38 protein-coding genes (1 of these 38 running past the window's edge) are annotated in these 57,671 nt (G+C 67.9%); 8 read left to right on the forward strand and 30 right to left on the reverse strand.

Annotation, left to right across the window (positions count from 1 at the left end; all coding sequences use genetic code 11):
• Positions 1-182 precede the first annotated feature (182 nt).
• Positions 183-1,187: a DUF4434 domain-containing protein gene (locus AC5P9F_RS17220; protein WP_044569513.1), complete on the forward strand. Its 1,005-nt coding sequence runs from the start codon at positions 183-185 to the stop codon at positions 1,185-1,187.
• Here AC5P9F_RS17220 and AC5P9F_RS17225 read toward each other — a convergent pair.
• The 8 genes from AC5P9F_RS17225 to AC5P9F_RS17260 all read right to left on the reverse strand — a co-directional run bounded on the left by AC5P9F_RS17225 (position 1,181) and on the right by AC5P9F_RS17260 (position 14,836).
• Positions 1,181-4,000: an NfrA family protein gene (locus AC5P9F_RS17225; RefSeq protein ID WP_049461021.1), complete on the reverse strand. Its 2,820-nt coding sequence runs from the start codon at positions 3,998-4,000 to the stop codon at positions 1,181-1,183. The two genes, AC5P9F_RS17220 and AC5P9F_RS17225, sit on opposite strands and share 7 nt — an antisense overlap.
• A complete protein-coding gene (locus AC5P9F_RS17230; RefSeq protein WP_197614418.1) occupies positions 3,997-6,144 on the reverse strand; it encodes a glycosyl transferase family protein in 2,148 nt (715 codons plus the stop codon). Before AC5P9F_RS17230 ends, AC5P9F_RS17225 begins: the two co-directional genes overlap by 4 nt.
• Before the next feature lie 6 nt (positions 6,145-6,150).
• Complete coding sequence (locus AC5P9F_RS17235; protein WP_274850042.1) at positions 6,151-8,352, reverse strand: hypothetical protein; 2,202 nt, start codon at positions 8,350-8,352, stop codon at positions 6,151-6,153.
• Positions 8,349-9,533 carry a non-hydrolyzing UDP-N-acetylglucosamine 2-epimerase gene (gene wecB / locus AC5P9F_RS17240; protein ID WP_005408042.1) on the reverse strand — a complete coding sequence of 395 codons (1,185 nt, stop codon included), beginning with the start codon at positions 9,531-9,533 and terminating at the stop codon, positions 8,349-8,351. Before wecB ends, AC5P9F_RS17235 begins: the two co-directional genes overlap by 4 nt.
• A 267-nt stretch (positions 9,534-9,800) precedes the next feature.
• Entirely contained in the window at positions 9,801-10,835 is a 1,035-nt protein-coding gene (locus tag AC5P9F_RS17245) for a fimbrial protein (RefSeq protein WP_005408041.1), read from the reverse strand.
• Complete coding sequence (locus tag AC5P9F_RS17250; protein WP_005412212.1) at positions 10,826-13,390, reverse strand: fimbria/pilus outer membrane usher protein; 2,565 nt, start codon at positions 13,388-13,390, stop codon at positions 10,826-10,828. The genes AC5P9F_RS17245 and AC5P9F_RS17250 overlap by 10 nt, the downstream gene beginning before the upstream one ends.
• 92 nt (positions 13,391-13,482) lie before the next feature.
• A complete protein-coding gene (locus AC5P9F_RS17255) occupies positions 13,483-14,211 on the reverse strand; it encodes a fimbrial biogenesis chaperone (protein ID WP_005408039.1) in 729 nt (242 codons plus the stop codon).
• An 85-nt stretch (positions 14,212-14,296) separates the two neighbouring features.
• The gene (locus AC5P9F_RS17260; protein ID WP_005408038.1) at positions 14,297-14,836 is read right to left on the reverse strand and encodes a fimbrial protein; all 540 of its coding nucleotides are present in this window, start codon (positions 14,834-14,836) and stop codon (positions 14,297-14,299) included.
• Between the two features lie 459 nt (positions 14,837-15,295).
• Between AC5P9F_RS17260 and AC5P9F_RS17265 the strand changes: the two genes are divergently transcribed.
• Positions 15,296-15,661: a hypothetical protein gene (locus tag AC5P9F_RS17265; protein WP_005408037.1), complete on the forward strand. Its 366-nt coding sequence runs from the start codon at positions 15,296-15,298 to the stop codon at positions 15,659-15,661.
• Positions 15,662-15,671: 10 nt separating this feature from the next.
• Here the strand turns inward: AC5P9F_RS17265 and pncB are convergent, their stop codons facing one another.
• The 17 genes from pncB to purL all read right to left on the reverse strand — a co-directional run bounded on the left by pncB (position 15,672) and on the right by purL (position 43,373).
• Positions 15,672-16,850: a nicotinate phosphoribosyltransferase gene (pncB, locus tag AC5P9F_RS17270; RefSeq protein WP_005412211.1), complete on the reverse strand. Its 1,179-nt coding sequence runs from the start codon at positions 16,848-16,850 to the stop codon at positions 15,672-15,674.
• A 101-nt stretch (positions 16,851-16,951) separates the two neighbouring features.
• A complete protein-coding gene (locus AC5P9F_RS17275; protein ID WP_495232005.1) occupies positions 16,952-17,791 on the reverse strand; it encodes a glycosyltransferase family 2 protein in 840 nt (279 codons plus the stop codon).
• On the reverse strand, positions 17,788-18,639 hold the full coding sequence (locus AC5P9F_RS17280; RefSeq protein ID WP_005412209.1) for a glycosyltransferase family 2 protein: 852 nt from the start codon (positions 18,637-18,639) through the stop codon (positions 17,788-17,790). Before AC5P9F_RS17280 ends, AC5P9F_RS17275 begins: the two co-directional genes overlap by 4 nt.
• A gap of 344 nt (positions 18,640-18,983) precedes the next feature.
• On the reverse strand, positions 18,984-21,185 hold the full coding sequence (gene gspD, locus AC5P9F_RS17285; protein WP_099547445.1) for a type II secretion system secretin GspD: 2,202 nt from the start codon (positions 21,183-21,185) through the stop codon (positions 18,984-18,986).
• 9 nt (positions 21,186-21,194) lie between these two features.
• A complete protein-coding gene (locus AC5P9F_RS17290; protein WP_005408032.1) occupies positions 21,195-21,989 on the reverse strand; it encodes a type II secretion system protein, XpsN-like in 795 nt (264 codons plus the stop codon).
• A complete protein-coding gene (gene gspM / locus AC5P9F_RS17295; protein ID WP_005408031.1) occupies positions 21,979-22,692 on the reverse strand; it encodes a type II secretion system protein GspM in 714 nt (237 codons plus the stop codon). Before gspM ends, AC5P9F_RS17290 begins: the two co-directional genes overlap by 11 nt.
• Entirely contained in the window at positions 22,667-23,812 is a 1,146-nt protein-coding gene (locus tag AC5P9F_RS17300; protein WP_005412206.1) for a PilN domain-containing protein, read from the reverse strand. Before AC5P9F_RS17300 ends, gspM begins: the two co-directional genes overlap by 26 nt.
• Positions 23,809-24,672 carry a type II secretion system minor pseudopilin gene (locus AC5P9F_RS17305; RefSeq protein ID WP_005408029.1) on the reverse strand — a complete coding sequence of 288 codons (864 nt, stop codon included), beginning with the start codon at positions 24,670-24,672 and terminating at the stop codon, positions 23,809-23,811. Before AC5P9F_RS17305 ends, AC5P9F_RS17300 begins: the two co-directional genes overlap by 4 nt.
• Positions 24,669-25,301 carry a type II secretion system protein J gene (locus AC5P9F_RS17310; protein ID WP_005412204.1) on the reverse strand — a complete coding sequence of 211 codons (633 nt, stop codon included), beginning with the start codon at positions 25,299-25,301 and terminating at the stop codon, positions 24,669-24,671. The genes AC5P9F_RS17305 and AC5P9F_RS17310 overlap by 4 nt, the downstream gene beginning before the upstream one ends.
• Positions 25,298-25,723, reverse strand: coding sequence for a type II secretion system protein XpsI (xpsI, locus tag AC5P9F_RS17315; RefSeq protein WP_005412203.1), 426 nt, complete (start codon positions 25,721-25,723; stop codon positions 25,298-25,300). Before xpsI ends, AC5P9F_RS17310 begins: the two co-directional genes overlap by 4 nt.
• Positions 25,720-26,214: a type II secretion system protein XpsH gene (gene xpsH / locus AC5P9F_RS17320; protein ID WP_099498153.1), complete on the reverse strand. Its 495-nt coding sequence runs from the start codon at positions 26,212-26,214 to the stop codon at positions 25,720-25,722. The genes xpsI and xpsH overlap by 4 nt, the downstream gene beginning before the upstream one ends.
• A gap of 6 nt (positions 26,215-26,220) precedes the next feature.
• On the reverse strand, positions 26,221-26,664 hold the full coding sequence (gspG, locus tag AC5P9F_RS17325; protein WP_004142831.1) for a type II secretion system major pseudopilin GspG: 444 nt from the start codon (positions 26,662-26,664) through the stop codon (positions 26,221-26,223).
• A gap of 49 nt (positions 26,665-26,713) precedes the next feature.
• Entirely contained in the window at positions 26,714-27,934 is a 1,221-nt protein-coding gene (gene xpsF, locus AC5P9F_RS17330) for a type II secretion system protein XpsF (protein ID WP_005408025.1), read from the reverse strand.
• 24 nt (positions 27,935-27,958) lie between these two features.
• Positions 27,959-29,680: a type II secretion system ATPase GspE gene (gspE, locus tag AC5P9F_RS17335; RefSeq protein WP_005408024.1), complete on the reverse strand. Its 1,722-nt coding sequence runs from the start codon at positions 29,678-29,680 to the stop codon at positions 27,959-27,961.
• 137 nt (positions 29,681-29,817) lie between these two features.
• On the reverse strand, positions 29,818-31,710 hold the full coding sequence (locus AC5P9F_RS17340; RefSeq protein ID WP_012479111.1) for a S8 family serine peptidase: 1,893 nt from the start codon (positions 31,708-31,710) through the stop codon (positions 29,818-29,820).
• A gap of 157 nt (positions 31,711-31,867) precedes the next feature.
• A complete protein-coding gene (locus tag AC5P9F_RS17345; protein WP_495232006.1) occupies positions 31,868-39,049 on the reverse strand; it encodes an ESPR-type extended signal peptide-containing protein in 7,182 nt (2,393 codons plus the stop codon).
• Positions 39,050-39,488: 439 nt separating this feature from the next.
• Positions 39,489-43,373, reverse strand: coding sequence for a phosphoribosylformylglycinamidine synthase (purL, locus tag AC5P9F_RS17350; RefSeq protein ID WP_207785175.1), 3,885 nt, complete (start codon positions 43,371-43,373; stop codon positions 39,489-39,491).
• An 826-nt stretch (positions 43,374-44,199) separates the two neighbouring features.
• On the opposite strand from purL, the gene AC5P9F_RS17355 reads away from it, so the two are divergent.
• The gene (locus AC5P9F_RS17355; RefSeq protein WP_115875597.1) at positions 44,200-46,299 is read left to right on the forward strand and encodes a glycosyl hydrolase family 18 protein; all 2,100 of its coding nucleotides are present in this window, start codon (positions 44,200-44,202) and stop codon (positions 46,297-46,299) included.
• Between the two features lie 58 nt (positions 46,300-46,357).
• Here the strand turns inward: AC5P9F_RS17355 and AC5P9F_RS17360 are convergent, their stop codons facing one another.
• A complete protein-coding gene (locus AC5P9F_RS17360) occupies positions 46,358-47,140 on the reverse strand; it encodes a DsbC family protein (protein WP_005408019.1) in 783 nt (260 codons plus the stop codon).
• 100 nt (positions 47,141-47,240) lie between these two features.
• A complete protein-coding gene (gene xerD / locus AC5P9F_RS17365; protein WP_024958537.1) occupies positions 47,241-48,218 on the reverse strand; it encodes a site-specific tyrosine recombinase XerD in 978 nt (325 codons plus the stop codon).
• A 56-nt stretch (positions 48,219-48,274) separates the two neighbouring features.
• On the opposite strand from xerD, the gene AC5P9F_RS17370 reads away from it, so the two are divergent.
• On the forward strand, positions 48,275-48,766 hold the full coding sequence (locus AC5P9F_RS17370; protein ID WP_032966420.1) for an RDD family protein: 492 nt from the start codon (positions 48,275-48,277) through the stop codon (positions 48,764-48,766).
• Between the two features lie 92 nt (positions 48,767-48,858).
• Here the strand turns inward: AC5P9F_RS17370 and AC5P9F_RS17375 are convergent, their stop codons facing one another.
• The 3 genes from AC5P9F_RS17375 to lptF are packed head-to-tail and all read right to left on the reverse strand — an operon-like array spanning position 48,859 to position 51,971.
• Positions 48,859-49,731, reverse strand: a complete 873-nt coding sequence (locus AC5P9F_RS17375) for a hypothetical protein (RefSeq protein ID WP_060380336.1) — start codon at positions 49,729-49,731, stop codon at positions 48,859-48,861.
• Positions 49,732-49,785: 54 nt separating this feature from the next.
• Complete coding sequence (lptG, locus tag AC5P9F_RS17380; protein WP_005408015.1) at positions 49,786-50,892, reverse strand: LPS export ABC transporter permease LptG; 1,107 nt, start codon at positions 50,890-50,892, stop codon at positions 49,786-49,788.
• The gene (gene lptF / locus AC5P9F_RS17385; RefSeq protein ID WP_012479104.1) at positions 50,889-51,971 is read right to left on the reverse strand and encodes an LPS export ABC transporter permease LptF; all 1,083 of its coding nucleotides are present in this window, start codon (positions 51,969-51,971) and stop codon (positions 50,889-50,891) included. Before lptF ends, lptG begins: the two co-directional genes overlap by 4 nt.
• 104 nt (positions 51,972-52,075) lie before the next feature.
• Here lptF and AC5P9F_RS17390 point away from each other — a divergent pair, with 104 nt between their 5' ends.
• The 4 genes from AC5P9F_RS17390 to AC5P9F_RS17405 all read left to right on the forward strand — a co-directional run.
• Positions 52,076-53,554, forward strand: coding sequence for a leucyl aminopeptidase (locus tag AC5P9F_RS17390; RefSeq protein ID WP_274850039.1), 1,479 nt, complete (start codon positions 52,076-52,078; stop codon positions 53,552-53,554).
• A gap of 82 nt (positions 53,555-53,636) precedes the next feature.
• On the forward strand, positions 53,637-54,062 hold the full coding sequence (locus AC5P9F_RS17395) for a DNA polymerase III subunit chi (protein WP_005408012.1): 426 nt from the start codon (positions 53,637-53,639) through the stop codon (positions 54,060-54,062).
• A 72-nt stretch (positions 54,063-54,134) separates the two neighbouring features.
• Positions 54,135-56,963 carry a valine--tRNA ligase gene (locus AC5P9F_RS17400; RefSeq protein WP_099484614.1) on the forward strand — a complete coding sequence of 943 codons (2,829 nt, stop codon included), beginning with the start codon at positions 54,135-54,137 and terminating at the stop codon, positions 56,961-56,963.
• Positions 56,964-57,112: 149 nt separating this feature from the next.
• Positions 57,113-57,671 carry the 5' portion of an EamA family transporter gene (locus tag AC5P9F_RS17405; protein WP_099474660.1) on the forward strand. 263 nt of this gene lie beyond the right edge of the window, so only the first 559 of its 822 coding nucleotides appear in the window; it begins with the start codon at positions 57,113-57,115; its stop codon lies beyond the right edge, outside the window.

Below are 57,671 nucleotides of genomic sequence, written 5' to 3' on the forward strand. Positions count from 1 at the left end.
CCGGCCAGCGGCCGGCACTACCAGATGGTGATTCACCTGCCATCCGGGGCGCGATGCCGGCCAGCGGCCGGCACTACCGGGTGGTGATTCACCTGCCACCTTGGGCGCGATGCCGGCCAGCGGCCGGCACTACCAGGCGCGGGGTTCACCCGCCACGCACGGCGCTCTGGGATGATGCAGGCATGGTTCGGCCCGACCTTCCCGCGGATCCGTCTTCGCCGTTGCGCCGCCGGCTGCTGCGCGCGGCGGTGCTGGCGCCGTTGGCCAGCATGCTCGCCACCCTGCCCGGCTGCTCGCTGCCGGTGCAGGTGGATGGCACCTTCCTGCAGCCGTGGCGCAGCCACCTGCAGTGGGGCCTGGCCGACTGGCAGCGATCCTTGAAGCTTGCGCGTACGTTGGGCTGCCGTCAGCTGGTGCTGCAGTGGACTGGCATCGTCGGTGGCAGCGACGGCGACTGGTCGCTGCCCGACGGCAGCCTGCAGCAGCTGTTCACCGCGGCCAGCGAGAACGACATCCGCATCCGCGTCGGCCTGCCCTTCCAGCAACGCTGGTGGCAGGCGATCGGGGCCGACGATGCCACGCTGCAGGCGTTCCTGGCCGACAGCCTCGCGCATGCACGCAACTGGTTGGCACAGGCCCCCTGGGCGCAGCAGCCGGCCTTCGAGGGCTGGTACCTGCCCTACGAACTGGAGCAGTACCACTGGGCTGACCCGGCCCGCCAGCAGTGGCTGGCGCAATGGCTGCACCGGCTGGTGGAGGCCGCCAGCGCGCGCGGCGGCGACTGTGCGATTTCCTGCTACTTCAGCCGCCTGCAGACCGACGGCAACCTGGTCATGCTGTGGCAGGCGGTGCTGGCACAGGCCACGCTGCGGCCGATGGTGCAGGACGGCGTGGGCGTTGCCGGCGCTGGCAACGTGCAGCAGCTGCAACCGCTGCTCGATCATTTCCACGCACACGGCATCGGTTTCGATGCGATCGTTGAGTTGTTCCGCGAGCTGCCCGGCGGTCCCGCTGATGGCAGCGGGTTCAAGGGCGAAACCGCCGATGCCGCGCGCATCCAGCGGCAGCTGGCGTGGGCACGCGACAGCGGTGCGCAGCACGTGCTGGTCTATGCGCTGGAGCCGTGGCTGACCCAGGACACGCCGCAGGCCGCGGCGCTGCGACGACGTTGGGGCCTGCCTCAGTAGTAGAGGATGGCGGTGGCGAACAGGCCCTTGGCACGCTGCGTATCACCACCGCCGATCGCGAAGCGGTACTGCACGGTCAGGTCCAGGTAGGAACGCGGCGTGTTGTAGTGGTCCTCGCGGAACCAGTAGCGCACGCCCACGCCTGGCCCTGCGCCGAATGACCAGCTGCGCTGCGTATCGTTGAGCGCGAACGACTGCGCCGGGAACAGCGGGGAACGGATGTCGTGCACCCGCGAGCGCTGGTCCAGCCAGTCCGCCCCCACCACCACATACGGCGTGACCACCCAATGAGTCTGCCCGGCACCAAAGCGGAAGCTGCGCCCGGCGCGTAGTTCACCGGCAGCGAACCACTGTTTGCGATGCAGGCGGCCGTTGGCATCGCCGATTCGACGCACCGGCGTGCCATTGGCATCGAGTGCATCGAGGGTGAAGTGCGCGCTGTTGTCATCCCAGGTATAGCCGCCCTGCGCGTAGCCGCTGACCATCCACCACTGGTTGACGTCGGTGCGCAGATCGGTGCCGTGGTAATAGCCATAGGTCAGGTAGGACATCCAGCCACCGGAATCGCTGGCCAAGCGGTAGCGGGCCAGCGTGCTGGCTTCCAGTGGCGGGTTCCGGGCCAGCTGCAGGCGGCACTGCACGGCCGCCGATGCGGGGTAGACCTCGCCCTGGCGGGTTGCGCTGCCGAGGAACTGGCGGCGCTCGATGCCGGCGCTCAGGCCGGTCTGGCCGAAGGCGTAGCGCATGCCGAACGAAGCGATGGTGGACGGCCAGCCGGTGGTGGAACGCGAATGGCTGAGGCGTTCGGCGCGTGCACGCGCATCCGGCGTTGATTCGCCGGTGCACGGGTCCACCGCGCGGATCGATTCGTAAGTGCCACCCTCGTCGTACAGCGTGTTGAGCAGGCGTGCGTAGAGTTCCAGCGTGCCATGCTGGTCGTTGAAGGCCGGGGGCCGCCAGAACGCCTCCAGCGTGCTGAACACCGAATCGCCCGGCGTGCTGATCGCTGCACCGCCGACATTGGTCGCCGCCTGGCGCGCACCACGGAAACCCGCCGAGGCGATCACGCCCCACTCGCGCGAGTAATTGGCGATGGCATTGCGCACGTTGTAGCGTTGGCGCTCATCCAGTGGCAGCTCACCGGCATCGGCGCGATCAATGGCGCTACGCAGCAGCGTCACCGCCTGTGGATGGTCACCGTTGGCAGCGCTGGCGTAGGCCTGGTCGAGCACTACGCTTTTCGGTGCCCTGCCGGTGGCCTCGGCGGCCCGGAAGTCAGCCAGTGCGCGCGCCGGCTCATGGGCCTTCTGGTTGAGGTAGCCGCGCTGCATCAGCGCCCCCGCGTCATCAGGGCGCTGTGCCAGTGCCGCATCCAGGCGCTGCCGCGCTTCGTCCTGCTGGGCACGGTTGCCCGCCGCCAGCGTGGTGGTCAGCAGGCCTTGCAGGTTCGCGTCGTCCGGCGCGAGTTGCACGGCCTGCCGTGCCTCACCGATGGCATCGGCGTAATCCTGGCGCGCATAGGCAGCGTAGGCACGCTGTGCGGCACCACCATCGCCCTGCAGGTCGGCCGGCATCAGCTCGCAGACGCTGCCGCTGTCAACGGACTGGCAGTGCTGGACTGGTGCCAGGTACGCTTCGGCACCGATGCGGGGAAGCTCGCGACTGGAGCGGATCGCCCGGCTGCGTTGCTCGATGCCCTGCTGCAAAAGCTGCTGTGACCGTGCATCGCCTTCACCTGCCGGTACCGCCGCCTGCAACGGTGCCAGCAGTGCAGCTGCGCGCAACCGATCGCCTGCGGCCAGCGCCGCATCCACCGCCAGCAGGCGCACGTTGCGCTGCTGCATTGCTGACCCCGGCGCAGCGAGTGCGGTGTCGAAGTCCTCATTGGCGAGCACGGTATTGCCCTGGCGCTGGCGCAGGTAGCCGCGCATCACCCGTGCATTGAGATCCTGGCCGTCGGCCTGCAACGCCTGGTCGGCACTGCGCTCAGCGTCGGCCAGTTGATCGCCCTGCAGCTGCGCGGTGATCAGCAGCAACCGGTATGAAGCAACGTCGGGGGCCAGCTCCACGGCAGCGTGCGCCTGCTCAATGGCGGCGGCATTCTCACCTGCAGACAGCGATTGATAGGCCTGCTGGGCCAGCAGCAGCGCGCGTTGGCGGCCCAGTGCCACCCGCCGCGCGCGCAACTCCTCAACATTCGGTGCGCCCAGCTGCAGCGCGGTACCGATGGCGGCGTCGGCCTGTCCGGGCTGTTGCTGTGCCTCCAGCGCCGCCACCCACAGCAGCGCCCATGCGCCCTGTTGCGGCTGCTGCCGGAACGCCTGCTCGGCCTTGCTGGCGGCGACGCCCATCTGGCCGGCGTCGTAGGCCGCATAGGCTTCGGTTGCCAGCATATAGGCCTGCCGGCTATTGCGGTCGGTCACCGTTGCGGGTGCACGCGGTACCGCTCCGGTACGCGCCGCACCTGTGCTCGTCCTGGGCGCAGCGGCCAGCGCCGGCAAGGCCGGATCCTTCAACCCCGCATCCAGTGCACGACGTGCCTGCTGCTGCGCCTCGGCACCCCGCCCCAGTTTCTGCAGCGCATAGATCTGCAGCAGGCGCAGCCGCACCACGTCCGGGCGCAACCGGATCGCTTCGCTGGACTGCCGGTAGGCCGCGGGGTAATCGCCACGTTCATAGGCGGCAAACGCCTGCTCGGCGATGCGGTAGGCGGCACCGGACAATGGCAGTGGTGCATCGGTCTGTGCCAGCACCGGCGCGGCGGCCGTGGCCAATGCCACGGTGATGACAGTGGACAGCAGCGTGGTCTTCATGCCGGCAAGGCTCCGGGCGGCGGTGACTGCAGCGTGGCCGCACGCCGGCGCTGCTCCTGCATGGCCTGGGCCACGGCCTCTTCAGTGGTGATGCCCTGCTTGACCAGGTAGTCGCCGATGCGGCCGTCGCGCTGCGGCATGTAGTCGTCCAGTGCGATCTCGAAGCGTGCGTGATCGATCAGGCGCATTTCCACCAGCAGATCGCCCAGCAGGGGCACGTTGTCCAGCTGCCATTGCCGGTCGCCACCGATCAGCCGCAGGCCGGCGTTGATCTCGCTTTCGCGGGCGATACTCTGTTCAATGTGGTTGCTGCGCGTTTCCTGCTTCAGCAGGGCCAACGCGTCTTCGGGCAACGGGCTGGCTACGGCCAGCCGCAGGGTGCCTTCCTGGCGCGGCGGCAGCGGCAGCATGCGCCATTGCACGCAGGCATCGGCACTGATCGGGAACTGGCAGGCGCGCAGGTAGTCCACGTCGATAACCGCGCGTGGCAGGTCACCCTGGAAGGCGATGGCCTCGGCCAGCGTTTCATCATCCAACCAGCCCTGGGTGAGCAGGATGCGGCCCAGCGGTTGCTGGCGGCCTGCCTGCTGCTGCTCCAGCGCCTGCTGCAGGCGTTCGGGTTCCACCGCCTGCCAGGTGGTCAACAGCTCACCGAGCTGCTTGCGGGTCTGCACCAGCTGCGCCGCATCGGGGAAGTCGTGCATGGTCTTGTCCCAGACCATGCGCTTGCCGAACAGCAGGTAGGCCAGGAACACCTTCCAGGCACGGGCGGTGGCCATGAAATTGATCATGTTGCCGACCACCATGCGCGGGATGGACATCAGCGCGTGCTCCCAGCCGTACAACCGGTTGACGAAGTAGAAGCGCTGCACGACCCGGGTCGCCAGCGCTGCGGTGGTCAGCAGCGCGACATTCATCTGCCAGGTACCGGCCTGGAACACGCTGGGAAACTGCATCGTCCACAGCCCGGTCATCTTCAACAGCCAGAACAGCAGCAGTTGCAGGAAGATGATGTAGGCGACGATGCTGACGAACGAGGTGATGATGCCTTTTCGGTCACGCGCCAGCAGGTACTTGGTGGCCAGCGAGCCACGCCAGCCCAGCGACTCCCAGCTCTGCAGGCCGATGCCCAGCACCCAGCGCGCCTTCTGCCGGTACGACGCGCGGAAGTTGTCGGGGAAGTACTCGCGCACGCACAGCGCCATCTGCTGGGTGCGCTCGCGCACCGGCCCCCAGCCGAACCAGGATGGGCGGCGCACGCGGAACTGCACGGGGAAGCGGGCGAAGATCGACTGCATGCCCATGGCTGCCAGCCTCGCACCGACGTCGTAATCCTCGGTGAGGCTGTCGGTGTTGAAAGGCTGGTTGTCGGTCTGCGCGCTCAATGCCAGCAGCGCGCGCCGCGAGAAACAGGTACCAACACCGGCCGACGGCACCATGCCGGACACGCTCTCGCGCACCACCAGATCCTTGGCGTGCCATTCGGCGAATTCGTCCATGTAGACCCCGGCCACCAGTTCGTACCACTCGCGGTCCAGTGAGGTGACCGGCAGCTGGATCATGTCCTTGCGCGGCAGCAGGTAGTTGTAGAAACGCAGTTCCATCGGGTGCAGCACGTCCTCGCTGTCGTGCAGGATCACGCCGGCGAATTCGATGTCGTGGCGCTTTTCGTAATCGAAGATCGCCAGGATCAGCCAGTTCAGGCAGTCGGCCTTGCTGGTCGGCCCGTCGTGCGGCACTTCAACGCGGCGCAGGCGCTTGTAGCGGCGGCGCATGCGCTCGACTTCATCGATGGTCTGCTGGTCGTTGGGATAGGTGCCGACGAACACGACGTACTCGCGGTAGTCGAGCACGTTGATCATGTTTTCCACCATCTGCGCGATGACGTCGTACTCCATCCACGCCGGCACCATGATTGCCAGCGGCTGTTGCGGCCGCTGCATCAGGTCTTCCTGAGTCAGCGGCCGGTACGCTTCGCGGCGCTTGATGGTAAGCGCGCGCCAACTCTCGCGCACCCAGTACCAGACGTCGATGAACAGATCATCGAGGCTGGAGATCAGGATCAGCACGGCCACCGCCGCCGCCGTGGTTTCCAGGACGGCGTAGTAGTTGGCCAGCTGGATGTTCCAGAACAGACCGTCCACGGTGGATCAGTGCCCTGTGTTGGCGGACTTGCGGCGGCGCACCTGGGTGACGCGGGCGGCCAGCAGCGCGAACACGATCACGCCGACCAGCAGCAGCAACCAGACCATGTGCCGTTCCCACTTTGATTGTGGATTGCCATCCTGGGCAACGTGGCTCCCGTAAGGATCCTGGCGATCAAACTCACGCACGGCATCATTGCCGTCGAGCACCGCCAGATCACCGCGCAGCAGCCGGAACGGTGCGCCGAACGACGGTGCCTGTGCACCCAGATCGCTGTACAGCACGCCAAGCTGGCCGCCGGAGGTGCCGACCTGCACCACCGCGGCGCGATCCAGGCCGCTGACATCCAGCAGCGGCTGAGGCTTCCCGCCGATCAGCAGGTGGCCGTCCTTCAGGCCGGCCACATCGACACCCGACGGCGCCACACCGAAAGCCAGCCACGGCGCACCCGGGCTGATCGCCGCACCGGCATCGACCACCTTCAGCTCCGACGCCTCTGGCGAGGCCCCCACTGCACTGGCCACCGCGATCACCTTGCGCAGCGATGCCGGCGCGTCCTGCAGCCACGTAGCGGGCACGAACATCTGGTTGCCGCGTGACAGCTGGCTGCTGGCACCGACGAAGTCACTGCCCAGCGAACGCTTGGCCAGGGTCAGGTGGCTGCTGGGCAGGATCGAGACCGGATACGCGGTGGCCGGATCGTGGCAATAGGGGCGTGCCGGCTGGCGCAGGAAGCTGACGCGGATCTCGTTGCGTGCCGACAGCGCGTAGGCCGGCACCTTGGCCACCAGCCGTTGCGGCTGGCCGTTGGCCGACAGCACCTTGCCGCCCAGCAGGTAATCGTTGAAATGGATCGTGGCCACCGCGCCCTGCCCGGCCGCATTGGGGGCCGCCGAGACGTCGATCACCACCTCCTCGGGCAGGCGCCCATCGGCCGACAACGCGCCGAGGTCGAAGCTGGCGCTGCGGTCCGCGCGGGTCACGACATCCATCGTGCCGGCGATGTTGCCGAGTCGGCTCAGCAGCACCTGGTCACCGTCCAGCTTCGGCGTGCCCGCTGCGCTGACCTGCAGGCTTAGGCCCAGTGCATAGCTGCGCCACTGCTCGGCGAACAGCCCGGCGACCTTGCCCGCCGCCGCCGGGTCGACTACCAGCGTCGGACGGCCGGCAACGGCCACCACGCGGACCGAGGCGGTGGCCGTGGGCTTTTCCAGGCCACCCATGTCGGTACCGCGCCACGCGGCGAACGCCGTGCCCGCGTCGGCGCCAGCGGTGGCAACCTGTGCGGCCAGCGCATCCAGTGCCGTGCGCACGCCAGCGCGCAGCGCATCGCTGCCGATCATCACCTCTGCGGCCAATGGCCCACTGTCACGCAGCGACAGCAGTGCCCCCACTTCGGCCAGATCCTTGATCGCATGCACGCGCTCGCCATTGGCCAGCGCGGCATAGGCCGGCACGACCTGCAGGCTGGCCGGGATGCTGATGCCGGTCAGGTCGACGCTGTCACCGACCTTGGGCAGTGCCACCACCTGCACCTGCTTGCCACCGGCCTGCAGGGCCGCGCCAATGCGCCAGGCCGCGTCATAGATGGGGGCCTGCAGCGCCTTGCCGTCCACCAGCAGGCGCACCTGCGGGGGCAGCGCGCCCCAGGCCTTGGCCACGGTGTCCACGGCGCGGCCGTCGAAGCGGTAGCTGAAGCGCGAGTCCGGCGACAGCCGCAGCACGTTGGCCGGCGCGCTCTGGTCGGCACATTGGTAGTCGGACACGATCGACCACCAGCCGACGCCGACCCGCACGAAGCCGTTCTGGCGGGGTTCGCCATCGATGGCCAGCAGCTGGCTGGCGTCACCCTGTGCGTCGGTGATCGAGCGTGCGGCGATCGGATCGCCATCGACCGACCACAGGCCGGACGTGCGCCCGGCGTGGCCGCGCACGTAGCGCCCATCCAGCTGCAGCTGCGCATCGTGAGTGGCGACACCGGCCGGCACCGGCAGGTAGATCTCGCGCTGGCTCTCCTGCCCGCTGAGCACCAGCGGTTGGCGGAAACCGAGTTCACGCAGGGTCATCTGCCGGCTGACCGTGCTGTCGCCGCTCCACTCGGCGAACTGGCCGGCGACGCTGTCGGCGGCATGGGCACTGCCAACCACGCCCGACAGGACGAACGCGGCGGCGGATGCAAACAGGGGAGAGCGGCCGGTCTGGGTCATGGCGTCACTTCGCGTGGGTGGGGGTGGACGGCGCCGCTGCTGCGGAGGCCGGGCGAGAATTCGGGAAGCGGCGTGCCACGCAGGGCGGCGACGATGCGCGCGCTGGCACGGCCATCGCCGTAGGGGCTGGCGTGGGGATCGAAGCGGGTCGGGTGCGGTGGTTGTGCCAGTGCCGCATTGACAGCTTCGACAATGCGCGAGGGCGCGGTGCCGACCAGCGTCACCACACCGGCCTCGACCGCCTCCGGGCGTTCGGTGACGTCGCGCATGACCAGTACCGGTTTGGCCAGCGCCGGTGCCTCTTCCTGCACGCCACCGGAGTCGGTGAGGATGACGTCGGCGCGCTGCATCAGCCGCACGAAGCGCAGGTAGTCCTGCGGCGGCACCAGGTGCACGTTGTCGAGATGGCCGAGGTGGGCGTTCACCGGGCCCTGCACGTTCGGGTTCAGATGCACCGGGTACAGCACCTGCAGGTCCGGCCGCCGTGCCAGTTCAGCCAGCGCACGGCAGATGTCCTCGAAGCCCTGCCCGAAGCTCTCGCGGCGGTGGCCGGTGACCAGCAGCAGGCGACGATCGGGGTCAAGCATGTGGAAGGGTTCGTCAGCCCGCGCACGCAGCGCCGGGTCGGCATCCAGGCGCTCTACGGTCTGCTGCAGGGCATCGATGACGGTGTTGCCGGTGACCAGGATCTGCCCGCCCAGGTGTTCACCGGCCAGGTTGGCGCGCGAGCTGGGCGTGGGCGCGTACAACTGGTCGCCGACCACATCGATCACCCGCCGGTTCATTTCCTCCGGCCACGGCCGGTTGATGTCACCGGTGCGCAGTCCGGCCTCGACATGACCGATCGGAATGCGGTGGTGGAACGCGGCCAGCGCGGCGGTCATCGCCGTGGTGGTATCACCGTGCACCAGCACCCGGTCGGGACGGACCTGCGTGTAGAGCGCGTCAAGCCGTTCGAACAGCCTGGAACACAGGCCATTGAGGGTCTGGTTGGGCACCATGACATCCAGGTCATGGTCGGCGGTGATCTCGAACAGCGACATCACCTGGTCCAGCATCGCCCGGTGCTGGCCGGTGATGCAGACCACCGATTCGATGTCCGCAGCCTCGGCCAGGGCCCGCACCAGCGGCCCCATCTTGATCGCTTCCGGTCGCGTGCCAAACACCGACAGGACCTTCACCGCAGCGCTCCGGACAGCCGGTGCGGGGAAATGCCAGGAGCTGTAGCCACGTCTGGATCCTTTCGGCGTTCCCGTCCAATACCCGCAGGCAGGAGACGGTCACCTCATGAGGAAACTCCAAAATCGCGACGTACATCACATTCGAATGATGGTACGCGCGTCGTGGCATTGATCTTCATCGTTGGAAGATCAAGACGCAGTCAACGCCGCCCGTGTCACGGGCGACGTTGCGGTGGAACGCAGCAGTGGCTGCGGCCTGGGGCCGCCTTACTCGTACTGGATGGTGAAGGTGGCCTGGCCGTTCGCGACACCGGCACCGACCGTGCCGGCCTGGGTCTGCACATAGCGGGCGCGCAGCGGCAAGGTCATCGTGCTGGTGCCGGGGGTGGTGGTACCGACATTGACGGTCTGGCCGAAGCGCACTTCGCGCTCGGTGGTGCCATCGCGCTGGACCATCTGGATGCCGATGCGGGTGGCGCTGTTGGTGGCCGCACTGAGCTTCAGCACGCCCGGCATGTTCGAGCTGTCCTGATCGGCATCGAGGCGGATGCCGATCTTGCTCTGGTACTGCGCGACATTGCTGCCCTGGCAGTTCAGGCGGATCTCGAAATCGCGGTCAACGGCCTTGGAACCGACACCGGTGAAGGTAGTGTTGGGCACGCTGCCGAAATCGACGGCGATATTGCGGCTGCCGGCCTGCACTTCACAGGTCGGGCTGACCACGGTGGTGCCCGAGCCCTTGAAGGTCGAGGTCAGTTCCGGACGGCCAGGGCCGTCGCCGTCGAGATAATAGGTGGTGAAGCGGCCGTTAGGCGCGATGATGCCCGAGCCCGTCTGCGCGGCGGTCTTGATCAGCTCCACCCGGAAGCGGCCACCGTTGAGGGTCAACGTCCGGCTGCCCCCCAATTGCAGGGTATGCGGGTAGTAAGTCTGGATGGTGCCCGAATCACGATAGACACGAATGCCCACCCCGGCTACATCGGTGGCATAGACGTTGCTGAAACCCGGGACCGCGTTCTGCTGCGCGGCGTTGACGAAACGGCCATTGGCACTACCGCCCCAGCGATCGCAGTAACCGATGCTGTCGCGCTGGTTGATAGGCACGATCAGCTCCTTGATCACACCACCGACGGGCAGACTGGGCAGGATTACGATCTGCCCCATGTCCATCTGCACGTCCTGCGCGACAAAGCCCTGTTGGGTGATGTAGCAGGTCGCCAACGCCGGGCTGGCCACGGCAATACCAGCCAATATGGCCACCGCACTCAGCGCCTTGCGGCCACGGGAAGAGATCATCGGCATGCTGCCTCCAGCGGGATGAAGCCGGTCTTGGACGCATCGGCGCCCGCCGGAACCTGGTAATCGACGGTGCAGCGCTGGTCGGCGCCGGCGCCCCACTCCACCAGCAGGCGGCCCTGGTTCTTTTCACTGCGCACGTACAGGCGGCCACCCTGGCTGACCATGCCCACCGGCTGGCCCTGCTCATCCTTGACCTGCGCACCGAACGGCATGGTGCGGCCATCCGGGTTGCGCACCTGGATCAGCAGCGCGTTGCCCTTGCGGGTATCGAAGCGCAGGTAGCTGATGGCACCGGCGAACGGCGCGATCGACTGGCTGGTGCTTTCCAGCTCGACGTCGTGGGCCATGCCCTGCGGGTCGAGGGTGACGGTATTGAGGCGGTACGGCGACACGTACGGGACCACCGCGTAGCCGCGGCCATCGACGCGCAGGCCCGGGGCGTTGCTGACGATCGCATCGCGTGCGCCCGGCGCTTCCACCAGCACCATGGTGTCGCCACGCTGCGGGGTGAAGGTGAAGCCGCCCGGATGCACGACCACGCTGCCGTTGGCACCGACCGAAGCCTGGCGGAAATCGCGCGAGTGGCTGTAGGTCGCGTTCAACGCGGAGTAGCGGCTGCGGTACTCGGCGTTGCCGACCGCGGTGGTGCCACCTTCGCGGGAATCGGACAGCGCCACGCCGTAGCTGAAGTTGTTGTCGACACCGGCCGAACCGGTGATGCCGACGCGGCTGTTGTCGTAGCCACCGCGGTCGCGCACGCCGAGATCGGCGCTGAACGACACCGGGTGGGAACCACGACCCAGCGGCACGCTCATCGACAACAGGTACTGGGTGTCGGAACGGCCCAGCACGCCCTCTTCGGTGCGCAGCGCCGAGAAGCCGTAGTTCACCGAACGCCAGGCGTTGTTGTAGCCCACCTGGTACTGCTTGGAGGTGCCGGAACGGTCGTAGAAGTCACGCACCGAACCGGTCACGTACAGCGCGCCGCCGCGACGGCCCAGCGGCTGGTTCAGCGTTACCTGGAACTGGCTGCGCTGGCGGCCACGGGTGGTCGGATCGATGCCGCGCTTGTCCGAATCACGGCCGTACAGCGCGTCCTGCAGGCTGTAGAAGCCTTCGGTCGAATAGCGGTAGGCGGCCAGGGTCAGGTTGGTCCCGGTCTCGCCGATCATGTTGCTGTAGCTCAAGCGCACGCTGGCACCGGTGTGGTTGCCGTAGTGATCGAACGAGGTACGCGCATGGGTGACGTCGGCAGCGAATGCGCCGACCGGCGTGGACAGACCGACGCCGTACAGCAGCGACAGGTAGCCATCGCTCAGTGCACTGCCACCGTACAGGGTCAGCTGGTTGCCGATACCGCGCTGGTAGGTGCCCTGCACCAGCCACGGCTCATCGGCCAGCAGCTTGTTGCGCACCTGGCCAGCCGTCAGCGAGTAACGCGACACGCCTTCGCGCAGCATCTGCGGCACCGAACCGAACGGCACCTTGAATTCGCGGCGGCGGCCATCGGCCTCGATCACGCTCACTTCCAGATCACCGCCGTAACCGGTCGGGTACAGGTCGTCGATGACGAAGCTGCCCGGCGACACGGTGGAGGAGTAGATCAGCTGCTCGTTCTGGCGCACTTCGATGCGCGCGTTGGTCTCGGCGATGCCGCGCACGACCGGCGCGTAACCGCGCAGCGAATCGGGCAGCATGCGGTCGTCGCTGGCCAGGCTGGCACCGCGGTAACCGATCGAATCGAACAGTTCACCGGTGGTGTAGGCCTCACCGATGGTGAGCATGCCGCGCACCTGCGGAATGCCGCGCTGCGCATAGGTGGCGATGCTCTGCCAATGGCGGCCGTCGCCCTCGGACCAGGTCAGGTTCGAATCGTGGCGGAACTGCCAGCCACCCAGGTTCATGCCGGCGTTGAGGCCGAGGTAGGCACTGCGGTTGCGCTGGCCACCTTCGACGCGGCTGTCGCTGTCGATGGCATTGAAGCTGTAACCGACGAAACCGGCATTGATGCCACGGTCCCACAGCGCCGGGTTGACGTAGCCACGCGCCTCGCGGCGCAGGAACACCTGCGGGATGCTCAGGTCGTAGCGCAGGTTGCCGCTGTCATAGACACCATAGGCATTGGCCATGCGCTGCTGGACCGGCACGCAGCTGGTCTTGTCGGTGGGCACGGACGGATCCTGCTGCAGCAGCACGGCCTCGCTGTCCACGCCCATTTCTTCCAGCATCGGCAGCGGCAGGCAGGCGTCGACACGGCCCTGCGCATCGGCCTTGAACTGCAGATCGCGACGGCCCTGCCAGGCACCGTTGACGTACACGTCGACACGATAGTTGCCGGCCACCATCGGGTTGCCGTTGCTGAAGGCCGCCAGGTCGACCTGCTTGGCCTGGCCAGACAGGAAGCTGGAGTTGAACTGGGCCGATTCCGGTGCTCGCGCATTGGCCGCACCACTCTGCGCCATCAGCGCCTGTTCGCCGAGATTGGCCGGAGCAGCCAGCGCCCATCCTGGGCAGGCCACGCCAGCAACCAACAGGCAAAGCGCCTGATGGATCGACAATGTCAATCTGTTTCCGATCACACTGACATTCCTTCAATTCGCCGCACAGCGGCGGTGGCGGGATGCGCAGGCCAGGGGCCGGCGCGGCGCGTTCAGCCCCCGGTGCTGCCGAGGCGGATGGTGTGTTCCACCCGGCCGCCGTAGTCGTTGATGGTGATGAAGCGGACCTGGTCGGTGCCCGCCGGTGCGGCGAACTCCAGGCTCTGCTTCGGCGCGACCATCGCGCCCTTGTCCTCGACGGCCTTTTCACTGCTGCCGGTCACGGCATGTACTTCGGCCAGAGTGACGTGGAAGGGGCTCGGGTTTTCCACCCGCAGGCGGTCGCCATTGCGGGTCCAGCGCAGCGCTGCCGGTGCATCGTTGGCGACGCCCTTCAGGCCCTGCGGCCGGTAGAAAAGCTTCAGGCGCGAACGAAACGCGACCTGCAGGTAATTCTGTTCGCCGCTGTCAGCGTTGTCCGGGGACGGCGGCACATCCAGCACGTTGAGCCAGAACACCGACTCGCGGTCGGTCGGCAACTGCGCGCCGGAGAAGATCAGTCGCAGCGCCTGGCTGCGGCCCGGCTCGACGCGCGCGATCGGCGGCGTCAGTACGAACGGGGCATCGCTGGTATCGGCGGTCTGGTTGGCGTCGCCGCTGTCGATCCAGGCCTGCACCAGCGCCGGCGAATCGCCCACGTTGTCGACCTGCACGGTGACTTCGCGCGCCTGCGCCGGATAGATCACTCGCGTGCCATTGACCACCACGCCGGCCAGAGCGTTCTGGCAGAAGGGCAGCGTGAACGCTGCCAGCAGCAGCGCCCGGGGAAAGAATGCTTTCATCGGAAGTACTACGCTCGAGGTATGTGGCCAGGGGCCGCGATGCACTGGCCGGCGCGTACGCCGGCCAGTGCGGGTACGGCTACGATCAGTTGTAGATGATCGTGTACTTGACGCTGCTGGTGACGTCGCCCGGGGTGGCGGCGGCAGTGGCGTAGTACTCAGCGTAGTAGTTCAGGTCGGCCGAGCCGTCGGTGCCGACGGTGACCCACTGCGAGTTGGTCTGGGCCAGGCCAGCGCCGGCAGCCTTGATCGGCAGGACCTGGTTGTTCGAGCCCAGCAGCTGCAGCTGCACGTTGGTGGCAGCGTTGGCCGAGGCCTGGTTCAGCAGGCGGCCGGTGTTGAAGTCAACGGTCGAACCCGGCTCGAAGTAGGTCGCGACGTTGCCGGCGCTGCACTTGGTCAGGTTGATGGCGAACGGGGTACGACCGGCAACGGCACCGGCGGTGGCCAGGGTGTTCTTGGACACGGTCGGCAGGTTGACGGCGAAGTCCTTGCCGCCCGGGGTCGAGATGGTGCAGGTCTTGTCGGTCACCTTGCCGTTGAAGGTGATGGTGCCGTCGGCGGCGTTGGCGGCCAGCGGAGCGGCGGCCAGCATCAGAGCGGCAATGAGGTTGATCTTGTGCATTCGCTTTTACCTAACCCTACTGAAGAGATGAGAAGTAGAGGAGGAAGCAAGGAGCACTGCCGGGCTATCAAGACCCATCCTTGCGTCTCACCTGTGGCCGGACTCGGACATACCTTCCCCTGAATCCGTGACGCAAGTATAGGCACAACTGTGATGAAAGTCTCATTATTTTTCTGAACGCCAATTCATTGACGCCTCAAATGTGACGTGTTAGGCGAAATCATTATTGGGGGAGCGCAAGGAATTTGACGGTGGCCGGATCAGGCCACAGACGACCCTGCATGACGCACCTGGTGGCGCATTCGGCATGCGCGTAAACAGGCCTTTTTAAGGCGGAAATCACCTTATTTGATGCGCATCACTCTTTGTTGGTGATGGCCCTAGCAGATTCGGAATCGTCCTATTAAAGACGGATCGAACCTGTCGCTAACTAGGACACACCGAACCAGAGAACGTGTCATGAGAACCTCCCTTCTGCTGTGCGTGGCCCTGATGTCCGTCAGTGCGCTGGCCCAAGCCAGCAGCGGCAGCATTCGTTTCAGCGGCCGTATCGCCGAGCCGGGCTGCATGACCAACCTGTCCCAGGGCGAGCTGAGCCTGGCGGCCTGCCCGCCGTCGGCCAAGGGCTCGACGGTGGCTGTGACGGCGCTGGCCGATGGCCAAGCCGCGACGCTGCGCGACGGCAAGCGCCAGGGGCAGAAGCTGTCGGTGTCGGCCAGCGCGATGCGCGCCGGCGATATCGCCTTCTCCGAGCGCTACAGCGTGCAGGCTTCGAAGCAGCAGCCGCTGCAGGGCGCCTACCTGGTGGTGGTCGACTACCTGTAAGCCGACGTGTTTATGCCGGCGGCAGCTCGAAGACCTGGCGCAGGTAGGCCAGGTAGCCGGGGTCGTCGCACATGCTCTTGCCCGGCGAATCGCTGAGCTTGGCCACCGGCTGGCCGTTGCAGCGGACCATCTTGATCACGATGTTCAGCGGCGTCGGACCCAGATCATTGGTCAGGTGGGTGCCGACGCCGAACGCGACCTGGCAGCGACCACGGAAGTAGTCGTACAGGCGCATGACCTTGGCGATGTCGAGCCCATCGCTGAACACCAGCACCTTGCTGCGCGGATCGACGCGGCGCTGCTGGAAGTGCGCCAGCATGCGGTCGCCCCAGTCGAACGGATCGCCCGAATCGTGGCGGACACCGTCGAACAGCTTGCAGAAGTACATATCGAAGTCGCGCAGGAACGCATCCAGGCCGACCACGTCGGACAGCGCGATGCCGAGGTCGCCGCGATACTCGCGTGCCCACGATTCCAGCGCCGCCACCTGCGAGTCACGCAGGCGTGGGCCCAGCGCCTGGAAGGCCTGCAGATACTCATGGGCCATGGTGCCGTGCGGGGTCATGCCATACAGGCGGGCGAAGTGCACGTTGCTGGTGCCGACCAGCTGCGGGCCCAGTGCATCGCGCAGCAGCGGCAGCAGGCGCGCGTGCCAGTCGCGCGAGTAGCGGCGGCGGCTGCCGTAGTCGGCGATGCGGCACTGTTCGAAACCGGGGGTATCGCGCAACAGCGCGGCCTTGGCCTGCAGGCGGCGCTCGCCTTCGGCGAAGTCAGGCGTGGTGGTGTTGCGGAACCAGACTTCGTTGATGATCGCCAGCAGCGGCACTTCGAACAGGATGGTGTGCAGCCACGGGCCGGTGATGTCCAGTTCGATCTCGCCGGGCACGGTCTTCGACGCGCGCAGCTGGATGTACTTGCGGTCGAGGTGGAACAGGCCGAGGAAATCGGCGAAGTCGGGCTTCACGAAGCGCAGGCCACGCATGTAATCCAGCTCCGCGTCGCTGAAACGCAGGCTGCACAGGTGGTCGATCTCTTCGTCGATCTGGTCGATGTAATGGGCCAGGTCGATGCCGGGCGTGCGGCACTTGAACCGGTACTGCACCTGGGCACCGGGGTGCTGGTGGAGCACCGCCTGCATCATGGTGAACTTGTACAGGTCGGTGTCGAGCAGGGACTGGATGATAGGCATGGGGCGGATTATGCGCCCAGCAGGGTGAACCGGGGGCGCGGCCAGTGGATCCACACCACGCGTGGATGACCCTATCCATGCAGCCGAGCGTGGGCTCGGCTCTACAACGACTTGCGCACCAGGCGCGGCACCAGCATCAGGGCGTGGGCCCAGATCGCGCCCCATACCGCAACACGCACCGGCAGCGAACGCTGCTTCGCTTCGAACTTCTGGAAATAGCGCCACAGGCCCCGGTGCTTGTGCCATTCCACGAAGAACGGCCGCGAACGGCTGGAGACGCCACGAACGTGGACGACCTGCAGGTCATTGGCGATGGCCACCACCGCCCCCGCTTCGCGCGCGCGCCGGCACAAGTCCAGGTCTTCGGCGTGCAGGCGATAGCCGGCGTCCCAGCCACCGATGCGGTCGAACAGCGCACGCGGCATCAGCAGCAGCGCGCCAGACAACGCCGGCACCCGCTGCAGCGCCTGCTGCGGATCGCGCGGGACCGACAGCTTCGAGCCTTTGCCGGGCGAACGCAGCATCAACAGGAAATCCGGATCACGACGGCGCACGGCCTCGTCGGCATGGCCATGCTCGTCCAGCTGTTCGACACCCAGCAGGCAATCCCCCAACCGTTCGGCACGGCTGCGCAGCTCGGCCAGAGTATCGGGCTCGACCATCAGGTCCGGGTTGATGAAGGCCAGCCACGGGCTGTGCGAATCGGCCACCCCCTGATTGTTTGCGGCGGCAAAGCCGGGATTGTCCGGATTGCCGACAAAACGCACGCGCGGGTCGTGGCTGGCATGGCGCTGCACGATATCCAGCGTGCCATCCATCGAGCCGTTGTCGATCACCCGGATCTCGGCCACGCCCCGCGCCTGGCGCAGACGGGAGAGACAGGCATCGATGGTGCTGCCGCTCTGGTAGGTGACGACGATGGCGGCGATGGCAACATTCAAACGGGTGGCTCCGGCGCGGAAGGAACGAACAGGTCGCCCTGTTCCTTCGGCATTATCGCCTGCCGCATGCGCTGCTGCAGGTCGGCACGCAGCCCGTGCAGCGGGTCGTGCATCAGGAAGTCCGCCAACCGAGGCACCCAGCCCGGCCAGCGCGCGGCCAGCGCTTCAAGATCGCCGTCACGGCTGACCGCCTCCCCCGCCCGGCTGACGAAGGCGGTCTCGCACAGCACGTTGCGCCATCCCAGGCCGGCCATGCGCAGGCTCAGGTCCACCAGCGCCGCGTTCCAGCCGGCGTAGCTGTCCACGTCCAGGCCCCCGGCACGTCGACGCGCGTTGCCCCGCACCAGCACCGCATGGGTGACTGCGGACGGCAGCTCGGGGTGCAGGGTTGGCAATGTGGCACAGGTATGCGCCAGCAGGGCCGGATCATGGGGTTCGGGATTGATTTCGCCCAGCCGTGGCCACGCAGCGGTTTCGCCGGCATTGCACCACGGGGTTGCGGTGGCGATGGCGGCATCGCGGGCGAAGGTGTCCTGCAGCTGCTGCAGCCAGCCCGGCGCGGGCACGCTGTCCGGTGCCAGCACCGCCACGTCCATGCCATCGCAGGCGCGCAACATCTCGTCCAGGTGGGCCACCTCGCCCAGCGGCCGCGCGCGGCGGGTGTACTCGGCCTGCAGTGGCGTATGCGCCAACCAGTGTTCCACCACCGCCTGCGCGCGCGGCCCGGTCTGCGCATCGTCGGCCAACCAGACCGCCGTGCCCGGCGCGGTGCCGGCATCCAGTGCGGCCAGGCAGCGGTCGAGCGCGGCATCGTCCACGCACAGCGGCAACAACACGATCGCCCCCATCCCGCCTCCGTGGTTGTCGTTAGCCACAGCCTAGCACCGGGAGGGTATCGGCCGGGTTGCACCCGGCACCCGCTTCAGGCCATGGCAACAGCAACAGCCGAAGCAAGAGCTGGGTTCCTGGGGTTGGCGGGGTGGGTCCGGTTGCGGGGGACGCTGCAAGTCCCCCTTTCGGGGCCCGGCCCAGCCGCTGGCGGCTGGGCCGGCCTGTGGGTTTACGGCGTGTCCTGCCAACCCACACCGCCCCGCCACCCCTCAGTAAACCCGCTGTTGCCGTTGCTCCGGCTCTGGCTCTGGCTCTGGCTCCGGCCTCTGCGGGTGCCGGGCGCAGCCCGACCGCAACCCCCTTAATTCTTTGCGCGCGGCTGGTTCAGCGGCTCCATCGCGCGGAAGCGCTGGCTGTACTCGTCGGTCAGATTCCGCGCTTCCTGCCCGTTACGCACGATGCTCGGGGTCAGCAGCACGATCACTTCCGAACGACGGCTGGTGCGGCTCTTCTGCCCGAACAGCGCGCCGACCACCGGAATCCGGCTCAGGCCGGGAATGCCGCTGCTGCCATCGGTGGCCGAATCGGTGATCAGGCCGGCCAGCATGATGGTGTCGCCGCTCTGCACCGCCGCTTCGGTCGACAGCTTCTTGGTGGAAATCCGCGGGTTGCAGTTGCGCTCGGTCGGATTGCAGTTGTCGGGCACGTTCGAGGCGCTGCTCACTTCCTGCACGATATCGAGGAACACCGTGCCATCGCGGGTTACGCGCGGGCGCACCTTCAGGATCACGCCGGTGTCGATGTACTGCACCGAACTGTAGGTGCCGGTGCCGATACCGGTGTTGACCGTGGTGGTGTTGATCGGCACCTTGTCGCCCACGTTGAGCGTGGCCTCGGCGTTGTTGCGCACGAACACCGAGGGGGTCTGCAGCAGGCGTACATCGGTGACCTTGTCCAGCGCGCTCACCACCGCCGCACCATTGTGGCCGGTGAATGCCCAGCCCAGGCCTTCGCCACCGGTCGCGGCACCGGCGAAGCTGCTCCAGGAGCCACCCGCTGCTGCCGGCAGGGTCACGCCGCCCAATGCTCCCGTCAGTGCACGCCCGGCCACGGCATTGTCGAAGAACCAGTTCACGCCGTACTTCAGGTCACCATCCAGCGACACCTCGGCCACCTGGGCTTCGATGTGCACCTGCAGCGGCATCACGTCCAGCTTCTCGATCACCTCGCGGATCGAGCGCCAGGCCTGCGGGGTCGAACGCACCAGCAGGGTATTGGTCTCCTCCACCGCCGACACGCCCACGCGATCGCCTTCCACTTCCAGGCTGACGCTGACGTTGCCGGACTGGCGCTGCGGCAGGTTCATGCTGCCGTTGCCGGCACCGCTGGAACCACTGCCCGGGGTCGAACCGAAACTGCTGCTGTTGTTGCTGTCCATGCCGCGCTCGCCATCGCTGCCCAGCTGCGATGGAATCGCGCCGGGTGCCAGCGATGCCGGGCTGGAGCCGCCACGATTGCCGCTGCTGGCGAAGGCTTCACTGAGGCGCTCGGCCAGGTCGCGCGCCTTGATGTAGCGCAGCTCGTAGGAGAACAGGCGGGCGCTGCCACCGGCGGTATCGATACGGTCCAGCCACTGCTGGATCTGGTCCAGGTAACGCACCTGCGGGGTGATCACCAGCACGGCGTTGGCGTTTTCCAGCGGCAGGAAACGGAACATGCCGGCGCTAGGGGTCTTGCTCTCCTCGCCGAACACCTTCTCCAGATCGGCAGCGACCTGCTCGGCCTTGCCCGACTGGATCGGGAACACGCCCACCGACATGCCCGACAGCCAGTCGACGTCGAAGATCTCGACGGTGCGCATGTAGTTTTCCAGCTCGGCGCGGGTACCGCCCAGGGTGATCACGTTGCGGCCGCTGTCGACGTTGACGATGGCATTGGGCCGCGCATAGGGCTCCAGCACCTTCTTCATCTCGGTGGCGGAGATGAACTGCAACGGGATCACCCGTACCTCGAAGCCACGCGCACTGGCTGCAGGCGCCGTGCTCGGCGCAACCGTACCGGCCAGCGCCTGGTCGGCAGCGACGATGTTGTAGCGGCCACCGCTGTAGACCATGCGGGCGTTGTTCCAGCCCAGCACCATCTCCAGCAGGTTCAACGCCTGCGCCGGCGACACCGGCTTGGGCGTGGCCAGGGTCACCGTGCCCTGCACGCCCGGTGCGATCACGTAGTTCTGGCCCAGCATGTCACCGAGGATGGCCTTGACCACCGCGTGCACCGACTCGCCTTCGAAATTGAAGGTTGCTTCACCGGTGCTGGCGCCATGCAGCGCCGGTGCCGGTGCACGTGCTGCTTCGCGGTTGATCATGGTGCCGGTGCCACGGCGGATCACCGCCTGCGGAGCGCCCTGGGCGTCACGGGCAGCATCTGCTGCGACATCAGCTGCCTGGCCGGCCTCGGCAGTCGGCGACAGATTGCCCTTGCGCTGCACATGCGGCGCGGACACGGTGCTGCAGCCGACCAGCAGCGCGAGGGCAAAGGACCAGGGAAGAAAACGCAGGCTCATGCATTCACTCTATCGGTTGGTGCCATCGCCCGGGGGCGGCGACGGTTGTTGCTGCTGTTGTTGCTGCAGCTGGCGGCGACGGGCCTGGATGCGTTCGCGGATGGCCTGCATCTGCGCTTCGCTGGGGCCATTGGTGTTGGCAGGAGGTGCCGCGGCGGCGGCTGATGGCACGCTGCTGGCGGGCTGCGGCTGCGCGGTTGCGGTTGCAGCAGCCGGAGGTGGGGATGGCATCGGCGGTGCGCCCGCCGGCGGTGGCACAACGACCGCACCCGCCGGCGGCGCGCCATTGGCACCCCGCAGTACGGTGGGCGGCTCGCCGCCCTGGCCATTGAACACGGCCAGTTCCAGCACCTGGCTGCCGCTTGGGCCGATCACCGTGGCCTGGCGCGGCGCAAGCCCCACAAGTTGCCAGCCGTCCACCGCTTCGCCGTTGAGGCGCAGCCGCAGCGAACGGTTCTGTTCGGTGGTGAAGGTGGCCATGCCGAAGTCGCCGGTCAGCAGCACGCCGGTCAGGCGCAGCGCGGCGCTGGCGGCCGGCTCGCTGCCACCGAGCAGGTAGGGCTTCGGCCTGCGGTCCTCGGCGAACAGCGGTCGCTCACCGATCGCGCTGTAGCTGTCGGCGCTGGGCATGCGTTCTGCGGCCAACGGCGGCAGCACCGGCAGCGAAGGCACCGCATCGGCATCGCCATCCGCACCTGGCAGCTGGCTGCCCAGACCGAAGCCAGTGGCCAGCCAGACCGCCGCAGCCCAACCGGCCAGGGCCAGCAGGAAGCCGGTGCGCAGGCTGATCTGCTCAAGTTTCATCAGCGACCTCCTGTCCCTCGACCGGCGCCGCCGGTGCGGGGGCGGGTGGCGCTGAAGGCGGCTGCGGCGCGGACACCGGTTCGGCGGCAGGCGTCGGCGCACTGCCATCGGCAGCAGCCCCCGGCAGCAGGTAACCGGCCAGTTCGAATGACACATCCAGACCAAGCCCGGATTCATTCGGCGACTGCTGGAAGCGCTGCGCGATCAGGTTGAGGTTGTCGACGAACAGGCGCGGGCTGCCGGTCTCCAGGCTGTGCAGCACCGTGGCCAGTTCGGCCACGCCACAGCGCAGGCGCACCTGCATGGCGACGCGCACGAACTCGGCGTCGCGGCGGTTGTCGGTGAGCGGCGTGCGGTTGCTGATGGTGCAGCTGCGGTTGCCCGGGCTGGCCATCGCCACCGCATCCTGCAGCTTCGCGCCGAGCGCAGCGGCTGCAGCCTCGGCGGTGGCCTCGCGCAGGAAGCCCGGCCGCTGCTGCAGTGCCTCGCGGGTGGCACGCAGGCGCTGTTCGATCTGCGGCTGCTGCTGCAGCTGCGCCTGCACGCGCTGCTCGCGCTCGCGCAGGGCGGCGACATCAGCATCGATTTCGCGCAACGGCTGGGTGAACCAGGGGTGCACCAGCAGCAGGTAGGCCAGGCCCAGCACTGCCAGCAACAGTGCCAGTGCCAGCCAGCGGTCACGGCGTGCGCTTGGCATCGGCATCGGCCGCCTCCCGGTTCGGGGCTGCCGCCGGCAACGGCTGCAGTTCAGCGGTCATGGTGAAGCGGTCGCGGCCACTGGCGGCGCCATCGGCCTGCAGTACGCCGGTCAAGTTGACCTTGCGCCACTGCGGCGCATCCTGCAGCAGCTGCACCAGCTGCGAGGCCTCGCGGCTCAGGCCGATCAGCTGCAGGTTGTTGTTCTCGATGGCCAGTTTTTCCAGGTACGTTCCCTCCGGCAGGCGCCGGGTCAGTTCGTTCCAGATCTCCACCGTACCCGCGCGCTGGCCGCGCTGCTTTTCAAGGAACGCGGCACCGTCGATCAGCGCCTGCAGCTGGGCACGTTCGCTGGCTACGCCACGCGCACTGCGCGCGCTGCGCTCCACCTGGGCACGCAGTTCGTCGGCCGCCGCGCGGCGATTGTCCAGCACCTGCAGGCCAGACAGCACCAGCATCACCACCGCGGCCACGGCCAGCAGAAGGTTCCAGCGCCGCATCGGGTCGGCCTGCAGCTGACGCTGCGCGGGCGGCAGCAGGTTCACCTGCAGGATGTTGCCCTGCGCATCAATGGCATCGACACCGGACAGTGCATCGGCCCATTGGCCCACGTTGCTGCGCCAGGCCTCGAGCTGCCGCAACGGCCAGGCCACCAGTTCGACCTGCAGCTGGCCCTCGCCCGCCGCGCCACGTTCACGCACGTCATAGCTGACCTGGCTGGATTCGAAAGGCGTCTGCCGGTCGATCTCGAAACCGACCACCGCACGCAGACGGTCAGCCGCCGCCGCCGGCAGGCGCAGCTGCCGGCGCAGCACATCGCCTGCCGGCAGCAGCCACACCCGCGGCAAGCTGCGCAGGCGGGCTTCCAGCACGCGATCCAGTTCGGCCGGGGACAGCGGCCACGGCAGCCGTACGACCGGTTCGCGGCGCTCCCCCGCCTCACGCCAGACCTGAAGGTGGTCGCCTTCGCGCTGCAGCAGCAGGCGCGCCTGTGCCCAGCCCAGTGCCCACTGCCAACGTGCCGGCACCCAGGCCAGCAGCGATTGCCGCCACCAGCGCAGGAAACGACCGGCGCCAGGGCCGATCCGGCCCTGTACCTGCCGCACACTGTCCTGCCATGCCGTCATCTTGCTGTCATTCCCTGCTCCCAGCGAAGCACTGTGTAGGACCGCCCGGGAACCCCGCCCGAGCCATTGCGTACCACTGCCTGCAACACCGACCGGCGTCCACTGCCGTCGGTTGCACGAGACTCGATACTATAGGTGCCGCTGCTGCTGGCAAGCGTTGTCGCACCGCCAGCGGTATCTGCGTCACGCTCCTGCTGTGCGCGCTGCGCCAGCACGGTATCCGCATCCAGGCCCAGTGCGGTCAGCACCGGCGCGCTGGCAAACTGGGGATCCGGGCGCGCCTGGCGGCTGTACAGGGTCAGGTGCGGCAGCATGGCCTGGTACAGCGGGCCGCGCATGCCGAGTACCCGCTGCAGCTCGCCCAGCGTCTCGAAACGCTTGTTGCGGGGGCCATAGGGCAGGCCTGCGGCGGCATAGTCGGGCGCTTCGGCACCGCCGCCGGGCTGCAGCAGGCTGTCTTCGTCGCGCCAGTCGACGATCGCGCCGGCCAGCTGGCGGGCCTGCGCTTCGTCTTCACCCAGCGCTTTGAGGAAGGCGCTCAGCAGGGCCACGTCTGCCAGGTTCAGGTTGATCTTGCCGTTCTCGTCCAGCACCTTGATCTCGATGCTGGCGTCATCGAACTGCCAACGATAGACACGGCCATCGGCGCGCCAGGGCGCCCGCTGCGGATCGGCGGACAGGCGCGTCAGCGCGTACTCAAGTCCCGCCCGTGCACGCTCCTGGCCACGCGCATCATCATCCAGCACCCGCTGCTGCAGGTGCTCGACCCGCGCGCTCAACGCGAACGCGCCCACCAGCGCCGTCATCAGGGCGATCAGCCACAGGACCAGTACCAGCGCCGCGCCGTGCGCCCGGCTCATCGCGCTCCTCCACTGCCGCCCGCGCGCGGAGCGACCACCAGTGCAGGCCAGGGAGCGCCCTTGGCGGGCACGATCTGGATCTCCACCAGCATCGGCAGGCGCCGGGTGTCATCCCAGCGCGGCGTCCAATCAGTCACCTGCCCGGTGCTGGCATCGATGCCGCGATAGCGTAGTTGCACCGACTTGAGGTTCTCCACCAGCACCTCCGGTGGGCGCGGCGGAGTTTCGGCGATGCGCTCGCCCTCCTGCAGCAGCACCAGGTCGAGCAGGAGGCGTTGCTGGCCGCTGCGGCCATCCACCTGCAGTGCATGCAGGTAGGCACCACCACGGCCCAGATAGCCCGGTAGATCGGCCGCGAACAGCATGCGTTGCTCTTCGCCCTGGAAGAAGATCGGTTCGCGGGTGGGATCGGGCACTTCCAGCGGCGTGCGCAGCGCACCGGCCAGCTGCCGCCGCAGCAGAGCCTCGACCGCACGCATGCGTTCGCTCTCGGCGGCAATCTGCTCGCCACGCTGGCTCACCGCCATCGCCGAGCGCACGCTGGCAAAGGCCAACGCCAGGCCACCGGCCAACAGCACCGTGGCCAACATCACTTCCACCAAGGTAAAGCCTGCGGCGCGTCGCTTCATCGCGCGCTCTCCAGGTCCGGCGGCAGCAGGCGCAGGCTGCGCCAGCGCAGTTGTTCGCGTTCGCCTTCGCCCCAGCGCACCTGAAGCTGCAGCTCGGCCAGCCAGGGAGCCCCCGGCGATTGCGCCTGTGCCTGTACCGCGCTGGCGGCACGCGGCTCGACCCATGGCTGTACCTGCAGCTCCCAATGGTATCGGCCCTGTTCCCAGTCGCCCTGCTGGCTGCCCACCTGCAATGGCGCGGCGACACCGGCTTCGGCCAGCAGCGATTGCGCATGCAGCACCGCACGCGTGCGCAGCTCGGCCTCTCGGACCTGTTTCGCGCCACCTGACAGGCTGCCCAGAAGCAGCGTCAGCGCCAGGCCCAGCAAGGCGAAGGCGATGATCACTTCCAGCAACGTAAAACCACGCGCCTGCCGCTTCATGGCGCCTGCCACGGGCCGGAGCGGACCTCGCCGGTCAGCCAGCCGACATCGATGCGCCATTCGGCGCCCTCACGTTGCAGGCGGATGCGGCCACCACTGGAGCCACCATCGGGATGGAACTCGATCACGCCCTGCCCCGGCGCGGTGGCCAGCTGCGCGGCACCTTCGAACTGCACCTGCAGCTGCGTCGGCACATCGCCCTGCCGCTGGTTGGCCCCCTGCCAACGGTGACGCGCCGGCTCGATCACGAAGCGCTGCGGCTCACCGCGCGCGATGGCCTGGGCGCGCACCATGCGCAGCTGGTTGGCGATGTCCTTGCCGGCGCTGCGCAGCTGCATGCCGGCAAAGCCGCGCGACAGACCCGCGGCGGTGATCAGGCCGATCGCGGCGATCAGCGCGATCACCAGCAGCATTTCCAGGAGCGACAGGCCCGCTGCGCGCCTGCCGTGCAGGCGCGGGCGAGGCAGCCGGCGCGGCAGGAAATGCGTCATGCCCGGTTACGGCTGGTAGCGGATGTCAGCGTCGACGCTGCTGCCGCCGGCCTTGCCGTCCTTGCCCAGGCTGATCAGTTCATACGGCTGGCCTTCGCCCGGCGCGCGGTACTCCAACGCGTGGCCCCACGGGTCATTCAGGTCGGCCGGCTTGGCGTACGGGCCCAGCCAGCCGCCGACACCTGCCGGTGCGGTCACCAGATCGTTGAGCGAGCCAGGCAGCTTGCCGGTATCGATCTGGTAGTTGTCGACCTTGGAGGCAACGGTCTGCACCTGGGCCTTGGCGATGTTCGCCTTGCCACGATCGGCACCGCCCAGCACGCGGCTGGCGACCAGGGTCAGCACCGCGCCGATCAGCACGATGACGATGATGATTTCCAGCAGGCTCATGCCCGACTGGTTGCGCGCGGCAGTGAAGGAAAGGCGGATCGGTCGACGGGAAGCAATCATGGTCGGTCCTTTCAGTTGCGGAGTGTCGGGGTTGCGTAGGGAGCCATCGTCAGCCGATGGCATTGGTCAGGTCGTACAACGGCACCAGCACGGCCACGATCACCGCACCGACCACCGAGGCCAGCACCAGGGTGATCGCCGGCACCATCGCGGCCAACAGGCGGTCGATGCGACGGGCGCTGTCCTGTTCAAACGTGTCGGCAGCTTTCAGCAGCATGGTATCGAGGGCACCGGATTCCTCGCCGACCTGGATCATCTGCAGGGCCAGGCGTGGGAAACGCTTGCCGCGTGACAGTGCCAGCGACAGGCCGGCACCGTTCTTCACTTCGTCGGCGGCCGCTTCCACATCAGCGGCCAGCGCGCGGTTGCCCAGCACGTTGCGTGCGATGCCCAGCGCCCCGAGCAGCGGCACGCCATTGCGCAGCAGGGTGCCCAGCGTGCGCGCCAGCCGCGCGGTTTCCAGTTCGCCCAGCAGGCGGCCGATGCCGCGACGCTGCAGCAGCCATCCATCCAGCGCCAGCCGGAACGCCGGTTGCCGTACCTTGCGTTCGAAGAACAATGCCAGCAGTGCGGGCACCACCAGCAGCAGCACCCACCAGTCGCGCACGAACAGGCCCAGCTGCAGTACCGCATTGGTGAACCACGGCAGCGCCACGTCCAGGCTTTCGTACATCTGCGCGAACTGTGGCACCACGTAACCGAGCAGGAACAGCAGCGCACCGCCCACCACCACCAGCAGGATGGCCGGATAGACCAGTGCGTTGATCACCTTGCCCTGCAGCGCGCGGCTGCGTTCGAGGTAGTCGGCCAGCCGCTGCAGGGTCTCGTGCAGGCTGCCACCCGCCTCGCCGGCACGCACCATGTTCACGTACAGGCGCGAGAACAGGCCGTGCTGGCGCTCCAGCGCGGTCGACAGCGGCGCACCGCCGCGCACCACGTCGCGGATGTCGGTGATCGCACGCCGCGAGCGTTCGTCTTCCGGAAGCCCGAGCAGGATCGACAGTGCACGGTCCAGCGGCTGGCCGGCACCAAGCAGGGTCGCCAGCTGCTGGGTGAACTGCAGCAGCGCCGCGCCCTGCAACGGGCGCTGGCGCAGCAGCGTGCGCCAGCTGCTGCCGCCGACCACGCCGCCATCGGCCAGCTGGGTCTCCATCGGCAGATGGCCCTGATCCTGCAGGCGCGCGACCAGTTCGGCCTCGCTGGCGGCTTCCATCTGCCCGTCGAAGATCTCGCCGTGCGAATTGAGCGCTTTGTAGCGGTAGTTCGGCATGTCAGCCCCGGCGTCCTGCGCGCATCAGCTTTCCTCGGTCACGCGCAGCACTTCCTCGATGGTGGTCTGGCCGCTGAGTGCTTTGGCCAGGCCATCCTCGTACATGGTGCGCATGCCGGCTTCACGGGCGATGCGTTCGATCTCGCCCATGCCATCGCGGCGCATCACCGCACGCCGCAGCGCGTCGTTCATCACCAGGAATTCCATGATGGTGGTGCGGCCCAGGTAACCAGTCGGCGCCAGTGCCGAAGGCTTCGGGCGGTATAGATGGATCGGCCCTTCCGGCTGCAGGCGGCGCAGCTCGAAACGCTCGATCTCCTCCGGCGAGGCTTCATAGCGCTCGGCGTGGGTCGGCTCCAGCCGACGCACCAGGCGCTGGGCCAGGATGCCGTTGATGGTGGACGTGAGGAGATAGTCCTCCACGCCCATGTCGAGCAGGCGGGTGATGCCGCCGGCCGCATTGTTGGTGTGCAGGGTGGACAGCACCAGGTGGCCGGTCAGCGCCGACTGGATCGCGATGCGCGCGGTTTCCAGGTCGCGCATTTCGCCGATCATGATGATGTCCGGGTCCTGGCGCACGATGCTGCGCAGTGCGTTGGCGAAGTCCAGGCCGATCTGCGGCTTGGCCTGGATCTGGTTGATGCCCTCGATCTGGTACTCGACCGGATCTTCCACCGTGATGATCTTGACGTCGGCGGTGTTGAGCTGGCTCAGCGCGGTGTACAGCGTGGTGGTCTTGCCCGAACCGGTCGGGCCTGTGACCAGCAGGATGCCGTGCGGTTGTTCCAGCACTTTGCGGAACTGCGGCAGGAACGCATCGGTGAAGCCGAGACGATGGAAATCGAACACCACCGTTTCGCGGTCGAGCAGGCGCATCACCACGCTTTCGCCGTGCGCGGTCGGCACCGTGCTCACGCGCAGGTCCAGCTCCTTGCCCTGCACGCGCAGCATGATGCGGCCGTCCTGCGGCAGGCGGCGCTCGGCGATGTTGAGGCGGGCCATGATCTTGATGCGGCTGATCACCGCTGCGGTGAGGTTGGCCGGCGGGCTTTCGCCTTCCACCAGCACGCCGTCGACGCGGTAACGCACCTTCAGCCGGCTTTCGAACGGCTCGACGTGGATGTCCGAAGCGCGCAGTTCCACCGCACGCTGGATCACCAGGTTGACCAGGCGGATCACCGGCGCTTCCGAGGCCAGGTCGCGCAGGTGCTCGATATCGTCGACCGCGCCGCCCTCGCCGTCTGCGGTTTCAACAATCGCGCCCATCGCGCTGCGGCCCTGGCCGAACCAGCGCTCGACCAGATCATCGATCTCCGCACGCATGCCCAGCACCGGGGTCACCGGTACGCCAAGTGCCAGCTGCACAGCCTGCTGCGGATAGGGATCGTGGGCATCGGCCAGCCACAGCCGTACACCCTGTTCATCCAGCGCCAGCGGGCATACATGGAACTGTTTGAGGAAACGCAGGGACAGCGGCAGGCCCTCGGCCAGACCCTGGGGCGGTGAATCCGGCAGCTGCTTGCCATCCAGCAGCGGCAGGCCCAGCACCTCGGCGCTGGCCTGCGCCTGGTCACGTTCGGACACCAGCCCCAGCCGCACCAGCAGGCCAAGCAGGCTGCCGCCGGCCTCCGCGTGCAGCGGCCGTGCCCGTGCAAGATCGCTCTCCTTGAGGCGGCCACGCGCCAACAACGCATCCAGGATGCGGCCTTCGGCGTCGTCGGCAGCGGTTGCAGCAAGGGCGTTCACGTGACTCTCCTGTCAATCGGCTCGACTTTAGCAGTTACGTCGTGATTTCCGTCGCCCCGCCGCCCGCTTTCGTAAAAAGACGAAGCCCGTCACATGCGGGTGACGGGCTTCGGCCATTCAACTACCGCACTGCGCGCTTACTGCGTGGCGAGAATGCTCACACCGCTGTAAGCCGCCTCGCCCACCACCTTGATGTAGTAGGTGCCGGCAGTCGGTGCCGTCACCCGCACCGTTTCCGAGGTGCCCGGGCGGGTCGAGCGCGCATCGTTGTCGGTGGCACTCGGCTCGCGGCCCTTGGCCAGGTAGACCGACACGTTGCCGGTGCCACCATAGGTGATGACGCTGAGCTGCTTGCCTGCCGCGGCTTCGAAGCTGTAAAGCACGCTGCTGCCGGCGGCACCACTCAACCCGCCGATGGCCACCTTGTTGGTCAGCGGCTTCGCCACCGGCCCGCAGTTCTCGGTGCACGGCTCTTCCAGGGCCTTGTCCAGCGCGGCCTTGGCATCGACGATGCCGGTACCGATCGGGGTGGCGGACGGAATGCTGACCGGGAACGGACGTGCCGTTTCCTTCAGCAGGGTACGCATGCCCGCCGGCGCGAGCGGGTCGCGGTTGGCGGCGATCAGCGCGCTCTGCACCAGCGCGGCGACGGCAGCCACATGTGGCGCCGCCATCGACGTGCCGGCCTTGCCGCCAAGGGTGTAACCCTCGGTGGAACCGGCTGCCGGCGGCGACGTCTTGCTGCTGGACACCGCCTGCCAGACATAGCCGTTCGGATTGCCGTCGGTGACGCCACCGCCCGGGCCGGACAGATCGATGCGGGTACCGAAGTTGGAGTAGTAGGCCATGGCGCCTGTGATGCCGGTAGCGCCGACCGAGACCACGCCATCGCAGTTGGCCGGGCGGGCGTTGGCGACATTCATCGAGTCGTTGCCGGCTGCCACCACCACCAGGGTACCGCGGTTGGTGGCACCGGTGATGGCCGCCTGGTAGGCCGGATCGCAGCTGCCGGAGCCGCCCAGGCTCATGTTGATGATCTCGGCCGGATTCTGGTTGGCAGGGATGCCGGCCACGGTACCGCCCGAGGCCCAGGTGATGGCGTCGGTGATGTCCGACAGGGTGCCACCGCAGTAGCCGAGCACGCGCACCGGCAACACCTTGGCCTTGTAGGCCAGGCCGGCGGTATGCAGGCCGTTGTTGGTGGCCTCGGCGATGGTGCCGGTCACATGGGTACCGTGCCAGCTGCTGTCGCGTACCGGCGAACCGTCGTAGCAGGCATTGGCGGTGGGCATCCAGTCACCGTAGTCGAGTGCACCCGGCACGCGGCCATCGGCGGCACGACGCGAGCGGCTGGCCTGGCTGATGAAGTCGTAGCCCTCCAGCAGGGTGCCGGCGGCGAAATCCGGGTGCTCGGGCAGGATGCCGGTATCGAGCACGGCCACCACGACGCCCTCGCCCTGCGAGACGTCCCATGCGGCCGGTGCGTTCACGCCACCGACCGGGTTGTGGAAGTGCCAGTTGTGGCTCTGGTAGTACGGATCGTTGGGCACGAAGCTGGGCGACGCATCGGACTTCGCGACGGCGTCCGCACGCGGCGACGACGCAGCATCGATCGGATACATGATGGCGTCGGCCACCGCATATTCGACGGTCGGGTCAGCCTTCAGTTCGCCCAGCACCTTGTCCAGTTCGGCGCGCGCGATCCCTCCCTGCAGGCGGATCAGATCGGCACCGATGCCCAGCTTGCGGGCCACCTGCGGGCGCAGCGCGGCACTGCGCGCAGCCGCGTTGGTACCTGCCGGCACGGCGCGGGCGATGGCCGAGTTGACCACGGCCAGCTTGGCGTTCGCATCGGCAGCTGCGGCGCTGCCAGCGCGGTACTTCACGATGATGCCATCCACCTGCTGCGTCTTCGGGCCGGACAACGGCGCATTTGCTTTCAGGTCGGCGGCCTGTGCCAGGCCAACACCGGTCAGCGACAGCACGGCGGCTGCCAATACATTGATGCGAAGGTTCTGCTTCTTGATCACGTCGAATTCCTCTTCTGGGTCATGGATCGAACCAACACTGCGGCCATCATTCCTTGACGACTCCCGGCCGGCCCAGCCGGGATTGCCGTGACCTCCCCCCAGGCCCTCGTTGCAGGTGCTGCGCCGGCGTGGGTGGCCGCCGGCGCGATGGAGTGGCTTACCAGCCGAAGCCGGCACCGACGCCGACCGAGCTGTCGTCGCTGCTGAAGGCGCCGCCGAACGTCACCGTGGCGCGATCGCTGATCGCACGCTGGTAACCCAGCGACAGTGCCGATTCACCGCCCTGGAAGCCGATGCCGACGCCGACCCGGTTCTGGGTACGGATGCCGGCAGCACTGGTGGCCATGTTGAGCATCGCCGCGCTCATCGCGCCCTGGCGGTCGATGCGGCGATCCATGTGGCGCAGGCGTCCGTCGATCTCGCCCTTGAACACATCGAAGCTGTCGGCGACGGCCTGGACGCGGCTGTCGGTATAGCTGTTGGCGGTAGCCATGCCACGATCGAGCTGGCCCTTGTTGACCGCATCGGTGGCGGCGGTACCGGCCGCCACGTTGGTGACTTGGCGTTCGTTGCCTTCGCTGCCCACCGACACCGTGTTGGCACGATCAGCAACCGAGCCCTGGCCCAGCGCTACCGCGTTCGCAGCGGTGGCATTGGCACCTTGGCCGATTGCGGTGGACGAGGCGCCGCTGGCCACTGCGCCGTCGCCCATGGCGACCGCGTTGAGGCCCGATGCCGGGGTGCCCACCGGGATGCCCGCGCCCGCCGCCGCAGCGGTCGGCGTGCCCTGCACGCGTGCGCTGCTGGCCGGTGCTGCATCGGCCGCCGCCGGTGCTTCGGCAACGCTGGCCAGTGCGCTTTCATCCAGGGAGGCACTCATTGCGCGCAGGCTGGCAGCACCTGCACGCGTGCCACCTGCAGTACGGCGGTCAATCTCACTGACCTTGCGGTCCAGCGCACCCAATGCATCGCCGACGTTGCTGTAGGTGGCGCCCTGGATCACATAGTTCGGTGCCACGAATACGCCCTGCATGCCGACGCTGGCACCGCCGCCGAGGAAGCTGGCGGCATCGCTGAGCGATTGGAACAGCTGGCCGCCATTGATCGCCTGGCGGCTGCCGGCGGCGATGCTGCCGGCACCGACATTGTCGATGGTGGTGCCCTGGAAGCCGGACAGGGTCAGGCGGTCACGACTGGCGTCGTCGTAGCCGACCGCACTGGCCGCCGTGGTCTCCACCGTGGCGATGCGTGAATCGAAATCGCCGACGCGGGTTTCCACTGCGCCCACGCGCTGATTGGTGACATTGAGCTGGGAACCGGTCACCGCGTCACTGCTGCCGGCAGCGATGCGGCCATCAGCCACGTTGACGATGCGGCGGGTGGCCGGGCCATCGGTGGGGTTGCCACTGCCCACCGACACAACATTGGCATCCAGCGCACGCGCTCCAGCACCGATTGCAACCGAGTTGACGCCGACCGCACCAGCACCGGCGCCAACGGCCAGTGCGCCGGAGGCAGACACCGTGGCATTGGCACCCAGCGCGATGCTGCGTGCGCCCGCCGCATTGGCCACCGAGCCCATCGCTACCGAATCGGTACCGATGGCGTTCGCGGTTCCCGTGCCATTGGCGCGGAAGTATCGGTTGGTGGTGTTGGCGGTGAACGCAACGGCGTCCAGCTGCCCGCGATTCACTGCGTCATTGATTTCGGTACCGTTGGCGACATTGGTGACCTGCCGGTTGTTGACGGCACTGCCGACGGACACGGTATTGGCACGATCGGCCACCGAGCCTCCACCCAGTGCGACACTGCCGGCAGCCGAAGCGTTGGCACTGACACCCACCGCCGTGGCATTCAAACCGGTGGCCTTGCTGCCGTAACCGACCGCGGTACCCAGGCGGCCGCTGGCTTCGGCATAGCTGCCCAGCGCCGAAGCGCCATCGGCCGAGGCACTGGCGCGGAAACCACTGGCCTGCGACTGCGTGCCGGTAGCCGTGGCCTGCGCACCGTTGGCCGTGCTGTAGGGGCCCTTGGCCTGGGCCCCGGCGCCAGTGGCGCTGGCGCCGGTTTCACTGGCGCTGGCGCCACTGCCCAGCGCAACGCTGTCGACACCACTGGCCTGCGCAGCATTGCCCAGTGCGGCAGCGTTGTTGCCGGTGGCCAGTGCATCGAAGCCAACCGCCGTGGCGTTGGTGGCCATGGCGTTGGCGCCGCTGCCCAGCGCGGTCGCACCGTTGCCGATCGCATTGGCCGCATTGCCGGCCGCCAGCGCATTTTCGCCATCGACCAGTGCACCGGCCTCGCCATCGGCATTGCCGCTGGCCTGGAACTGCCGGCTGGTCTTGTCGGCGACACTGGCAACGGCGTCGAGCTGGCCCTTGTTCACCGCATCGGTGGCTTCGGTACCGGCTGCAACGTGGGTGACCTGGCGTTCGCTGCCGGCCTTGCCAACGGCCACCGTGTTGTCGCGGTCAGCCTTGGAACCGGCACCGAGCGCAACGCTGTTGCTGCCATTGGCGGTGGCATTGGCACCGAGTGCCGTGGCGTTGCTGCCTGCCGACCAGGCATTCCAGCCGATGGCGGTAGCGTAATCCTCGGTGGCCCATGCACCGGCACCGAATGCTGCCGCACCGGTGCCACTGGCGCGCGACGGAATCAGGCCGAAGAAGGTGCTGCCGCCGATCGCCACGCTTTCCGCACCGCTGGCTTCACTCGACTGACCCACCGCAACCGCGCCGGTGCCCGCCGCCGCGGCCCCGAAGCCCACCGCCGTGGTGTTGGCACCGCTGGCAGCCGAGCCGTAGCCGAGTGCGGTGCCAAGGCGACCGGTTGCTTCGGCATAGCCACCCACCGCTGTGGTGCCATCGGCGGAGGCCGCGCTGCGGAAGCCGCTGGCAAGGGACTGTGCGCCACTGGCGTTGGATTCGGTACCGTTGGCGGTGCTGTAGACACCGCTTGCCTGTGCACGCGCGCCCGCCGCGCTTGTCCCCACTTCGCTGGCGCTGGCACCGCTGCCCAGGGCCAGGCTGTCCTCGCCGGTGGCCTGAGCGGTGCTGCCCAGTGCCGCCGCGTTGGTGCCGGTCGCCAGCGCATCGATGCCGACAGCGGTGGCGTTGGCGGCCAGCGCATTGGCACCACTGCCGAGCGCAGTGGCACCGTTGCCGATCGCGTTGGCCGCATCACCTGCTGCCAGCGCATTGTCACCCTCCACCAGTGCGCCGGTTTCACCATCGGCATTGCCACTGGCCTGGAACTGCCTGCTGGTCTTCTCCGCAGCGGCGGCTACGGCATCGAGCTGGTTCTTGTTGACCGCATCGTTGCCCTGCGTGCCATCGGCCACGTTGGTGATCTGGCGGGTGTTGCCGCCGCCGCCCACCGATACGGTGTTGTCGCGGTCCGCAATCGAATCCGCACCGAGCGCCACGCTGTTGGCCGCGCGCGATTCCGCCGCATTGCCCAGCGCGGTGCTGTTGATGCCCCCCGACCAGGCGCCACCGCCCACCGCCGTGGAGTAGTTGCCCGAGGCTTCGGTCGCCAGCACGCCGAACAGCGAGCCGCCGATGGCGACGCTGTTGGTACCGGTGGCCAGGCTGCCCTGGCCGGTGGCGGTGCTGTAGGCACCGGACGCTTGCGAATCACCGCCCAGCGCCACGCTGTTGGAACCCGAGGCGTTGGCGAAGTTGCCGAAGGCGGTGGCATTGAAGGCCGAAGCCTGTGCGTAGCCGCCGATGGCGGTGCTGTAACCACCGGTCGCTTCAGCACCGATGCCGAACGCTGCCGCAGCCGTGCCGCTGGCCACGCTCTCGCTGCCGACCGCGGTGGCACCACTGCCACTGGCATTGCTGAAGTAACCCACGGCTACGGCTTCTTCGCCGGAGGCTTCGGACAAGGCACCGCTGGCGGTGCTGCCTGCGCCGCTGGCGATGCTGGCCGCGCCGAACGCTGCACTCTGCTCACCGCTGGCTTCGCTTTCCGCACCCTGCGCGGTGGCGTATTCGCCGGTGGCCTGTGCATTGGCGCCTACGGCACTGGCATTGGCGGCGGTCGCCAGCGCGTTGAAGCCGATCGCCTGCGCGTTGCCGGCCAGCGCATTGGCACCGCTGCCAAGCGCGGTGGCACCATTGCCGATGGCGTTGGCTGCATCACCTGCGGCCAGTGCGTTGTCGCCCTCCACCAGCGCACCCGCCACATCGTCGCCGTTGCCGCTGGCCTGGAAGAAGCGGCTGGTGGTTGCTGCGGTACTTGCCACCGCATCCAGCTGTGCCTTGTTCACCGCATCGGTGGCCTGGGTACCGGCGGCGACGTTGGTGACCTGGCGCTCGTTGCCGCTGCTGCCCACCGACACCGTGCGTGCGCGGTTGGCGACCGAGCCCGCGCCGAGTGCGACGGCGTTGCTGGCACTGGCATTGCTGCCCGCACCCAGCGCGATCGCACTTTCGACGCCGGCCACCGTGTTGGTGCCGATGGCGATGCTGTTGATGCTGTTGCCCAGTGCCTGGAAGCCCAGCGCCACGCTGTTGTCGCCATAGCCGAAGGCACCACGGCCGACTGCGGTGGCGCTGGTTCCGTTGGCCCAGCTGTTGTAACCGATCGACGTGGCGCCAGCGCCGCTGGCCCACGCCGCGTTGCCGAACGCCGAGGCATTGGTGGCGGTCGCCCACGCACCGGAACCAAAGGCGCTGGCGCCGCTGGCGGTGGCCCAGCTGTAGCCGCCCACCGCGGTGCTGTCATCGCTGCTGGCAAACGCACTGTCACCCACCGCCACCGCATACGCGCCGGTGGCGCGCGACTTGCCGCCGGCGGCGAAGCTGTTGTCACCACTGGCCTTGGCCGCATTGCCGAAGGCGCTGCTGGCTGCACCGCTGGCCTGCGCAGCGCTGCCGACCGCCGTGGCATCGGCCACGGCCGTGGTACCCACCTGCTGCGCCTTGCCATCTGCACCGATGATGGGTTGGTTGAACTCGTCGTAGGCCTGGCCCAGGCCACCGATGGCGACACCGCCATCGCCGGTGGCCGTGCTGTTGCGGCCCACCGCCACGCTGTCATCGCCGATGGCCGACGCGGCCGCGCCATGTGCAACCGCGCCGGCACCGATCGCATTGCTCGACGAACCGGCCGCGATGGCACCCTCGCCTTCCGCCAGCGCACCGGCATCACTGCCAGCTTCAGGCTGGGCCTGGAAGAAGCGCGCGGTGCTGTCGGCGGTGCTGGCCACCGCATCCAGCTGCGCCTTGTTCACCGCATCGGTGGCTTCACTGCCGGCTGCAACGCTGGTGATCTGCCGCTCGTTGCCGGCACTGCCGACGGCCACGCTGTTGGCACGCACCGCTTCGGAGTTCGCGCCCAGCGCGACGCTGTTGGCGCCGCGTGCCGTAGCGTAGTAGCCCACTGCGGTGCTCTGCGCACCACCGGCCCAGGTCTGCGCGCCAAGCGCGCTGGCGTTCTCGCCCGGCGCATAGGCGAAGTAGCCCACCGCGGTGGCTTCGGCGCCGGAGGCTTCGCTGAGGCTGCCGTTGGCCACGGCACGGTCGCCGCTGGCGATGGCGCCGGCACCCACCGCGGTCGCGGCTTCACCACTGGCCTGTGTCTGTACGAAGAAGCCCAGGCCGGGAATCAGGTCGGCCGGGCCACCAATGGCGACGCTGCTGGTGCCCGTGGCATTGCTCTGCGTACCCAATGCCGTGGAGTAATCACCGATGGCATTGGAGACCGCACCGAACGCCGACGCCTGCGCGCCGGACGCATAGGCCCCCACGCCATAGGACGACGCGGCAAAACCGCTGGCATCGGCACTGGCGCCGACGGCCGTGCCACCCACACCGGCACTGGTGGCGCCGGTGACCACCGGCACGCCACCACTGGTGATCAGCGGGTTGCCGTTGGCATCCACCGCAGCGCCACCGACGGCCACGCTGCCCGGTCCGTTGGCCTGCGCGTTGTTGCCGAATGCTGCGCTGTTCTGGCCCGAGGCCAGCGCGTTGTTGCCCACCGCCGTCGCGTTCTGCGCAACGGCAGTGGCACCGGCACCGACCGCCGTGGTGCCAGGGCCGATGGCATTGGCGGCCTCGCCTGCGGCCAGCGCGTCGTCACCTTCAGCCAGCGCACCGGCATCGCTCTTGCTGCTGCCGGTGGCCTGGAAGCGCTTGGCGGTGGCATCGGCCACCGCGGCAACATCCTTCAACTGGCCAACGTTGACCGCATCGGTATCTTCGGTGCCGGCGGCAACGCTGGTGATCTGGCGGGTCAGGCCATATCCGGCGGCACCGACGGACACGGTATCGACACGATCAGCCAGCGAACCGGCGCCCAACGCCACGCTGCCGGTAGCGACCGCGGCCGAATTGGAGCCCAGCGCGGTACTGTATTCACCGACGGCCGTGCTGAACGCACCGACTGCAATCGAGGCTTCGTTGGCAGCCGTGGCGCCGCGGCCCAATGCGGTACTGCCGGGGCCCATCGCTACGGCACCGCCACCGACGGCGGTCGCGCCATCGGCGGTGGCTTCGGACAGTGCACCCAGTGCCGTTGCTGCACCGTTTTCGCTGGCGGCGTACGCGCTGGCACCGACGGCGGTATCGCCAAGGCCGAACGCTGCTGCGCTTTGCCCGACCACCACGCTGGCATCGCCGATCGCCAGCGCGCCCTGGCCGAATGCGCTGGCGCCGATGCCTGCAGCAATGGCCTGGGTACCGATGGCAGTGGTGGCGTTGGCCAGCGACTGCGCACCGGCACCGGCGGCCAGTGCGCCCTCGCCCTCGATCTTCGCCGCGTCGCTGTCATCGCCTGCGCCGTCGGCCTTGAAGTACCGGTTGCCGTCGGCGGCCACGTCGGCCAGCGCGGCCTGCGTGGCGCGCGCCTGCGCGTCCAGCTGCGCCTTGTTCACTGCGTCGGTCGCCTGCGTGCCTGCGGCGACATTGGTGACCTGCCGTTCCTTGCCTGCATCGCCGACGGAGACGGTGTTGGCACGCGTGGCTTTGGAGCCGGCGCCCAGCGCCACGCTGTTGGCCGCACTGGCACTGCTGTTGCTGCCGATCGCCACCGCATTGCTGCCCTTGGCCGTGGCCGAGCCTTCGATCAGGCACTTTTCGAGCAGCTTGCCGCTGAATGCCACGCAGGTGGCGCTACCGCCGATCTGCACCGACTGTGCGGTGGCAGAGCCACTCATGCCCAATCCCAATACCAGGCCCAGTGCCACCGCCAGCAGTGCGGGCGTGGCCTGTGTCGCATCGCGGCGCTGGTCGACGACCCCACCGCTGCTGCTGTCGGAGGAAGCCAGTTCCGAGGCCACCACCAACTGACCCAATGCTTTGTTCCAGACCTTGCGATAAATCCGATTCATCGGTACGGCTCCTGATTGGACTGGTTTTGGGCAAAGCAACGCCACCGCTGGGCTTTCCGGCCCAACGTCCCCTGGGGGCGTTTATTCGCGTGATTTACTGCGGGGTATTGCCGAACGGCGCGCAGCGACAGAAAACCGAGCGCGTGCGCCAACCGGTTACTGCGAAATGAATGATTCTGAAACGGGGTTCAAGTGTTAACGGCAACTTTGCAGATCGTCAAGACTTTGACACGACAAATCCTATTGCCGTGAAGCAGTTCACTCTTTTCCCTGTTTATGAAAGGATTTTGTTAGCGGCGCGTGACGCAACCCTGTCGCCTGAAAATCCATGTAACTCGCGGGTGCATCAGGATTTTCACACGCGCAAAGAAAAAACCCGCCGATCAACGGCGGGTTTTTCCATACGCAACGGCATTGAAGCCTGCGCGGTGTGGTGCGATCAGCCGCACCACACCCGCGCGTTGCGGAACATGCGCATCCACGGCGAATCACCCTGCCACTCGGCCGGGGCCCAGCTCATGTTGAGCGCGCGCGGGGTGCGTTCCGGGTGCGGCATCATGATGGTCACGCGGCCGTCGCTGCTGGTCAGGCCGGTGATGCCGTCCGGCGAACCGTTCGGATTCAGCGGGTACTGGCTGGCCACGTTGCCGTGGCCATCGATATAGCGCAGCGAAACACGGGCCGCGGCCTGGTCGACCGCGTTGTCGAACACCGCCTGGCCTTCGCCATGCGCCACTGCTACCTGCAGGCGCGAACCGGCCATGCCACGCAGCAGGATCGACGGAGATTCCACCACTTCCAGCAGCGCGGTACGGGCTTCGAACTGCTCGCTGGCATTGCGGCGGAACTGCGGCCAGTGTTCGGCACCGGGAATGATGTCCTTCAGCTGGCTCATCATCTGGCAGCCGTTGCACACGCCCAGGGCGAAGCTGTCCTCGCGCGCGAAGAACGCGGCGAAGGCATCACGCAGCGCGCTGCGCTCCAGGATCGAGGTGGCCCAGCCACGACCAGCGCCAAGCACGTCGCCGTAACTGAAGCCGCCGCAGGCGACCAGGCCGGTGAAGTCCTGCAGGGCGACGCGGCCTTCGATCAGGTCGCTCATGTGCACATCGAAGGGCCGGAAGCCGGCACGTTCGAAGATGTTCGCCATTTCGATCTGGCCGTTGACGCCCTGCTCGCGCAGCACGGCCACGCGCGGACGCGCACCGGTGCTGATGAACGGGGCGGCCACGTCTTCATTGATGTCGAAGCTGAGCTTGGGCTTCAGGCCCGGTGCGTTGAAGGCACGAGCGATCTCACGCTCGGCGTCGGCGTTGGCCGGGTTGTCGCGGCGCTTCTGCATCGCGTGGGTGACCGACCACCATGCGTCGAACAGCGACTCCCAGCGCCATTCAGCCAGGTTCTCGCCAGCCAGCGACACGCGCACCACCGGTGCGGTGGTCGGCTTGGCGATGCGCTGCGCGCACTCGGTCAGTGCATGGCGCTCGACCAGGTCGGCGAACGCTGCGCGGTCTTCGCGTGCGATCTGCACCACCGCGCCCAGCTCTTCGTTGAACAGGCTGCGGAATGGATCGTCGCCCCAGGCATCGAGGGTGATGTCCAGCCCCAGGCGCGACGTGAAGGCCATTTCGCACAGCGCGGCGAAGGCACCGCCGTCGCTGCGGTCGTGGTAGGCCAGCAGCAGGCCGGCCTGGCGCGCATCGCGGATCAGCTCGAAGAAGCCACGCAGGCGCTGCGGGTCGTCCAGATCCGGGGCAGCGCCGGCGAACGCCGGCAGGTCACCATGGTCGGCATGCACCTGGGCCAGGATGGAACCGCCCAGGCGCTGCTTGCCGGCGCCAAGGCCGATCAGCCACAGCTCGCTTTCCACGTCGCGGTCGAGCAGCGGGGTCAGCTGCTGGCGCACATCGGCGACCGGTGCGAACGCAGAGATCACCAGCGACACCGGCGACACGCTCTTGTGCGCTTGGCCCTGGTCGTGCCACTGCGCCTGCATCGACAGCGAGTCCTTGCCCACCGGAATGCTGATGTCCAGCTGCGGGCACAGTTCCATGCCCACGGCCTTCACCGCGTCGTACAGCAGCGCGTCTTCGCCCGGGTGGCCGGCCGCGGCCATCCAGTTCGCCGACAGTTTGATCTCATCCAGCGCATCGACCGGGGCCGCGCACAGGTTGGTCAACGCTTCGCCCACGGCCATGCGTGCCGAAGCCGCCGCATCGAGCAGGGCCAGCGGGGTGCGCTCGCCGATCGACATCGCCTCGCCGGCCACGCCGTCGAAGTCGGCCACGGTGATGGCCACATCGGCCACCGGCAGCTGCCACGGGCCAACCATCTGTTCGCGTGCGGTCAGACCACCGACGCTGCGGTCACCGATGGTGACCAGGAAGTTCTTCGAGGCCACCGTCGGGTGCGCAAGCACGCGCAGGCCCGCTTCCTGCAGGTCCAGGCCCGCGGTCTTCAGCGCCGGCCAGCGCGGTGCCGGCGGGTGTGCGGTATCGCGGTGCATCTTCGGCGGCTTGCCGAACAGCACGTCCATCGGCAGGTCGATCGGCGCATCGGCCGGGGTGTGGCCCGGCACGGCGCCATAGGCCACCACCAGGTGTTCCTCGGCGGTGGCCACGCCGACCGCAGCGAACGGGCAGCGCTCGCGGGCGCACAGCGCGGCGAACTCGGCCAGGCGCTCCTGGGCGACGCCGAGTACGTAGCGTTCCTGCGATTCGTTGCACCACAACTGCATCGGCGACAGCGACGGATCATCGGTGGGCACCTTGCCCAGATCGATCACGCCACCGACCTTGGAGTCGTGCAGCAGCTCGGGGATGGCATTGGACAGGCCACCGGCACCGACGTCGTGGAAGAACTTGATCGGGTTGTTGCTGCCCATCGCCACGCAGCGGTCGATGACCTCCTGGCAGCGGCGTTCCATTTCCGGGTTGTCGCGCTGCACGCTGGCGAAGTCCAGGTCCTCGGCGCTTTCGCCGGAGGCCACCGAGCTGGCGGCACCGCCACCCAGGCCGATCAGCATCGCCGGGCCACCGAGCACGATGACCGCATCACCGGGCTGCAGCTGGATCTTGTCGACCTGGATACGGTCGATGGCGCCGAGGCCGCCGGCCAGCATGATCGGCTTGTCGTAGGCACGCACCAGGTCGGTGCCTTCAGGCAGCTCGAAGCTGCGAAAGTAGCCAAGCAGGTTCGGGCGGCCGAACTCGTTGTTGAACGCCGCGCCGCCGAGCGGACCATCGGTCATGATTTCCAGCGCGGGCGCCATGCGCGGGTTCAGCGCGCGCGGCGCTTCCCACGGCTGCGGCAGCTCGGGAATGCGCAGGTGCGAGACCGAGAAACCGGTCAGGCCGGCCTTCGGCTTGCCGCCGCGGCCGGTCGCGCCTTCGTCGCGGATTTCACCACCGGCGCCGGTCGAGGCGCCCGGGAACGGTGCGATGGCGGTCGGGTGGTTGTGGGTCTCCACCTTGATCTGGAACGCGCTGGGCACCTGCGGTTCACGACGGTACTCGCCGCTGGCCGGATCCGGGCGGTAGCGCGACGCCGGATGGCCTTCGATCACCGCGGCGTTGTCGCTGTACGCGCTGAGCGTGTGCTGCGGGGTCTGCTGGTGGGTGTTCTTGATCATCCGGAACAGCGAGCGGTCCTGCTCCTGGCCGTCGATGGTCCAGCTGGCGTTGAAGATCTTGTGGCGGCAGTGCTCGGAATTGGCCTGCGCGAACATCATTAGTTCGACGTCCGACGGCGAGCGGCCCAGCGCGGTGAAGCGTTCGCGCAGGTAATCGATCTCGTCCTGGGCCATGGCCAGGCCGAGGCGCTCGTTGGCGGCCTCCAGCTGGTCCACCGGCACGCGTTCCAGTTCGCCGCGGGCGGGCGCCGAGAACAGCGCCTGGCCCTGCTGCACGGTCTCCAGCACTGACTGCGTCATCGGGTCGTGCAGCGCCTTGACCAGGGCCTGTTGCACGTCGGCATCGGCCGGCCAGCCCTGCACGTCGATGCGCAGGCCCCGCTCGACCCGGCTTACCGGCTGGCCGGCACCGCGCACCAGTTCGGTGGCCTTGCTCGACCACGGTGACAGCGTACCCAGGCGCGGCACCACGATGCGGCTGACCGCGCCGTCGGCCACGGCTTCTGCCTGCGGCGCAGCTTCGAGGATGCGGCACAGGGTGGCGAGGTCGGGAGCGGCGCTGCCTTCGGGCTGCACGAAGTAGACGTGCCAGGCACCGCTGATGCGCAGGGAGGGAGCGATGGACTGCAGGCGGGATTCAAGACGTTCGCGGCGGAACGGCGACAGGGCGGGCGCGCCCTCGAGGACCATCATGTCCGGGGAACCGTAGTTGGGAAACGGGCCCGACATTGTACCGGAAGCGGGGGAAGGGCTCTGGCCGGGCGGCGCCCGGCACCCGCCGAGGCCAGGGCAACAGCAACAGCAACAGCAACGGCCAAAGCAAAAGCGGGGTTCCCGTGGGATGGCGGGGTGGGTCCGGTGGCGGGGGACGCCGTAAACCCGTCCCTGGGGGCTTGGCCGCGGCATCCATGCCGCGGACACCCCCGCCACCGGACCCACCCCGCCTCCGACAGATTTCCGCGATCTGCGGTAGATCCACGCCATGCGTGGATGCTCCCCGGTAGTGCCGGCCGCTGGCCGGCAACAAGGGAACGTCGGAAGTCAGGCATTTAAGAGCGCAGCGACCGGCTTCTGCTTTTGATTTTTTGTTCTGTCTTTCGTGGCTGACCGCGCAGGAACCTGTCCGTGGCCGGGCGGGTGGGCTGCGCAGGGGCGTGAGCCGCATGGATGCGGCGACCGAGCTACATGGACGTACTTGCAGCGTCCCCTGCGCAGCCCACCCGCCCGGCCAACCCCCAGAAATCCGCTGTAAGCGACCCACCCCAGCCACGAGGGGCTCCGCCGATGGCCGCCGACCGCGCGCAGCGCCGCTCTCCATCCGAATCCCGGAACCATGCGCTTGCTCACGGATTGACCACGCGATTGATGACAACGTTGTCCCCACCTGGCGCCGGACTCTCTCCCCGGCCTCCCAGGTACCTCCGTCCGGCCCCACCCGTCGCCTTCCCGGGCGACGCCCGGACCTGCGTCACGCGCGGCGCCATCGGGGCCCGCGCGCCCTTTGATCGGAGACTTACCCATGTACGACCCGATTGTGCGCAGTGCCGAACGTGCGACCCGAAGCTGTCGTCCCCGCCGCCTGGCCTGGCTGCTTGCCGTGGCCGCCGGTGCCGCTGCCCTGCCCGGCCTGGCGCAGGCCGCCAGCTGTGCCGGCGTGGCCCAGTGGGACCAGGCCAAGATCTACCGGGCCGGCGATACCCTGCAGAAAGGAGGCGTCCTCTATCGGGCGAACCAGGACATCTGGAACGCACCGCCGGACCATCCGGCCGGTGCGCCCTACTACACCAACCTCGGCGCCTGTGATGGCGGCGGCGCCAACCAGCCGCCGGTGGTCAGCCTGACCTCGCCGGCCAACGGCGCCACCTTCAGCGCCGGCAGCACGGTCAACGTGACCGCCACCGCCAGTGATCCGGACGGCAGCGTCGCCAAGGTCGAGTTCTTCCGCGATGGCAGCACGCTGGGCGTGGCCACCAGTGCACCGTATGCGGCCAGCTGGACCAATGCCAGCGCCGGCAGCCACACGCTGCGCGCGGTAGCCACCGACAACAACAACGCCACCAGCAGCACCGCGACCATCACCATCACCGTCAACGCCGCCGGTGGCGATACCACCGCACCGAGCGTGCCGGGCGGACTGGCGGTCGGCACGCGTACCGCCAACAGCATCGCGCTCAGCTGGAGCCCGTCCACCGACAACACCGGTGGCAGCGGCGTGGCCGGCTATGACGTGTACCGCAACGGCAGCCTGGTCGGTTCACCATCCAGTGCCAGCTACGTCGATGGCGGCCTGACTGCATCGACCACCTACCGCTACCGTGTGCGTGCCCGCGACAACGCCGGCAACGCGTCCGCGCAGGGCACAGAGATCAGCGCCACCACGCTGGCCGGCGACGGCGGCACCACCGGCAAGCGGGTCATCGGCTACTTCACCCAGTGGGGCATCTACGGCCGCAACTACCGGGTCAAGAACATCGACAGCAGCGGTTCGGCCGCGCGCCTGACCCACATCAACTACGCCTTCGGCAACGTGCGCAACAACCGCTGCGAAGTGGGCGTCACCCAGCCGTCGGATCCGAACAGCGGTGCCGGTGGTGATGCCTTCGCCGACTACACCAAGGCCTTCAGTGCCGCCGAGAGTGTCAGCGGCAGCGCCGATACCTGGGACCAGCCGCTGCGCGGCAACTGGAACCAGCTCAAGCAGCTCAAGGCCAAGTACCCCGGCATGAAGGTGCTGATCTCGCTGGGTGGCTGGACCTGGTCGCGTGGCTTCTCCAGCGCGGCGCGCCCGGAAAACCGCCAGGCCTTCGTCGCCTCGTGCATCGATGCCTACATCAAGGGCAACCTGCCGGTAACCGACGGTGCCGGTGGTGCCGGTGCCGCGCTGGGCGTGTTCGACGGCATCGACATCGACTGGGAATACCCGGTGGCGTGCGGCATCGAATGCGGCAAGCCGGAAGACAACGCCAACTTCACCGCGCTGATGGCCGAGTTCCGCCGCCAGCTCGATGCAGTGCGTCCGGGCCTGCTGCTGACGGTGGCGGTGGGTGCCGGCATCGACAAGATCCGCGTCACCGACCCGGCCGCGTACCACCCGTACCTGGACTACATCAACGTGATGACCTACGACTTCCACGGCGCGTGGGATGCGAAGACCAATCACCAGTCGGCGCTGTTCGATTCGCCGAATGATCCGTCCACCGGCGACCAGAAGCTGTACAACAGCAACGACGCCATCGAGGCCTTCATCAGCCGTGGCGTGCCTGCCGCCAAGCTCAACCTGGGCATCGGCTACTACGGGCGTGGCTGGACCGGTGTGGCCAACGCCAACAACGGCCTGTACCAGACCGCGACCGGCGCTGCCCCGGGCACGTATGAAGCCGGCATCGAGGACTGGAAGGTGCTGAAGAACCTAGCGTGGCCGGGCTACACCGACAACACCGCCGGTGCCACCTGGATCTACAACGGCAGCACGCTGTGGAGCTTCGACACCCCGGCCAACATCACCCGCAAGATGGGTTACGTGAAGACCCAGGGCCTGGGCGGCGCGTTCGTCTGGGAGTTCAGTGGTGATGATGCGCAGGGCACGCTGACCAAGGCGGTCAGTGATGGCCTGAAGTAAGAAAAAAGCCGGGGATGCGACACGCATCCCCGGCTCTACAGGAAAAGGTCGGCGCCGATCAGCGCTTGGCCGACAGTTTTTCCAGCGCCGCGCGCAGCTGCGCCGGCGGCAGGTAGCCCCCCAGCTGGGTGCCGTCCGGCGCGAAGATCGCCGGCGTGCCGTTCACGCCCAGCTGCTGGCCCAGTGCGTACTGCATCGCCACCGGGTTGGTGCAGTTCTTTGCCGGCACGTTGCCACCGCGCTTGGCGTTGGTCAGTGCCTGGCGGCGATCGGCCGCACACCAGACCGAGATCATGTCGGTGTAGTCCTTGCTGCCGAGGCCCATGCGCGGGAATGCCAGATACTCGACGGAGATACCGTTGCGGTTGAGCTCGGCGATGTCCTGGTGCAGCTTGCGGCAATAGCCGCACTCGATGTCGGTGAACACGCTGATGGTGTACTTGGCATTCGGCGCGGCGAACACGATGCGGTCGCCATGGTTGGCCTTGGCCAGCAGATCGCGGCGGTAGCCGAGCAGGCCTTCGCTGTTGGCCGGGCCCTTGGCACGGGTGTCGTAAGGCTGCGACTGGAACAGGTAGCGACCGTCGTCGGACACGTACAGCAGCTGGCCGGAAACGACCACCTCGCGGAAGCCGGGGAACGGCGCGGCACCGATGTAGTCCACCTTGAAACCGGGGTTCAGGGCAGTCAACGCGGCGCGCACGGCCTGGTCGGCTGGCGCGTTGGCGGCCGGGCCGGGCTTGGCAGCAGCGGCAGGCGCCTTGGCGGCTGGCGGGGCCGGCTGGGCGCAGGCAGTCAGGCTGAGCGCACCGAACACGGCGGCGATGGCAAATCGGAGCATGGAGCAGTCCGCGACAGAAGAAGACCCCGGATTCTGACACAGCCACCGGCACCGGGCCGCGACGCCGCGCACCGCCCGGGGCCGGGGTTCAGGACACGGCTCAGCCGCGCGGATGATGCCGGGCGTGCAGTTTCTGCAGGTGCTCGCGCGCCACCAGGGTGTAGATCTGGGTGGTCGACAACGAGCTGTGGCCAAGCAGCATCTGCAGCGCGCGCAGGTCGGCACCGCGGTTGAGCAGATGGGTGGCGAAGCTGTGGCGCAGGCCGTGCGGGCTGATCCGCGCCGGGTCGATGCCGGCCACCTGCGCGTGGCGCTTGACCAGGTGCCAGAACGCCTGCCGGGTCAGCGCATGCAGCGTCGGCTCGACAAACAATGGGGTCTGCCCATCGGCCAGCGCCTGCACCTTGCCCTTGCCGACCAGCAGCGGGCGCGATGCCTGTAGATAGCGCTCCAGCCAGTGCTGCGATTCCTCACCCAGCGGCACCAGCCGTTCCTTGCTGCCCTTGCCGGTGACCCGCAGCACGCCCTGGCGCAGGTTGACCGCGGTGGCCGGCAGCAGCACCAGCTCGCTCACGCGCAGGCCGGCGGCGTACATCAACTCCAGCATGGCGCGGTCGCGCAGGCCCAGCGGGCTGTCGATATCCGGCGCTGCCAACAGCGCGTCGATCTGGCTTTCGGCCAGCGCCTTGGGCAGCAATCGTGGCAGCTTGGGTGGATCCAGCAGCGCGCTGGGGTCCTCGCCGCGTTCGCCACGGCGCACGCCATCGGCGAAGAACGCCCGCAGCGCCGACAGCAACCGCGCATTGCTGCGCGGCGACCAGCCATGACGGGTGCGCCAGGCCAGGTAGTCGAACAGCCCCGGGCGCTCGATGCCGGCCAGGCCACCATCGCGCCCATCCATCCAGCGCGCCAGCCCTTCCAGGTCGCGCCGGTAGCTGTCGAGGGTGGCGCGGGCGAGACCGTTCTCGGCCCAGATCGCATCGAGGAAGCGCTGGATGCGCATGCTGTCGTCGGCGCGCAGTTCAGGCAGTTGCTGGACCAGCTGGCGGCGTTCGGCGGGGGTGGAAACAAGGGCCATGCGTGCAGGATACGAGGGCCACTGCGGATGCGGCCAGCATTGCGTATGCTCGGCGCATGTCCCGCCCCGCCATTGATACGGCCCCTGCGGCCACTACCGAGCTGCCCCGCCCGCGTGCATTGCTGCTGTGGCGCGTGCTGGCGATGGTCTACGACGCGCTGCCGGTGCTGGCGCTGTGGATGTTGGCCGGCACCCTGTTCACCCTTGCCTACACCTTCAGCGGCCACGCCCAGCGCGAGAACATCGCACCGTTCAGCGCCTGGCAGTGGCTGCTGTGGGCGGTGTGCTGGCTGGTCACGGGGTGGTATGCCACGGCCAGCTGGCGCCGCGGCGGGCAGACGCTGGGCATGCGGCCGTGGCGCTTGAAGCTGGAATCGAGTGATGGCGCGCCGCTGCGACGCACGCAGCTTTGGCTGCGCTTCGTGGTGGGCACGCTGTCGCTGCTGCTGGGCGGCCTGGGATTCTGGTGGGCATGGGCTGACCGCCAGCGGCTGACCTGGCACGACCGCGCCAGCGGCACCCGCGTGGTGCGCATGCCCAAGCGCTGATGCGCATCCAGTAGCGTCGAGCCATCCTCGGCAGTTTCGCGATGCACTCGAGAGCCGAGCATGGGCTCGGCTCCACACGATCAACGCAGCGATCAGCCGGCTGGCGCCGGGTCCGGCAGGATCACCGCCGGCTGCGTCCAGAGGTCGAAGAAGGCGGACGCAAACGCATTGGCCTGCACATCATCGGCCACCGGCGACTGTCCGCTCAACTGCGCACGGGTCTTCACGAAGTCCTGCCACAGCTTCAGGCTGGCCTTCTTCAGGCGCCTCTGCTCCCCCGCGTCGGTGGCCGCCAGATAGCGCGCATAGAGGTCGCGCATCGGTTTGCCCTGAGCCTCATAGGCCGCCGGGAGCGCCGGCAGTTGGGCCGGGGTGAATGCCACCGATGCCGCCGGCACCTGGTAGCCGCCCGGCCCGAAGGCCACCTTCAGGTCTTCCCCGGCGTCCAGGTACTCGAAGAAGCCGGGCACGTTGTAGAGCTTGGTCCGGTAGTCGGACGAGGTTTCCGGGCTGTTGGACACCACCGTATCGGGCAGCTCCCCCATCAGCCCAACGTCCCAACGGCGCGGAATGAACAAACCGGTCGCCTTCACGTAGGGGCCCTCGATCTCCACGTCGTTCAGTTCGATCTTAGACGCCAGGCCACCGGAGTTGGTCTTGCTGGTGACGTACTGCTCGGTGACGATCACGTACTCGGCCATGGCCGGGTTGATCAGCCCACCGATCCCATCGGCGTAGACAACCATGCGTACGCTGCCGATCTTCTCGCTCTGCAGCCGGTACTGGCCCGGCTCCAGGACCAGGGGCATGGAGGTGTGCGGCGGCAGGGTATGCACCTGCTGGTCGACCGACAAGGTCAGCGGTGCATCCGTCGGGTTGTCGATCTCGAAGTCGACGGTGGAACGGCTGCAGCCGGCAGAAAGCAGCACGGCCGCGATGTACGGCAGAAAGCGTTGGAAGCTCATGTTCGTCCTTGAAGTGAAACGGAAACAGCCGGGCCTTGCCCGGCTCCCTGGGAATCAACCCGACTTGCGTCGGAACAGCAGTCCCGATATCGCCAGCATCACGATCGGCGGCAACGCATAGGCAATGCGGTAATCGAACTTCAACGCGCCGGCCATGCGGCCGAAGAACAGCTGCAGCAGCCAGAAGCCCAGCGCGAACAGGATGCCGAGGAACAGGCGCTTGCCCATGCCACCACTGCGCAGCGAGCCGAACGCGAACGGCACCGCCGCCAGGCACAGCGCCAGCACGTTCACCGGGTAGAACCAGCGGCTCCAGTACACATCCTCGTAGTCGCGCGCATCCAGACCGTTGCGCTCGCGGTATTCGATGCTGGTGCGCAGTTCGGCCACACTGAGGTTGCGCGGCTTGGCGATGCCGGTGGCCAGCGCGCCGGCGTCCAGCTTGGAGTTCCACGGCTCGCGCGCCACTTCCTCGCGCGTGGCCGAACGTTCACCAAAGGTATCGCGGCGCACGCCGGTCAGCACCCAGCCGTCACGGTCATGCTCGGCCGTATCCGCATGGGTCAGCGAGGCGATCCGACCATCCTCGGCGATGCGATACAGGCGCACGTCACGCAGGATCAGCCGCGTGCCCTTGTCGCCCACCAGCTGCTCTTCGCCACCGGCGGCGCTGAGGAAGGTATCGCCCTCGCGCGCCCACAAACCGGAATAGCGGGTGGTGGAGATGTCCCGCCCCCATTTGGCACTGGACTTCAGCGCATCGGCACGGTCCTGGCCCCAGGGGCCCAGCGTCTCGGCGCTGAGCACCATCACTGCGGTAAGCAACGACAGGGCGATGGCCACCGATACGCTCAGGCGCTTGCGCGACAGGCCCAGCGCACGCAGCGCGGTCAGCTCGGAGGTCGCGGCCAGCTGGCCCAGGCCCATCAGCGCACCGATCACCGCAGCCGTGGGGAACATGGTGTAGGCACGGCGTGGCACCGTATACAGCACCCAGGCGGCCGCATGCCCCAGGGTGTAGCCGTTCTTGCCGATGTCCTTGAACTCGCCGGAAAACGCCATCACCACGTCCAGGCCCACCAGCACGGCCCAGGTCAGCAGCACCGTGGTGAACACCGACTGGCCGAGATACAGGTCGAAACGCATCGGGCGCAGTCTCATGCGCGGGCTCCCTTCGGGCGGCCCAGGCGGCCATCACGTGCATACATCCAGATCGCCAGCGCCAGCAGCGGCAGGGTCAGCCACCACAGGCCAAGCGCAGGCGGAATCTTGCCGTTGGCGATCCAGCCACTGCCGATGAACATCAGGTTGGTGCCCACCATGTAGGCCATCAGCGCCAGCATCATCCGCCCGTAGCGCTGCTGGCGCGGCGAGCTGCGGCCCAGCGGCACGGTCAGCAGCGCAAACGCCAGCGCGATCAACGGCGGGGCAAGGCGGCGATGCAGCTGTGCCTGCGCCTCGGGCCGGTCATCGCCGAACAGCTGCGTGGTCGGCATCAGTTCCGGATCATCCCCGGTACGGGTCTGCGCACCGTCGGGCAGGGCCACATCGTTGCGGGCGAAGGTGGCCAGGCGGTAATCCAGCCCCCCGGCCACCGGTCCTTCCACCTGGTGGCCATCATCCAGCTCCAGGAAGCGCTGGCGGGCACCTTCGAAGAACATGCGCCCCCCTGCGGCGGACACCACTTCCAGGCGATCGTCCTTCTGCCGTTGCAGGAAGACCCGGCCCAGCTGGGTACCATCGGGCGAGATCGAGGACAGGTAGACCACGCCACCATTGGGCAGCTGGGTGAAGCGGCCCGGCTCCAGGCCCGCCATCAGCACGCTTCGATTGGCCTCGATGATCATCTGCTCGGCCACCCTGCCGGCCCACGGGCCCAGCCACAAGGAGCAGGCGCCAACCAGCGCCACCACCGGCACCACCAGCATCAGCAGCGGCCGCAGCAGGCGCCTGGGGCCAACGCCAATGGCAGTGATGACGGCCATTTCCGAGTCGCGGTAGAGACGGGCCACCGCCAGCAGCAGGCCCAGCATCAACGCCAGCGGCAGGATCAGTGGCAGGTAGGCGATGAACTGCAGGCCCAGCTGGGAGAACAGCAGCTTGGCCGGCAGGCGCCCGTCGGCGATGTTGCCGAGGATGTCCACCAGCACGCCGCCCACGCTGACCACCAGCAGGACGATCAGGGTAGCCAGGAAACTCTGGACGAAATCGCCCAGCAGGTATCGGTCGAGCTTCAGCATGGGGCGGTGGTTTAAACTCTGGGGTTCGTTCGCGGTGCCGCCCAGTCTACTGTCTGGGCGTAAACGGCCTGCGATTGTACGGACTCGCCAATGGAATCTGCTCAATGGCCCTCGAATTCACCCTGAACCACGTTGCTCCGGCCGCCGCCGCCGTTGATTGCCTGGTGGTCGGCGCGTATGCCGACCATACCCTGACCCCCGCCGCACAGGCCCTGGACGCCGCCAGCGGCGGCCGCCTGACCTCGCTGGCCCAGCGCGGCGACCTGTCCGGCAAGACCGGCGCCACCACCCTGCTGCACGACCTGCCGGGCGTGTCCGCCCCGCGCGTGCTGGTGGTCGGTCTCGGTGACGCCGCCCGCTTCGGTGTGCCGCAGTACCTGAAGGCCGTTGGCGACGCCGTGCGCGCGCTGAAGGCGGGCGCTACCCGCAGCGCACTGTTCACCCTGTCCGAAGTGGCCATCAAGGACCGCGACGCGGCCTGGGCGATCCGTCAGGCGGTGATCGCCGCCGATCACGCTGCCTACCGCTACACCGCCACTCTGGGCAAGAAGAAGGCCGACGACGCCGGCCTGGCCCAGCTGGCCATCGCCGGTGACGACGCCCAGGCCCTGGCCCAGGGCCAGGCCATCGCCGCCGGTGTCGAGTTCGCCCGCGAGCTGGGCAACCTGCCGCCGAACTACTGCACCCCGGCCTACCTGGCCGAGGTGGGCGTGAAGTTCGCCGGTGAGCATGACGGTGCCGAGGCCGAGATTCTCGATGAGCACCAGATGGAAGCGCTGGGCATGGGTTCGCTGCTGGCCGTGGCCCGTGGTTCGGCCAACCGCCCGCGCCTGGTGGTGCTGAAGTGGACCGGCGGCGGCGACGCCAAGCCGTACGTGCTGGTCGGCAAGGGCATCACCTTCGATACCGGTGGCGTCAACCTGAAGACCCAGGGCGGCATCGAAGAGATGAAGTACGACATGTGCGGTGGCGCCAACGTCATCGGCACCTTCGTCGCCGCGGTCAAGGCCAAGCTGCCGCTGAACCTGGTGGTGGTGGTGCCGGCGGTGGAAAACGCCATCGACGGCAACGCCTACCGCCCGTCCGACGTGATCACCGCGATGTCGGGCAAGACCATCGAGGTGGGCAACACCGACGCCGAAGGCCGCCTGATCCTGTGCGATGCGCTGACCTATGCGCAGCGCTTCGAACCGGCCGCGCTGGTCGACGTCGCCACCCTGACCGGTGCCTGCATGGTCGCCCTGGGCCACCAGACCGCCGGCCTGATGAGCAAGCACGACGACCTGGCCAATGAACTGCTGGCCGCCGGCGAGCATGTGTTCGACCGCGCCTGGCGCCTGCCGTTGTGGGACGAGTACCAGCCGATGCTGGATTCGACCTTCGCCGACGTCTACAACATCGGCGGCCGCTGGGCCGGCGCGATCACCGCGGGCTGCTTCCTGTCGCGCTTCACCGAAGGCCAGCGCTGGGCCCATCTGGACATCGCCGGCGTGGCCAGCGATGAAGGCAAGCGTGGCATGGCCACCGGCCGCCCGGTCGGCCTGCTGAGCCAGTGGCTGCTGGACCAGGCCGCCCGCGCCTGATGCCGTACCCGACCCTGGCCGGCCCCCGCTGGCCAGGGCCTCGCCCGGCACCGCCGGGCCCCTGCCTGACCCGGATCCTGCCATGCCCCGCGCCGACTTCTACCTGATCGCCAAGCCCCGCTTCCTGACCGAGCCGCTGCGCCTGGTCTGCGAACTGGCGCGCAAGGCCAACGACGCCGGGTTGTTCACCCTGGTGCTGGCCCGCGACCAGGCCCAGGCCGAGGAGCTGGACGAGCTGCTGTGGGCGTTCGACAACGATGCCTACATCCCGCACCAGATCGCTGGCGAAGACATGGACGAGGAAGAGGCCCTGGTGCTGATCGCCGTACCCGGCACCGACGCGCCGGCACGCCCGCTGGTGATCAACCTGCGCGATGAACCCTGGCTGGGCCAGTGCGAACGCGTGCTGGAAGTGGTCCCGGCCGATCCGGAAGCGCGCGAACCGCTGCGCGAACGCTGGCGCCAGTACAAGGCCGCCGGTTACGAGCTGAACAAGCACGACATGTAAGCGCGCCCCGGCCCCCTTGATGGGCCGCCGCCGCGCCCTGATCCTTCAACGATTACCTCCTGGTTCCCCCGCATGACCCAACTCGCCTCCAGCTACGACCCGAAGTCCTTCGAGACCGACCTCTACGAGGCCTGGGAGAAGGCCGGCCACTTCAAGCCGTCCGGCACGGGCGAGCCGTACACCATCCTGCTGCCGCCGCCGAACGTGACCGGCACGCTGCACATGGGCCATGCGTTCCAGCAGACCCTGATGGACGCGCTGGTGCGCTACCACCGCATGCGCGGCTACGACACGCTGTGGCAGGTCGGTACCGACCACGCCGGCATCGCCACCGAAATGGTGGTCAGCCGCAACCTGGCGCTGGAAGGCAAGGGCGAGACCCGTGATTCGCTGGGCCGCGAAGGCTTCATCGGCAAGGTCTGGGAGTGGAAGCAGCAGTCCGGCGATACCATCGAGCGCCAGATGCGCCGCCTCGGCACCTCCGCCGACTGGTCGCGCAGCACCTTCACCATGGACCCGCAGCCGTCGGCGGCAGTCAACGAAGCCTTCGTGCGCTGGTACGAGCAGGGCCTGATCTACCGCGGCCAGCGCCTGGTCAACTGGGACCCGGTGCTGAAGACCGCCATTTCCGACCTGGAAGTGGAGAGCGCCGAGGAAGACGGCTTCCTGTGGTCGATCGCCTACACGCTGGATGAGGGCCTGAGCTACGAGCACGTCGAGCGCGATGCCGACGGCGTGGAAACCCTGCGCGAAACCCGCGACTACCTGGTGGTCGCCACCACCCGCCCGGAAACCCTGCTGGGCGATACCGCGGTGATGGTGCACCCGGAAGACAAGCGCTACGCGCACCTGATCGGCAAGAGCGTGGTGCTGCCGCTGACCGGCCGCCGCGTGCCGGTGATCGCCGACGACTACGTGGACCGCGCGTTCGGCACCGGCGTGGTCAAGGTCACCCCAGCGCATGATTTCAACGACTACGAAGTGGGCGTGCGCCACAGCCTGCCGATGATCAACCTGTTCACCCCGGTGGCAGCGCTGAACGAAAACGCGCCGGAGCGTTTCCAGGGTCTGGACCGCTACGCCGCGCGCAAGGCCGTGCTGGCCGAACTGGAAGACCTGGGCATCCTTGTCGAGACCAAGGCGCACAAGCTGCAGGTGCCGCGCGGTGACCGCACCGGCCAGGTGATCGAGCCGTACCTGACCGACCAGTGGTTCGTGAAGATGGACGACCTGGCCAAGCGCGGCCTGGAACTGGTCGAGAATGGAAGCATTTCCTTCGTGCCGCCGAACTGGATCAACACTTACCGCCACTGGATGAACAACATCCAGGACTGGTGCATCAGTCGCCAGCTGTGGTGGGGCCACCGCATTCCGGCGTGGTTCGACGAAGCCACCGGCAGCTGCTACGTCGGTCGCAGCGAAGAGGAAGTGCGGGCGAAGCACAACCTGGGCAGCGACGTGGTGCTGAACCAGGAAAGCGACGTGCTGGAGACCTGGTTCTCCTCGCAGCTGTGGCCGTTCTCCACCCTGGGCTGGCCCAACGAGCAGGCCATGGCCGAGCGCGGCTTCGACCGCTACCTGCCGTCGTCGGTGCTGATCACCGGCTTCGACATCATCTTCTTCTGGGTGGCGCGCATGATCATGGCCACCGACAACCTGGTCGGGAAGATCCCGTTCAAGGACGTCTACTTCACCGGCCTGATCCGCGACGGCCAGGGCCAGAAGATGTCCAAGAGCAAGGGCAACGTGCTCGACCCGCTGGACATCATCGACGGCATCACCATCGACGACCTGGTCGCCAAGCGCACCGGCGGTCTGATGCAGCCGAAGATGGTTGAGAAGATCGAGAAGGCCACCCGCAAGGAATTCCCGGACGGCATCGCCGCCCACGGTGCCGATGCGCTGCGCTTCACCATCGCCGCGCTGGCCACCCACGGCCGCGACATCAAGTTCGACATGAACCGCGCCGAGGGCTACAAGAACTTCTGCAACAAGCTGTGGAACGCCAGCCGCTTCGCGCTGATGAACACTGAGGGCGCGGCGTTCACCGGCGTGCCCAAGCCACGCACAGATGCCGAGCGCTGGATCCTCGCGCGGCTGGCGGCCACCACCGCCGAAGCGCAGGGCCACTTCGCCGCCTACCGCTTCGACCTGCTGGCGCAGTGCCTGTACGAGTTCGCATGGAACGCGTTCTGCGACTGGTTCCTGGAACTGAGCAAGCCGGCGCTGAACGGTGCCGACGCCGCCGATGCCGAAAGCACCCGCCACACCCTGCTGTACGTGCTGGAAGCGCTGCTGCGCCTGCTGCACCCGCTGACCCCGTTCATCACCGAACAGCTGTGGCAGCAGCTGGCCCCACGCCTGGGCCTGGCCGAAACCACGCTGTCGCTGCGCCCGTATCCGACCGCCGCCGAGTTCGAAGGCGATTTCGCCCAGGCCGAGGCCGACGTGGAATGGCTGAAGGCGGTGATCAGCGCGGTGCGTCGCGTGCGCAGCGAACTGAACGTCGCCCCGTCCAAGCTGGTGCCGCTGCGCCTGCAGGCCGGCCTGGAACAGGACCGCGTGCGCATCGAACGCTTCAGTGCCTCGCTGTCGTTCCTGCTGAAGCTGGACAGCATCCAGTGGCTGGCCGAAGGCGAAAGCGCACCGCCAGCCGCCGCCGCGATCGTCGGTGAACTGAAGCTGCTGGTGCCGCTGGAAGGCCTGGTCGATCTCGATGCCGAGCGTGTGCGCCTGGACAAGGAAATCGCCCGCGTCGAAGCAGAGAAGGAAAAGAGCGAGGCCAAGCTGGCCAAGTTCACCGACAAGGTGCCGCCGGCCGTGGTCGAGCAGGAACGCGTGCGACTGGCCGACTGGAACACCCAGCTGGCCGGCCTGCGCGAGCAGCGCGCGAAGCTGTAACGCCGCGCTCTGCTGCGTGCCAACCAAGGTTGGCACCTACCCTGCCTCGCTCTGGTGGGTGCAGACCTTGGTCCGCACTGAGCGATGTGCCAACCAAGGTTGGCACCCACCAGACCCGGAACATTTCCCCGGCATGGCATCATCGCCCGATGCCTCTTTCCATCTTCCTGCTGGTCCTCGCGGCTGCGGCCCTGCACGCCAGCTGGAATGCAATCGTCAAACGCGGGCCGGACAAGTTCCTCGGCACCGTGCTGGTCACCGGCAGCGCCGCGCTGCTGTCGGCGGCCGCCCTGCCCTTCCTACCGTTCCCGGCCGCGCACAGCTGGCCCTGGCTGGCTGCATCCGTGCTGCTGCAGGTGACCTACTACGGCCTGGTAGCACGCTGCTACCAGCAGGTCGACATGAGCCTGGCCTATCCGCTGATGCGTGGCAGCGCGCCGATCCTGGTTGCGCTGGCCGGCACCCTGCTGGGCGAGCAACTGCCACCTGCCGCGTGGCTGGGCGTGGTGCTGGTGAGCACCGGCATCCTGTGCATGGCACTGGGCGCACGTGGCGGGCAACTGCGCCTGCCACTGCTGACCGCGGCAATGATCGCCACCTACACCCTGGTCGATGCGCAGGGCGCGCGACAGTCCGGCAGCGCGCTCAGTTACACGCTGTGGCTGTTCCTGCTGTCGGGCATTCCACTGCCCCTGTGGGCGCTGTACA

The organism is Stenotrophomonas sp. YJH_SMC_4, assembly GCF_059371575.1.

Bases quoted from the DNA above. Each gene is read 5' to 3' on its own strand.
- AC5P9F_RS17220 (WP_044569513.1), top strand. From the start codon at position 183: ATGGTTCGGCCCGACCTTCCCGCGGATCCGTCTTCGCCGTTGCGCCGC.
- AC5P9F_RS17225 (WP_049461021.1), bottom strand. From the start codon at position 4,000: ATGAAGACCACGCTGCTGTCCACTGTCATCACCGTGGCATTGGCCACG.
- AC5P9F_RS17235 (WP_274850042.1), bottom strand. From the start codon at position 8,352: ATGACCCAGACCGGCCGCTCTCCCCTGTTTGCATCCGCCGCCGCGTTC.
- AC5P9F_RS17245 (WP_005408041.1), bottom strand. From the start codon at position 10,835: ATGCCGATGATCTCTTCCCGTGGCCGCAAGGCGCTGAGTGCGGTGGCC.
- AC5P9F_RS17255 (WP_005408039.1), bottom strand. From the start codon at position 14,211: ATGAAAGCATTCTTTCCCCGGGCGCTGCTGCTGGCAGCGTTCACGCTG.
- AC5P9F_RS17260 (WP_005408038.1), bottom strand. From the start codon at position 14,836: ATGCACAAGATCAACCTCATTGCCGCTCTGATGCTGGCCGCCGCTCCG.
- AC5P9F_RS17265 (WP_005408037.1), top strand. From the start codon at position 15,296: ATGAGAACCTCCCTTCTGCTGTGCGTGGCCCTGATGTCCGTCAGTGCG.
- pncB (WP_005412211.1), bottom strand. From the start codon at position 16,850: ATGCCTATCATCCAGTCCCTGCTCGACACCGACCTGTACAAGTTCACC.
- AC5P9F_RS17280 (WP_005412209.1), bottom strand. From the start codon at position 18,639: ATGGGGGCGATCGTGTTGTTGCCGCTGTGCGTGGACGATGCCGCGCTC.
- gspD (WP_099547445.1), bottom strand. From the start codon at position 21,185: ATGAGCCTGCGTTTTCTTCCCTGGTCCTTTGCCCTCGCGCTGCTGGTC.
- AC5P9F_RS17290 (WP_005408032.1), bottom strand. From the start codon at position 21,989: ATGAAACTTGAGCAGATCAGCCTGCGCACCGGCTTCCTGCTGGCCCTG.
- gspM (WP_005408031.1), bottom strand. From the start codon at position 22,692: ATGCCGATGCCAAGCGCACGCCGTGACCGCTGGCTGGCACTGGCACTG.
- AC5P9F_RS17300 (WP_005412206.1), bottom strand. From the start codon at position 23,812: ATGACGGCATGGCAGGACAGTGTGCGGCAGGTACAGGGCCGGATCGGC.
- AC5P9F_RS17305 (WP_005408029.1), bottom strand. From the start codon at position 24,672: ATGAGCCGGGCGCACGGCGCGGCGCTGGTACTGGTCCTGTGGCTGATC.
- AC5P9F_RS17310 (WP_005412204.1), bottom strand. From the start codon at position 25,301: ATGAAGCGACGCGCCGCAGGCTTTACCTTGGTGGAAGTGATGTTGGCC.
- xpsI (WP_005412203.1), bottom strand. From the start codon at position 25,723: ATGAAGCGGCAGGCGCGTGGTTTTACGTTGCTGGAAGTGATCATCGCC.
- xpsH (WP_099498153.1), bottom strand. From the start codon at position 26,214: ATGACGCATTTCCTGCCGCGCCGGCTGCCTCGCCCGCGCCTGCACGGC.
- gspG (WP_004142831.1), bottom strand. From the start codon at position 26,664: ATGATTGCTTCCCGTCGACCGATCCGCCTTTCCTTCACTGCCGCGCGC.
- xpsF (WP_005408025.1), bottom strand. From the start codon at position 27,934: ATGCCGAACTACCGCTACAAAGCGCTCAATTCGCACGGCGAGATCTTC.
- AC5P9F_RS17345 (WP_495232006.1), bottom strand. From the start codon at position 39,049: ATGAATCGGATTTATCGCAAGGTCTGGAACAAAGCATTGGGTCAGTTG.
- purL (WP_207785175.1), bottom strand. From the start codon at position 43,373: ATGATGGTCCTCGAGGGCGCGCCCGCCCTGTCGCCGTTCCGCCGCGAA.
- AC5P9F_RS17355 (WP_115875597.1), top strand. From the start codon at position 44,200: ATGTACGACCCGATTGTGCGCAGTGCCGAACGTGCGACCCGAAGCTGT.
- AC5P9F_RS17360 (WP_005408019.1), bottom strand. From the start codon at position 47,140: ATGCTCCGATTTGCCATCGCCGCCGTGTTCGGTGCGCTCAGCCTGACT.
- xerD (WP_024958537.1), bottom strand. From the start codon at position 48,218: ATGGCCCTTGTTTCCACCCCCGCCGAACGCCGCCAGCTGGTCCAGCAA.
- AC5P9F_RS17370 (WP_032966420.1), top strand. From the start codon at position 48,275: ATGTCCCGCCCCGCCATTGATACGGCCCCTGCGGCCACTACCGAGCTG.
- AC5P9F_RS17375 (WP_060380336.1), bottom strand. From the start codon at position 49,731: ATGAGCTTCCAACGCTTTCTGCCGTACATCGCGGCCGTGCTGCTTTCT.
- lptG (WP_005408015.1), bottom strand. From the start codon at position 50,892: ATGAGACTGCGCCCGATGCGTTTCGACCTGTATCTCGGCCAGTCGGTG.
- lptF (WP_012479104.1), bottom strand. From the start codon at position 51,971: ATGCTGAAGCTCGACCGATACCTGCTGGGCGATTTCGTCCAGAGTTTC.
- AC5P9F_RS17390 (WP_274850039.1), top strand. From the start codon at position 52,076: ATGGCCCTCGAATTCACCCTGAACCACGTTGCTCCGGCCGCCGCCGCC.
- AC5P9F_RS17395 (WP_005408012.1), top strand. From the start codon at position 53,637: ATGCCCCGCGCCGACTTCTACCTGATCGCCAAGCCCCGCTTCCTGACC.
- AC5P9F_RS17400 (WP_099484614.1), top strand. From the start codon at position 54,135: ATGACCCAACTCGCCTCCAGCTACGACCCGAAGTCCTTCGAGACCGAC.